Origin of the sequence: Micromonospora coerulea (genome assembly GCF_016598485.1) — a bacterium.
Taxonomy (GTDB): domain Bacteria; phylum Actinomycetota; class Actinomycetes; order Mycobacteriales; family Micromonosporaceae; genus Micromonospora; species Micromonospora coerulea.
In genome coordinates, this window is record NZ_JAEMUW010000003.1 from 166,924 (window position 1) to 224,115 (window position 57,192).

The 57,192-nt window shown below is 73.0% G+C and carries 50 protein-coding genes (1 of these 50 only partly in view); 30 read left to right on the plus strand and 20 right to left on the minus strand.

The genetic code is table 11. From position 1 onward, the window contains the following. Positions 1-645 carry the 3' portion of an LCP family protein gene (locus I8N68_RS05395; protein WP_200208725.1) on the plus strand. Its footprint begins 414 nt before the window's first position, so the window shows 645 of its 1,059 coding nt (coding positions 415-1,059); the start codon falls outside the window, past its left edge; its stop codon occupies positions 643-645. Positions 646-648: 3 nt separating this feature from the next. Here the strand turns inward: I8N68_RS05395 and I8N68_RS05400 are convergent, their stop codons facing one another. Then, positions 649-861 (minus strand): hypothetical protein, encoded by a 213-nt coding sequence (locus I8N68_RS05400; RefSeq protein ID WP_200208948.1) that lies wholly within the window; start codon positions 859-861, stop codon positions 649-651. Between the two features lie 135 nt (positions 862-996). Between I8N68_RS05400 and I8N68_RS05405 the strand changes: the two genes are divergently transcribed. Together I8N68_RS05405 and fbaA are read left to right on the plus strand one after the other, a co-directional pair. Further along, complete coding sequence (locus tag I8N68_RS05405) at positions 997-1,380, plus strand: phage holin family protein (protein ID WP_200208726.1); 384 nt, start codon at positions 997-999, stop codon at positions 1,378-1,380. Between the two features lie 126 nt (positions 1,381-1,506). Then, the gene (fbaA, locus tag I8N68_RS05410; protein WP_200208727.1) at positions 1,507-2,529 is read left to right on the plus strand and encodes a class II fructose-bisphosphate aldolase; all 1,023 of its coding nucleotides are present in this window, start codon (positions 1,507-1,509) and stop codon (positions 2,527-2,529) included. Positions 2,530-2,581: 52 nt separating this feature from the next. Here the strand turns inward: fbaA and I8N68_RS05415 are convergent, their stop codons facing one another. After that, positions 2,582-3,799, minus strand: a complete 1,218-nt coding sequence (locus I8N68_RS05415) for an LOG family protein (protein ID WP_200208728.1) — start codon at positions 3,797-3,799, stop codon at positions 2,582-2,584. A gap of 267 nt (positions 3,800-4,066) precedes the next feature. Here I8N68_RS05415 and I8N68_RS05420 point away from each other — a divergent pair, with 267 nt between their 5' ends. After that, a complete protein-coding gene (locus tag I8N68_RS05420; protein WP_200208729.1) occupies positions 4,067-4,495 on the plus strand; it encodes a DUF3151 domain-containing protein in 429 nt (142 codons plus the stop codon). Between the two features lie 79 nt (positions 4,496-4,574). On the opposite strand, the gene I8N68_RS05425 is transcribed toward I8N68_RS05420, so the two are convergent. Both I8N68_RS05425 and I8N68_RS05430 read right to left on the minus strand, forming a co-directional pair. Beyond that, a complete protein-coding gene (locus I8N68_RS05425) occupies positions 4,575-6,410 on the minus strand; it encodes a MinD/ParA family ATP-binding protein (RefSeq protein ID WP_443673258.1) in 1,836 nt (611 codons plus the stop codon). Positions 6,411-6,487: 77 nt separating this feature from the next. Then, positions 6,488-7,486: a diacylglycerol kinase family protein gene (locus tag I8N68_RS05430; protein ID WP_200208731.1), complete on the minus strand. Its 999-nt coding sequence runs from the start codon at positions 7,484-7,486 to the stop codon at positions 6,488-6,490. A gap of 124 nt (positions 7,487-7,610) precedes the next feature. Between I8N68_RS05430 and I8N68_RS05435 the strand changes: the two genes are divergently transcribed. From I8N68_RS05435 to I8N68_RS05455, 5 genes are all read left to right on the plus strand, one after another. Next, positions 7,611-8,900 carry an adenylosuccinate synthase gene (locus I8N68_RS05435; protein ID WP_200208732.1) on the plus strand — a complete coding sequence of 430 codons (1,290 nt, stop codon included), beginning with the start codon at positions 7,611-7,613 and terminating at the stop codon, positions 8,898-8,900. Between the two features lie 108 nt (positions 8,901-9,008). Further along, on the plus strand, positions 9,009-10,259 hold the full coding sequence (gene purD, locus I8N68_RS05440) for a phosphoribosylamine--glycine ligase (protein WP_200208733.1): 1,251 nt from the start codon (positions 9,009-9,011) through the stop codon (positions 10,257-10,259). A gap of 165 nt (positions 10,260-10,424) precedes the next feature. Further along, entirely contained in the window at positions 10,425-11,063 is a 639-nt protein-coding gene (locus I8N68_RS05445; RefSeq protein WP_200208734.1) for an OB-fold-containig protein, read from the plus strand. Between the two features lie 172 nt (positions 11,064-11,235). Next, entirely contained in the window at positions 11,236-13,257 is a 2,022-nt protein-coding gene (locus I8N68_RS05450; RefSeq protein WP_200208735.1) for a flotillin family protein, read from the plus strand. Further along, positions 13,250-18,328, plus strand: coding sequence for a DNA repair ATPase (locus tag I8N68_RS05455; RefSeq protein ID WP_200208736.1), 5,079 nt, complete (start codon positions 13,250-13,252; stop codon positions 18,326-18,328). Before I8N68_RS05450 ends, I8N68_RS05455 begins: the two co-directional genes overlap by 8 nt. Before the next feature lie 53 nt (positions 18,329-18,381). Here I8N68_RS05455 and I8N68_RS05460 read toward each other — a convergent pair whose 3' ends face one another. The 4 genes from I8N68_RS05460 to I8N68_RS05475 form a co-directional block, all read right to left on the minus strand. Further along, on the minus strand, positions 18,382-19,914 hold the full coding sequence (locus I8N68_RS05460) for a N,N-dimethylformamidase beta subunit family domain-containing protein (RefSeq protein WP_200208737.1): 1,533 nt from the start codon (positions 19,912-19,914) through the stop codon (positions 18,382-18,384). Between the two features lie 131 nt (positions 19,915-20,045). Then, complete coding sequence (locus tag I8N68_RS05465; RefSeq protein ID WP_200208738.1) at positions 20,046-21,611, minus strand: AMP-binding protein; 1,566 nt, start codon at positions 21,609-21,611, stop codon at positions 20,046-20,048. Positions 21,612-21,787: 176 nt separating this feature from the next. Then, entirely contained in the window at positions 21,788-23,002 is a 1,215-nt protein-coding gene (locus I8N68_RS05470) for an acyl-CoA dehydrogenase family protein (RefSeq protein ID WP_200208739.1), read from the minus strand. Position 23,003: 1 nt separating this feature from the next. Next, entirely contained in the window at positions 23,004-23,456 is a 453-nt protein-coding gene (locus I8N68_RS05475) for an SCP2 sterol-binding domain-containing protein (RefSeq protein ID WP_200208740.1), read from the minus strand. 78 nt (positions 23,457-23,534) lie between these two features. Between I8N68_RS05475 and I8N68_RS05480 the strand changes: the two genes are divergently transcribed. Further along, positions 23,535-24,173 (plus strand): TetR/AcrR family transcriptional regulator, encoded by a 639-nt coding sequence (locus tag I8N68_RS05480; RefSeq protein WP_200208741.1) that lies wholly within the window; start codon positions 23,535-23,537, stop codon positions 24,171-24,173. Positions 24,174-24,182: 9 nt separating this feature from the next. Here I8N68_RS05480 and I8N68_RS05485 read toward each other — a convergent pair whose 3' ends face one another. From I8N68_RS05485 to I8N68_RS05495, 3 genes are all read right to left on the minus strand, one after another. Continuing rightward, the gene (locus I8N68_RS05485; RefSeq protein ID WP_200208742.1) at positions 24,183-24,800 is read right to left on the minus strand and encodes a DedA family protein; all 618 of its coding nucleotides are present in this window, start codon (positions 24,798-24,800) and stop codon (positions 24,183-24,185) included. 89 nt (positions 24,801-24,889) lie between these two features. Continuing rightward, on the minus strand, positions 24,890-25,732 hold the full coding sequence (locus I8N68_RS33830) for a MaoC/PaaZ C-terminal domain-containing protein (RefSeq protein WP_372433680.1): 843 nt from the start codon (positions 25,730-25,732) through the stop codon (positions 24,890-24,892). A gap of 290 nt (positions 25,733-26,022) precedes the next feature. Then, on the minus strand, positions 26,023-27,381 hold the full coding sequence (locus I8N68_RS05495) for a 3-oxoacyl-ACP reductase (RefSeq protein WP_200208744.1): 1,359 nt from the start codon (positions 27,379-27,381) through the stop codon (positions 26,023-26,025). 54 nt (positions 27,382-27,435) lie between these two features. Between I8N68_RS05495 and I8N68_RS05500 the strand changes: the two genes are divergently transcribed. Beyond that, on the plus strand, positions 27,436-28,728 hold the full coding sequence (locus tag I8N68_RS05500; RefSeq protein ID WP_200208745.1) for an acetyl-CoA C-acetyltransferase: 1,293 nt from the start codon (positions 27,436-27,438) through the stop codon (positions 28,726-28,728). Between the two features lie 74 nt (positions 28,729-28,802). Here I8N68_RS05500 and I8N68_RS05505 read toward each other — a convergent pair whose 3' ends face one another. Further along, positions 28,803-31,112, minus strand: a complete 2,310-nt coding sequence (locus I8N68_RS05505) for a PKD domain-containing protein (protein WP_200208746.1) — start codon at positions 31,110-31,112, stop codon at positions 28,803-28,805. Positions 31,113-31,514: 402 nt separating this feature from the next. On the opposite strand from I8N68_RS05505, the gene I8N68_RS05510 reads away from it, so the two are divergent. Genes I8N68_RS05510 through purB form a run of 3 tightly spaced genes read left to right on the plus strand, consistent with a single transcriptional unit; the run spans position 31,515 to position 34,417 of the window. Beyond that, on the plus strand, positions 31,515-31,763 hold the full coding sequence (locus tag I8N68_RS05510; protein WP_200208747.1) for a hypothetical protein: 249 nt from the start codon (positions 31,515-31,517) through the stop codon (positions 31,761-31,763). A gap of 60 nt (positions 31,764-31,823) precedes the next feature. Beyond that, positions 31,824-32,936: a SigE family RNA polymerase sigma factor gene (locus I8N68_RS05515; protein ID WP_200208748.1), complete on the plus strand. Its 1,113-nt coding sequence runs from the start codon at positions 31,824-31,826 to the stop codon at positions 32,934-32,936. A 59-nt stretch (positions 32,937-32,995) separates the two neighbouring features. After that, positions 32,996-34,417: an adenylosuccinate lyase gene (purB, locus tag I8N68_RS05520; RefSeq protein ID WP_200208749.1), complete on the plus strand. Its 1,422-nt coding sequence runs from the start codon at positions 32,996-32,998 to the stop codon at positions 34,415-34,417. A 35-nt stretch (positions 34,418-34,452) separates the two neighbouring features. Here the strand turns inward: purB and I8N68_RS05525 are convergent, their stop codons facing one another. Continuing rightward, complete coding sequence (locus I8N68_RS05525; protein WP_200208750.1) at positions 34,453-35,016, minus strand: YbjQ family protein; 564 nt, start codon at positions 35,014-35,016, stop codon at positions 34,453-34,455. A gap of 454 nt (positions 35,017-35,470) precedes the next feature. Here I8N68_RS05525 and purS point away from each other — a divergent pair, with 454 nt between their 5' ends. The 4 genes from purS (at position 35,471) to I8N68_RS05545 (ending at position 39,965) form a co-directional block, all read left to right on the plus strand. Further along, positions 35,471-35,734, plus strand: coding sequence for a phosphoribosylformylglycinamidine synthase subunit PurS (purS, locus tag I8N68_RS05530; RefSeq protein WP_200208751.1), 264 nt, complete (start codon positions 35,471-35,473; stop codon positions 35,732-35,734). Further along, positions 35,731-36,414, plus strand: a complete 684-nt coding sequence (gene purQ / locus I8N68_RS05535; RefSeq protein WP_200208752.1) for a phosphoribosylformylglycinamidine synthase subunit PurQ — start codon at positions 35,731-35,733, stop codon at positions 36,412-36,414. The genes purS and purQ overlap by 4 nt, the downstream gene beginning before the upstream one ends. Before the next feature lie 64 nt (positions 36,415-36,478). Then, complete coding sequence (gene purL, locus I8N68_RS05540) at positions 36,479-39,205, plus strand: phosphoribosylformylglycinamidine synthase subunit PurL (protein ID WP_234038817.1); 2,727 nt, start codon at positions 36,479-36,481, stop codon at positions 39,203-39,205. Between the two features lie 4 nt (positions 39,206-39,209). Further along, entirely contained in the window at positions 39,210-39,965 is a 756-nt protein-coding gene (locus tag I8N68_RS05545) for a 2-phosphosulfolactate phosphatase (RefSeq protein WP_200208949.1), read from the plus strand. Positions 39,966-40,259: 294 nt separating this feature from the next. Here I8N68_RS05545 and I8N68_RS05550 read toward each other — a convergent pair whose 3' ends face one another. Beyond that, entirely contained in the window at positions 40,260-42,284 is a 2,025-nt protein-coding gene (locus I8N68_RS05550; RefSeq protein WP_372433676.1) for a carboxypeptidase regulatory-like domain-containing protein, read from the minus strand. A 227-nt stretch (positions 42,285-42,511) separates the two neighbouring features. On the opposite strand from I8N68_RS05550, the gene I8N68_RS05555 reads away from it, so the two are divergent. The 5 genes from I8N68_RS05555 to amcA all read left to right on the plus strand — a co-directional run bounded on the left by I8N68_RS05555 (position 42,512) and on the right by amcA (position 47,249). Beyond that, positions 42,512-42,862 (plus strand): sterol carrier family protein, encoded by a 351-nt coding sequence (locus tag I8N68_RS05555; RefSeq protein ID WP_372433681.1) that lies wholly within the window; start codon positions 42,512-42,514, stop codon positions 42,860-42,862. Between the two features lie 138 nt (positions 42,863-43,000). Further along, positions 43,001-44,596, plus strand: coding sequence for an amidophosphoribosyltransferase (purF, locus tag I8N68_RS05560; RefSeq protein WP_200208755.1), 1,596 nt, complete (start codon positions 43,001-43,003; stop codon positions 44,594-44,596). A 65-nt stretch (positions 44,597-44,661) separates the two neighbouring features. Further along, the gene (gene purM, locus I8N68_RS05565; RefSeq protein ID WP_200208756.1) at positions 44,662-45,816 is read left to right on the plus strand and encodes a phosphoribosylformylglycinamidine cyclo-ligase; all 1,155 of its coding nucleotides are present in this window, start codon (positions 44,662-44,664) and stop codon (positions 45,814-45,816) included. 124 nt (positions 45,817-45,940) lie between these two features. Beyond that, positions 45,941-47,044, plus strand: coding sequence for a cyclophane-forming radical SAM peptide maturase AmcB (gene amcB, locus I8N68_RS05570; protein WP_307812653.1), 1,104 nt, complete (start codon positions 45,941-45,943; stop codon positions 47,042-47,044). Continuing rightward, on the plus strand, positions 47,013-47,249 hold the full coding sequence (amcA, locus tag I8N68_RS05575) for a multiple cyclophane-containing RiPP AmcA (protein ID WP_200208758.1): 237 nt from the start codon (positions 47,013-47,015) through the stop codon (positions 47,247-47,249). Before amcB ends, amcA begins: the two co-directional genes overlap by 32 nt. A gap of 144 nt (positions 47,250-47,393) precedes the next feature. Here amcA and I8N68_RS05580 read toward each other — a convergent pair whose 3' ends face one another. Beyond that, positions 47,394-47,609, minus strand: a complete 216-nt coding sequence (locus I8N68_RS05580) for a DUF3073 domain-containing protein (protein ID WP_088996883.1) — start codon at positions 47,607-47,609, stop codon at positions 47,394-47,396. A gap of 302 nt (positions 47,610-47,911) precedes the next feature. Then, entirely contained in the window at positions 47,912-48,994 is a 1,083-nt protein-coding gene (locus I8N68_RS05585) for a Glu/Leu/Phe/Val family dehydrogenase (RefSeq protein WP_200208759.1), read from the minus strand. Positions 48,995-49,168: 174 nt separating this feature from the next. On the opposite strand from I8N68_RS05585, the gene I8N68_RS05590 reads away from it, so the two are divergent. Both I8N68_RS05590 and I8N68_RS05595 read left to right on the plus strand, forming a co-directional pair. After that, on the plus strand, positions 49,169-50,008 hold the full coding sequence (locus I8N68_RS05590) for a DUF8083 family protein (protein ID WP_200208760.1): 840 nt from the start codon (positions 49,169-49,171) through the stop codon (positions 50,006-50,008). Positions 50,009-50,260: 252 nt separating this feature from the next. Next, positions 50,261-50,470 carry a BldC family transcriptional regulator gene (locus tag I8N68_RS05595; RefSeq protein ID WP_007073996.1) on the plus strand — a complete coding sequence of 70 codons (210 nt, stop codon included), beginning with the start codon at positions 50,261-50,263 and terminating at the stop codon, positions 50,468-50,470. 90 nt (positions 50,471-50,560) lie between these two features. On the opposite strand, the gene I8N68_RS05600 is transcribed toward I8N68_RS05595, so the two are convergent. Further along, entirely contained in the window at positions 50,561-50,941 is a 381-nt protein-coding gene (locus I8N68_RS05600; protein WP_200208761.1) for a PPOX class F420-dependent oxidoreductase, read from the minus strand. Between the two features lie 53 nt (positions 50,942-50,994). Between I8N68_RS05600 and I8N68_RS05605 the strand changes: the two genes are divergently transcribed. Then, complete coding sequence (locus I8N68_RS05605) at positions 50,995-51,777, plus strand: class I SAM-dependent methyltransferase (RefSeq protein ID WP_200208762.1); 783 nt, start codon at positions 50,995-50,997, stop codon at positions 51,775-51,777. A gap of 42 nt (positions 51,778-51,819) precedes the next feature. On the opposite strand, the gene I8N68_RS05610 is transcribed toward I8N68_RS05605, so the two are convergent. Then, positions 51,820-52,116, minus strand: a complete 297-nt coding sequence (locus I8N68_RS05610; protein WP_200208763.1) for a hypothetical protein — start codon at positions 52,114-52,116, stop codon at positions 51,820-51,822. Between the two features lie 165 nt (positions 52,117-52,281). On the opposite strand from I8N68_RS05610, the gene I8N68_RS05615 reads away from it, so the two are divergent. Together I8N68_RS05615 and I8N68_RS05620 are read left to right on the plus strand one after the other, a co-directional pair. Beyond that, the gene (locus I8N68_RS05615; protein WP_200208764.1) at positions 52,282-53,139 is read left to right on the plus strand and encodes a 3-hydroxyacyl-CoA dehydrogenase family protein; all 858 of its coding nucleotides are present in this window, start codon (positions 52,282-52,284) and stop codon (positions 53,137-53,139) included. Then, positions 53,136-53,879, plus strand: a complete 744-nt coding sequence (locus I8N68_RS05620; RefSeq protein ID WP_200208765.1) for an enoyl-CoA hydratase/isomerase family protein — start codon at positions 53,136-53,138, stop codon at positions 53,877-53,879. Before I8N68_RS05615 ends, I8N68_RS05620 begins: the two co-directional genes overlap by 4 nt. Positions 53,880-53,937: 58 nt before the next feature. Here I8N68_RS05620 and I8N68_RS05625 read toward each other — a convergent pair whose 3' ends face one another. Beyond that, the gene (locus I8N68_RS05625) at positions 53,938-55,272 is read right to left on the minus strand and encodes an ABC transporter substrate-binding protein (protein ID WP_200208766.1); all 1,335 of its coding nucleotides are present in this window, start codon (positions 55,270-55,272) and stop codon (positions 53,938-53,940) included. A 166-nt stretch (positions 55,273-55,438) separates the two neighbouring features. On the opposite strand from I8N68_RS05625, the gene I8N68_RS05630 reads away from it, so the two are divergent. Next, complete coding sequence (locus I8N68_RS05630) at positions 55,439-55,828, plus strand: hypothetical protein (RefSeq protein WP_200208767.1); 390 nt, start codon at positions 55,439-55,441, stop codon at positions 55,826-55,828. Between the two features lie 73 nt (positions 55,829-55,901). Beyond that, complete coding sequence (locus I8N68_RS05635) at positions 55,902-56,606, plus strand: DUF2786 domain-containing protein (RefSeq protein WP_200208768.1); 705 nt, start codon at positions 55,902-55,904, stop codon at positions 56,604-56,606. A 68-nt stretch (positions 56,607-56,674) separates the two neighbouring features. On the opposite strand, the gene I8N68_RS05640 is transcribed toward I8N68_RS05635, so the two are convergent. After that, on the minus strand, positions 56,675-57,190 hold the full coding sequence (locus I8N68_RS05640; RefSeq protein ID WP_200208769.1) for an SRPBCC family protein: 516 nt from the start codon (positions 57,188-57,190) through the stop codon (positions 56,675-56,677). Between the last annotated feature and the right edge of the window lie 2 nt (positions 57,191-57,192).

Genomic DNA, 57,192 nt, shown 5'->3' on the forward strand with positions numbered 1-57,192 from the left:
AACAGTTCCTTCTTCTACGGCCTCGGCACGCCGACGGCCGACCTGGCTCGCGGCTACGACCTGACCCGGCGGGTGGTCACCCAGGTCACCGGCGTACGGATCGACGCCGGGGCGGTGCTGACGTACCGGGCGGTGCGAAAACTCACCGACGCTGTCGGCGGCGTGCCGGTCTGCCTGCCGACCAGGATCCGCTCGCACCACACCCCGCGGGTCTATCCCGCCGGCTGTCAGCAGCTCGACGGCGCCGCCGCGGTGGACCTGCTGCGCCAGCGCCACGGGATGCCCGACGCCACCCTGGACCGGGACCGCAACGCGCAGCGGTACGCGGCCGGACTGCTGCGCCGGGTCGACGAGCGCGGGATGCTGACGAACCCGGTGCTGCTCGCCAAGCTGCTCACCCAGGTCGGCTCCGACGTGGTGACCGACACCGGGGGCACGCCTCTGCCGGCGCTGCTCTCGGTCGCCGCGCAGGGGACCGACACCGTGCCGGTTGCCGTGGGGCTTCCGGTCCGGTACACGAACGAGCCCCCGTACGGTTTCCAGCTCGATCCTCGGCTGGCCCCCGGATTCCTCACCGCGCTGCGGGACGACCGGCTCGGCGGGTGGACGACGGCCCACCCGGACCTGGTGACCAAGCTGGGCTGAGCGTCAGCGGTAGTCGTCCTCGTCGCCGGCGACCACCCGGGCCTGCTCCATCGCGTCCCAGTCGTCGACCTCGAAGCCCCGGTGCGGCTCGGTCTCACCGTCGCGCGGGTCGGTGGAGGTGGCCTGCTCGACGGCGTCGGCCGGTTCCGCCTCCAGATCCCGTTCCTCCGGAGCGAGGTGGTCGCTCGGGGCGAAGTCCTCGTCGGGCTGACCCATCGTCCCTCCCTGGATCTCGGTGCGGACAACCATCCACACACCGTACGGGCTGCGCGCGTGGCCCGCCCGGAGCCGAGCGGAACGGAGTCGGCGGATTGTCCCTCCGCAGCGGGACCCCGGTGCCAGGATGGTGCCGTGGGCTTCCTGATCCGGCTGGCGATCACCGCGGTCGCGCTGTGGGTCACCACGCTCATCGTGCCCGGGGTCGACGTGAGCGGCCGCAGCGGCGCCGACACCGCGCTCACCCTGGTCGTGGTGGCGCTCATCTTCGGCGTCGTCAACGCGGTGCTCAAGCCGGTCATCAAGCTCTTCGGATTCGTGTTCTACCTGCTCACGCTCGGTCTGTTCGCGCTCGTGGTCAACGCGTTGCTGTTCCTGCTCACCGACTGGATCGCGCGGGGGCTGGACCTGCCGTTCCGGGTGCACGGGTTCTGGGCGGCGTTCTGGGGAGCGATCGTGATGGCGGTGGTGAGCTGGCTGATCAGCGTCGCCGTACCGGACCGACTGGAGGGCCGGTGAGGGGAGGCGGTTGTGCCGGCTGCCACTCCCTACGGGATACTGCCGGCGGTGGACAGCGCGGTCCGGCGCACCCGATGGAAGACGGCGGCCTGCACGGCCGAGAGCGGTAAGTAAGGAGCGTTCGACATGCCCATCGCTTCCCCCGAGGTCTACGCGGAGATGCTGGACCGGGCCAAGGCCGGCCGGTACGCGTACCCCGCGATCAACGTGACCTCCTCGCAGACGCTGAACGCGGCGCTCAAGGGCTTCGCCGATGCGGAGAGCGACGGCATCATCCAGGTCTCCACCGGCGGCGCGGAGTACCTCTCCGGTCCGTCCGTGAAGGACATGGTGACCGGCGCGGTGGCGTTCGCGGCGTACGCGCACGAGGTCGCCAAGAACTACCCGGTGAACATCGCGCTGCACACCGACCACTGCCCGAAGGACAAGCTGGACAAGTTCGTCCGGCCGCTGATGCAGATCTCCAAGGAGCGGGTGGCCGCCGGCCAGGAGCCGCTGTTCCAGTCGCACATGTGGGACGGCTCCGCGGTGCCGATCGGGGAGAACCTGGAGATCGCCGCCGAGCTGCTGGACCGGGCCGCCGAGGCCAAGATCGTCCTTGAGATCGAGGTCGGCGTGGTCGGCGGCGAGGAGGACGGCGTCGAGAACGCCATCAACGAGAAGCTCTACACCACCGTCGAGGACGGTCTGGCCATGGTCGACGCGCTCGGCCTCGGCGAGAAGGGCCGCTACATGGCGGCGCTGACCTTCGGCAACGTGCACGGCGTCTACAAGCCGGGCAACGTCAAGCTCCGCCCGGAGGTGCTCGACCACATCCAGATGGCGGTCGGCGCCAAGTACGGCAAGGAGAAGCCGCTCAGCCTGGTCTTCCACGGCGGCTCCGGCTCGCTGCTGTCGGAGATCCGGGAGGCGCTGGACTACGGCGTGGTGAAGATGAACATCGACACCGACACCCAGTACACCTTCACCCGGCCGGTCGCGGACCACATGTTCCGCAACTACGACGGCGTGCTCAAGGTGGACGGCGAGGTCGGCAACAAGAAGATGTACGACCCGCGGGTCTGGGGCAAGGCCGCCGAGGCCGGCATGGCCGCCCGCGTGGTGGAGGCCTGCGAGCACCTGCGCTCCAACGGCACCCGGATGAAGTAAGCGGCAGGTACGCCGAGGGCCGGCCCCCACCGGGGAGCCGGCCCTCGCCGCGTCAGGCCGTCGCGGTGAGCACCCGGACCGCCTCGCGGACGTCGTCGGTCAGGTGCACGGTGGCCGACAGGTCGCCGCCGTGCGAGCCGGCCAGCAGCGGCCGCAGCAGGGTCTCCACCGGCAGCTCGGTCGTCCAGTACGCCCGGTCGAGGAAGACGTACGCGCCGCTCGCCCCGTCGCTGCCGTAGTACGTCTTGGTGGCCGCCTGGAACACCTCCTGCACCGTGCCGGCCCGACCGGGCGCGAAGACGATGCCACCCCGGGCCAGCCGCAGGATGGTGTCCTCGCGGATCGCGTTGGAGAAGTACTTGGCGATCCGCCCGGCGAAGAGGTTCGCCGGCTCGTGGCCGTACAGCCAGGTGGGGATCGCGAGGCCGCCGGAGCGGGCCCACTCGGTGCCGGCCGGGGCGGGGCGCTGCGCGGGCAGCGTCGGCCCGGGCGCGTACCGCCGGCGTACCGCCAGCGCGGCGGCGGTGTAGCGGTCGTGGTCGGTGAAGTCGGGGGCGGTGGCGAGCAGGTCGATCGCCCCGGTCAGCTCCTCGGCCGGCCAGGCCGCGAGGAACGCGCCCAGGTTGGCCGCCTCCATCACACCCGGGCCGCCGCCGGTCACCACCAGCCGGTCGGCCCGGGCCAGCTCCCAGCCCAGCACCGCCGCCATCCGGTACGCGGCGCTGCCGCGCGGCACCGCGTGCCCGCCCATCACGCCCACCACGGACTGCGGCCCGTGCGCGGCCAGCCACGCCCGGGTGGCGTCGACCAGGGCGTTGTCCACCCCGTGGTCGTGCAGCCGCTGGCCGAGCGCCTCGCGGACGTCCGGCAGGGCCCCGCCGTGGGCGCGGAAGTGCTCGTACACCCGGGTGTCGTACATCCCGGCGAAGCCACCCTCGGCGAAGCCGGCGGCCAGGTCGTCGGGGGTGTAGAGGTGGGACGGCTGCGTGGGGTAGGGCAGCCCGGAGAAGGGCGGCACCACGTTCGCGCCGCGCCGGACCAGGTCGGCGCCGACCTCCCGGCCGGCGAACCGGCAGCCCACGAAGAGGGTGCCGGCGACGTCGACGCCGGTCAGGTCGGGAACCGGGTCGAGATCGAGGCGGAGGCCCTGCACGGTCACCCCGGCCAGGCTGCCGGTGGTCAGCCGCCGGTCGAAGTCGGCCCGGGTCTCGATCTCGTCGACGGTGGTGTCGTGCGGCTCGATGACGTCCGCGGGAGGTGGGGTCGGCACCAGGCCATCCTGCCCGCACCGGACAACCCCGCAAACGTCGGTGCGACGCAACGGACAGGAGCCCGGCGGCCAGGCCGCCGGGCTCCTGCGTAACCGGGTCCTGGGGAGGCTCCGGACCCATAGTTGTAGTGGAAAACACCGCCGCCGGGCATGGGCCGCGGGTACGTGCGCGGCGGGCCGCAGGCGTGACGAAACCCTCATCCGTTCAGCCAACCGGCTTGCCGGACCCACTCGCGCGCCCCTGGGCGAAGCGGGTTGAATGGGGCGATGCAGAACCTGTTGCCTGAGCCACCGGCCACCCTCCTGCCCGCGCACGAGGAGGCCGACGCCGCCCTGGCCGACGCCGCCGCGCAGGACACCGACGAGGCGTACGCCGCGGTGGCGGCCCGCTTCCCGACCCACAGCGCGGCCTGGGCGGCGCTCGCCACCCGCGCGTTCGCCGCGGGCCAGATCATCCCCGCGTACGCGTACGCACGCACCGGCTACCACCGCGGCCTGGACCAGCTGCGCCGCAGCGGCTGGAAGGGCCACGGCCCGGTGCCCTGGTCGCACAAGCCGAACCGGGGCTTCCTGCGCTGCCTGTACGTGCTCTCCCGGTCGGCCGGCGAGATCGGCGAGGCGGACGAGGCGGCCCGCTGCGCCCAGTTCCTCCGCGACTGCGACCCGGCCGCCGGGGACGCCCTGGCCAGCAACTGACCCACCCCCGCACGGCCGGTCCGACCCGTGGTCGGGCCGGCCGTGGGCCTGGTCCGGGGCCTTCGGCGAGCCGGCCCGCTCAGAGCCCTTCGGCGACCGCAGCGGCGATCTTGAGCCAGGCGTCCCGGGTGGCCGCGGAGAGTTGGCCGTACCGGATCGGCTCCCCGGTGTCGATCAACCGCTCGTACGGCGCGAGCAGCACCGCCCGGGTCCGGGCGGCGAAGTGCTGCTGGATCGCCGGCAGGTCGATCTCCTTGCGGGACGGCGGCATCGAGACCACCGTCACCGCCTGCCGGACCAGCCGCTGCCGGCCGCTCTGCTCCAGATGGTCGAGCATCCGGGCGGCGGTCTCCGCCGAGTCGTTCCGGGCCGACATGGTCACCACCAACTGGTCGGTGGCGTCCATCGCGGCCTGCCAGTTCTGCGCCCGGACGTTGTTCCCGGTGTCCACGAAGATCAGCTTGTAGAAGCGGCTGACCACCTCGCGGATCTCCGCGAACGCGGCGGCGGTCAGCATCTCGCCCCCGGTCGCCGACTCGTCCGAGGCGAGCACGTCGAACATCCCCTCGCCCTGCGAGCGGACGTACTGCGACAGGTCACCGACCCGGCCGTGCGCGCCCTGGAACTGGCCCAGGTCGCGCAGCATGTCCCGGACCGTACGCGAGTGGAAGTCCTGCTGGGCCCGCATGCCCAGGGTGCCCTGGGTCTCGTTGTTGTCCCAGGCCAGCACGTAGCCGCCGCGCTTCTGGCCGAACGTCATGGCGAGCAGCAGGATCGCCACGGTCTTACCGGCGCCGCCCTTCGGGTTCACCACCGTCACCTGGCGCAGGCCGCCGAAGTTGCGCCGGACCATCTCGATGTCGCGCTTGAGTTCCTGCTCGTGCCGCCCGGGCGCGAGCCGGACCAGGCCCATCTTGTTGACCACCGCCCGTACGCCCATGGTGGCCACCGGGTCGGGCGGCCTGGCCTGGCGGCGGCGGGCGAAGTCCTCGGCGGTCGGGGTGGCACCGGTCTCCGGCGACCAGACCGGGTCCGGGTACGCCGCGGGCGCCGGCTGCTGCGGGACCGGCTGCTGCGGCGGCCCGGGCTGCTGCGCCGCCCCGGCCGGCGGCGGCCACGCCGCCGGGTACCAGCCGGGCGGCGCGACCGGGCCCGGACCGGGCGGGTACGTCGACGCGCCGGGATAGCCGGGCTGCCCGCCCGGCGCCGGTGGGTACGTGGCGCCCCCGCCGTACGGTCCGGGAGGCGGCGGCTGCTGGTGGATCGGTACGCCCGGCGTCGGCGGGAACGGCCCCAGCCGCGGCGTCCCGGGCGCCGCGACGGCCGGTCCGGTGGCGGGTGCTGCCGGGGTCGGCCCGGTGGCGGGCGCCTCGGCGGCGGGCGGGTGCGTCGCGCCGTCCTGCCCCGGTGCCGTCCCGGTGGTCGTCTCGGTCGGGTCGGTTTCCTCCGTCGGCTCGATCCCCCCGCCGGCCAGGCGCTGCGGCGGCTGCGCCCACGGTGACCCGCCCGGATTCTGGATCGCGGCCGTGGCCGGGCTGCCCTCGGCCCGGCCGTTCCCGCTGGTCGGGTCGGCCGGAACGGGGCCCTTCCCCGGTGCGACACCGGCCGGCCCGTCGGTCTCCGGCGCCGAGCCGGGTGTGCCTTTCGAGCCGGCCAGCGCAGGGTCGTGCGGGGTGCCGGGTCCGGTCGCCACCGGCCGGTCCAGGGTGAACGGCTGGTCCAGGTCGACCGTCGCCGGCGCGGCCCGGGGTCCGGACGGTGGGGTGGGCCAGGCGGGTGCGGCCGGCTGGGTCGGTACCGCCCACGGCTGGGCGGCGGCCGGCTCGGTCGGGTCCGGTGGCCAGAGGGGCTCGATGTCCCGCTCCGGCGTCGGCGGTTGACCCGGCAGGTGGGCCGGGTCGGCGTTCTCGTGCACCACGGTTCCTCCCCATTCCTCCCGCCGAGGATAGGCCGTCCGGGTTTTCCGGCGACCACCCCGCGGATCGACGGGGGTCAGGCCGTCCAGACCGCCCAGGCGCCCGGCTCGGTCCACCAGGACCGCTTGCGGCTCAGCTCGCCCTCGACGCCGTCGTCGAGGAAGGGCACCTTCTCGTCGCGCGGGACGATCGCCACGGCGCGACCCCGGGCCCGGCGCACCTCCAGCCGTACCCGCTTTCTGCCCAACGCGGAGCGGGTCACCACGGGAACGGCCACCGCCACCTCGACCCGGCCGTCGGTCGGGTCCGGGTCGGCCAGCAGGGCCACGTCGTCGAGCCGCGCGTACCCGCCCGCGTTGCCCACCGCGCAGGCCATGATCGGCTCGTCGCCGTTGGACAGGACAACGTCGTCGACCTCGACCCGGGCCCGCCAGTGCAGCGGCCGGCCGGCGTCGTCGGCAGCGCCGAGCAGCGCGCCGTCCAGGGTCACCGAGCCGGCGTCGTTGCGCAGCAGGTCGAGTCGGTGAGCGCGGCCGTCCAGCACCGCCGCGGCCACCGCCGCCGGATCCCGGGGCAGCCCGAGCTGCGCCGCCAGGTCCCGGTGCGTTCCGCTCCGGGCCGGGTCCAGCGGCAGTACGGCCACCGTCGGCAGGTCCGGCACGGTCCGGTTCGCGGCCAGGTCGGCGGGGCGGCGACTGGGTGCCGGGGCGTACCGCCGGACCAGCCGGCGCACTACGGCGCGCAACTGTCCGTCACTGGCTGTGGCGACCACGAGCCGGGTCTTGGCATCCTGGTCGGGCCAGGTCAGGCCGTCGGACCGGGGCGGGCCGTCGAGCCGGGCCAGCACCTCGTCGATCTCCGCGTCCGAGCGGGCGGTGACCATCTCCACCCGGGCTCCCCGGGCGGTCAGCGCGTCCGCGCAGGCCAGCACCGGTACGCGCGGCGTCTCGCAGCGCTCCTCGGTCTTCTCCCCGGCGCCCTCGGCGGCACCACCGCAGCAGGCTCCACCGCTGCCGCAGGCCCCACCGGTAGCGTCCCGCTCCGAGCCGAGGGTGAGCAGCACCACGTCGTACACCGGTCGAGCCTCCTGCCTCTCGCCGCGACCCCTGCCGGCCGCGCCGTCACTACTTGTTAGCCTGACACCCCGGGCTCGCCAACCGGTCGCCACCTGGCACCCGAGCCTTCTGGAGGCGGAAAAGATGCCAGCGATCGTGCTCATCGGCGCTCAGTGGGGCGACGAGGGCAAGGGCAAGGTTACCGACCTGCTGGGTGAGCGGGTCGACTACGTGGTCCGCTACTCCGGCGGCAACAACGCGGGCCACACCGTGATCACCCCGGACGGCCAGAAGTACGCGTTGCACCTGATGCCGTCGGGTGCGCTCTCGCCCAGCGCGATGATCATCATCGGTAACGGTGTGGTGGTCGACCCGAAGGTGCTGCTGCAGGAGATCGACGGGCTCGCCGAGCGCGGCGTGGACGTCTCCCGGCTGCGCATCTCCGGTGACGCGCACCTGATCATGCCGCATCACCGGGCGCTGGACCGGGTCGTCGAGCGCTACCTCGGCTCCGCCCGGATCGGCACCACCGGCCGCGGCATCGGCCCCGCGTACGGCGACAAGGTCGCCCGGATGGGCATCCGGCTGCAGGACCTGCTCGACCCGGGCATCCTGCGCAAGAAGCTGGAACTGGCGCTGCGCGAGAAGAACCAGCTGCTGTTCAAGGTCTACAACCGCAAGGCGATCGATCTCGACGCGACGATCGAGGAGTACCTGGCGTACGCCGAGCGGCTGAGGCCGTACATCGCGGAAACCCGGGTGATGCTCTGGGACGCGCTGGACCGCGGCGAGACCGTACTGCTGGAGGGCGCCCAGGCCACCATGCTCGACATGGACCACGGCACGTACCCCTTCGTCACCTCGTCGAACCCGACGGCCGGCGGGGCGTGCGTGGGCGCCGGCATCCCGCCGACCGCGATCAGCCGGGTGATCGCGGTGAGCAAGGCGTACACCACCCGGGTGGGCGCCGGCCCGTTCCCGACCGAGCTCTTCGACGACAACGGCCAGCACCTGCGCAAGGTCGGCCACGAGTACGGCACCACCACCGGCAGGGAGCGCCGCACCGGCTGGTTCGACGCCGTCGTCGCCCGGTACTCGTCCCGCCTCAACGGTGTCACCGACCTGGTGGTCACCAAGCTCGACGTGCTCACCGGCCTGCCCAAGGTGCCGATCTGCGTCGCGTACGAGATCAACGGCGAGCGGTTCGACGACATGCCGATGACCCAGACCGACTTCCACCACGCGAAGCCGATCTACGAAGAGCTCGACGGCTGGTGGGAAGACATCACCAAGGCCAGGACCGAAGACGAACTCCCGGAGAACGCGAGACGGTACATCGCCCGCATCGAGGAACTGACCGGCACCCGCGTCAGCGTCGTCGGCGTAGGCCCCGGCCGCGAAGAAAACGTAGTCCGCCACCCCCTCCTCCCCTAACCCCCCGTCCACGTTGATCATGAAAGTTGTCGGTGTGACATGCCGGTGGCGGCACTGACAACTTCATGATCAACGGGGGCGCGGGTGGGGTCAGTAGGATGCGGGGTCGTGCGGGTTCTTCTTGTGGGTGGCGGGGGGCGGGAGCATGCGCTCGCGCTCGGGTTGGCTGGCGATCCGTCCGTGGCGGCGTTGATCGCGGCACCGGGGAATCCTGGCATTGCCGGGGTGGCGGAGTTGCGGTCGGTTGACGCATCCGATCCGGCGGCCGTTGCGGCGCTCGCCGTCGAGGTCGGCGCCGACCTGGTGGTGATCGGGCCGGAGGCGCCGTTGGTGGCCGGGGTCGCCGACGCGGTACGCGCCAAGGGCATCGCCGCGTTCGGCCCGTCCGCGGAGGCCGCCCGGCTGGAGGGCTCCAAGGCGTTCGCCAAGGACGTCATGCTCGCCGCCGGTGTGCCCACCGCCCGCGCCTTCGCCTGCACCGACGCGGCGAGCGTCGGCGCGGCCCTGGACGAGTTCGGCCCGCCGTACGTGGTGAAGAACGACGCGCTGGCCGCCGGCAAGGGCGTCGTGGTCACCGAGGACCGGTCCGCCGCGCTGGAGCACGCCGAGGAGTGCGGCCGGGTCGTCATCGAGGAGTACCTCGATGGCCCGGAAGTCTCGCTCTTCGTGGTCACCGACGGCGAGGCGGCGCTACCGCTGCTGCCCGCGCAGGACTTCAAGCGGGTCGGCGACGGCGACACCGGCCCGAACACCGGCGGCATGGGGGCGTACGCGCCGCTGCCCTGGGCGCCCCCCGGCCTGGTCGACGAGGTGATGCGCGACGTCGTGCACCCCACGCTGGCCGAGATGCGCCGCCGGGGCACGCCCTTCGCCGGGCTGCTCTACGTCGGGCTGGCGATCACCGCCGCCGGGCCGCGGGTGATCGAGTTCAACGCCCGGTTCGGTGACCCGGAGACCCAGGTCGTACTGGCGCTGCTGGAGACGCCGCTGGCCGGGCTGCTGCACGCCGCCGCCACCGGCACGCTGGCCGCGCACCCGCCGCTGCGCTGGCGGGACGGCGCCGCGGTCACCGTGGTCGTGGCGGCCGACGGCTATCCGGCCGCGCCGCGCACCGGCGACGTGATCACCGGGGCGGACCGCCGGGGGATCATCCACGCCGGCACCGCCCGCCGGGCCGCCGACGGCGCGCTGCTCTCCGCCGGCGGCCGGGTCCTCTGCGGTACGGCCACCGGCCCCGACCTGACCGCCGCGCGGGACGCCGCCTACGCCCTGGTACGCGGCATCGAGCTGGCCGGCTCCCACCACCGCACGGACATCGCCGCCGCCGCGGTGGACGGCCGGATCGCCCTGCCGGCCTGATCCCCGTGGCGGCCCGGCGGACCGGTCGGATCCGCACCTCAAACCGGCCGGTCAGGTCGCCGCGAACCAGCCGTTCGGCGGCCCTCAGGCATTGACAACCCGTGTCACGATCAACCCTGCCGGTCAGGGGTGAGGCCCTCGCCGGGAACGGGACGGGGGTGCACGATGGGCGGGTTCTTCGCCACGGCGCTCAGCTTTCCCACCGTGCTGTTCAGCTTCCTGCTGCTGGTGGTCGTCGGCTACTGGCTACTGGTGCTGACCGGGGTGCTGGACCTCGGCGACGACCTGGACGCCGACGGCGTGCCCGGCGGCGTCCTCGCCGGCCTGGGGCTCGGCAACGTGCCCAGCACCGTCGCGTTCTCGCTGCTCGTGGCGGTGGCCTGGTTCGTCTGCCTCGCCGGCACCGCGCTGCTCGACGGGCTGGGCCTCGGCGCGGTGGCCCGGATCGCGGTCTTGGTCGGGGTGCTGCTGGCGGCCGTGCTCTGCGCGTGGGCGGTGACCCGCCTGGTCGCGGTGCCGCTGAGCCGTCTGTTCCCGACGGGTACGGAGTCCAGCCGGCACGCCTTCGTCGGCAGCCTCTGCACCATCCGCACCGGCCAGGTGACGGCCGACTTCGGGCAGGCGGAGGTGACGGCGCCGGACGGCTCCTCGGCGATCGTCCAGGTCCGCCAGCCCGGCGCCGAGCCGCTGTGCGCCGGCAGTTCCGCCCTGATCTACGACTACGACGTCGAGGGTGAGTTCTTCTGGGTGATGCCCGCCGGCATCGCCTTCCAGCCCGACCCGTCGCGTCCCGCACCGATGTAACCGCCGCCGGTGACCCTCACCCGCGACAACGGGTCACCCCCTTCGAGTCCGGACCGTACGCCACACCCCGCCGCCGGTCCGTCCCACGCTGCCCGCGAACCCCCACAGAAAGGAGGATGCGCGGCACCCACCGGTCCGTCCCTACCACCGGACCGGCGCCGCGCGCTCAGCCATGGATGTCGTCACCACCGGGTTCGGCGTACTGCTCGCCGTCCTCCTGCTCGTCGCCCTCGGCGTGGTCTTCCTGGTCAGCCGCCTGTTCCGCAAGGTGGAGCAGGGCAAGGCGCTGATCGTCTCCAAGGTCCGTCGGGTGGACGTCACGTTCACCGGGGCGGTCGTCCTGCCCGTGCTGCACAAGTCCGAAATCATGGACATCTCGGTGAAGACGATCGACATCGAGCGCACCGGCAACGAGGGCCTGATCTGTCGGGACAACATCCGCGCCGACATCCGGATCACCTTCTTCGTCCGGGTCAACAAGACCACCGAGGACGTCATCAAGGTTGCCCAGGCCATCGGCACCGCCCGGGCCAGTGACCGGGAGACCCTCCAGGAGTTGTTCAACGCCAAGTTCTCCGAGGCGTTGAAGACGGTGGGTAAGCAGCTCGACTTCGTCGATCTGTACACGAAGCGCGACGAGTTCCGCGACCAGATCATCCGGGTGATCGGCACCGACCTCAACGGGTACAGCCTGGAGGACGCGGCGATCGACTTCCTCGAGCAGACCCCGATGTCGCAGTTGGACGCGAAGAACATCCTCGACGCCCAGGGCATCCGGAAGATCACCGAGCTGACCGCGATCGAGCACGTGCGGACCAACGAGTTCCAGCGCAGCGAGGAGAAGGAGATCACCCGGCAGAACGTCGACGCCCGGGAGGCGATCCTCGAGCTGGAGCGGCGCCAGGCGGACGCCGAGGCCAAGCAGCGGCGGGAGATCGAGACGGTGCGGGCCCGCGAGGAGGCCGAGATCACCCGGGTTCGGGCGGAGGAGCGGCTGCGGGCCGAGACGGCGAACATCCGTACCGACGAGCAGCTGGGCATCCAGCACGAGAACCGCACCCGGGAGATCGCGGTGGCCGAGAAGAACCGGGAGCGGGTCATCGCGATCGAGACCGAGCGGATCGAGAAGGACCGGATGCTGGAGGTCATCGGCCGGCAGCGGGAGACCGAGCTCAGCACGATCTCGAAGGACAAGGAGGTCGAGGCGGAGAAGCGGGCCATCGCCGAGGTCGTCCGGGAGCGGATCGCGGTCGAGAAGACCGTCGCCGAGCAGGAGGAGAACATCAAGCGGCTGCGGGTGGTCGAGGAGGCCGAGCGGACCCGCCAGGCGGTGGTCATCCAGGCCGAGGCCGAGGCGCAGGAGAACCTGGTCAAGGACATCAAGGCGGCGGAGGCGGCCGAGACGGCGGCGAAGTTCAAGGCCCGCGAGGAGCTGGTGCTCGCCGAGGCCCGGCAGCAGGCCGCCGAGCTGGACACCCGGGCGAAGATCCGGCTGGCCGAGGGTACCCAGGCCGAGGCGGCGGCCGCCGGCCTGGCCGACGTGCAGGTCCGCGAGCGAAGCGCCGAGGCGATCGAGAAGGTCGGCCGCGCGGAGGTCGCCGTCGAGCGCGACAAGGCCCTGCTGGCCGCGGAGGCGGTACGCGAGAAGCTGAAGGGCGAGGCCGAGGGTCTGACCGACAAGGCTGCGGCGATGGCCGCGCTGGACGACGCCACCCGCCAGCACGAGGAGTACCGGCTGCGGCTGGAGCTGGAGAAGGAGGTCCGGCTCGCCGGGCTGGACACGCAGCGGCAGGTCGCCGAGGCGCAGGCGAGGCTGGTCTCCACCGGCCTGGAGAAGGCGAACATCGACATCGTCGGCGGGGACAGCGTCTTCTTCGACCGGCTGCTCAGCTCGATCTCGTTCGGCAAGAGCGTGGACGGTTTCGTGGCCCACTCGGACGTCGCCCGGGGCCTCACCCAGCCGTGGCTGGACGGCACCGCCAGCTTCACCGAGGACCTGACCCGGATGCTCGGCTCGATCAACACCGGCGACGTGCAGAACCTGACCCTCTCCGCCTTCCTGTTGCAGCAGATGCGGGCCGGCGGCGCGGACAAGGGCAAGCTCCAGGAACTGCTGACCGTCGCGCAGCGGCTCGGCGTGGCCGAGACCCCGGTGGGCGCCCTGGCCGGCCCGCGGCAGCGCGCCGGTGAGTGAGCCGGTTTCCGGCCCGACCGGCGGGAACGCCGCCGGTCCGGCCGGGCAGAACGCCGGCCCGGCGGGGCTGGACGCGGGCAGCTACGAGGTGCTGCGCAACCGGCTCGTCGGCCAGGCCGGCGAGCTGGCCCGCCGGGCGGAGGGGCTCAACGCCCGGCGGCTGGAGGTCTTCGGCAGCACCGAGTTGCGCCTGCTCAGCACCGAGCGCATCCGTACCGGGCACAACTGCGTGCCCCGGGACATCGTGTCGGTGGGCGGGTTGATGCTCTTCGGCTACAACGTCTTCATCGGCCTGAAGCCGGAGACGACGGTCGACGACGTCTTCTCGCTGCACCGCTTCGCCCGGGAGCCCCACGCACGCGCCGGTGCCCCAAGCGGCGAGGAGGGCGGCTCCGACGCGTTCCGGTTCGACCGGGCCGGCCCGGACGAGCTACCCGGCCTGCTGCGCGACCCGGTGTTCCAGCGCGACTTCGCCGAGCTGTACCGCTACTACCGGCAGACCCGGCTGCTGCAACTGCGCCGGCTCGACGGCCGGCTGCTGGCGGTGTTCCAGACCGGCCCGCGCACCGACGACATCCGGGTGCTGCGCTGGCGGCTCGACCCCGACGGCGGCGTCGGGTACCTGGACAACCGGGGCGAGCGGGACCACGTCTTCCCGCCCTCGCACGACTTCGAGTGGGTCGAGACGACCCGGGAGAACCACGTCCTCGGCCGGCACCCGCACATCTCCATCGCCGACGAGATCTTCGTCGAGACGGTCGGCGGCACGCTGACGGTCAAGCTGGAGAACAACACCGAGGTCGGCGAGGGCATCTACGACGAGCCGGTGGACGAGCCGCTGCAGAGCCTGGCCGACGCGGACGTCAGCTGGGCCCGGGTCGGGCCGCTGATCCTGTTGCGGATACGACCGTACAAGGAGACCGAGTGGCGGCACCTGGTCTTCAACTCGCTGACCCGGGAGGTGGTCCGGCTCGACGGCATCGGCCCGGCCTGCCAGCGGCTGCCGGAGGACCACGGCATCATCTTCGCCGGCGGCTACCACCTGGCCACCGGGGTCACCCGCACCTTCGACACCGACGTGTCCGGGCTGGAGTTCGAACGGGTGGTCCGCTCCCCGAACGGGGAGGACGTGCTCTACGTCTTCCACGCCCGGGCGGACGGCCGCTCGCTGCTGCTGCCGTACAACGCCATCCGCAAGGAGGTGGCCGCACCGATCCTGTGCCACGGGTTCTCGCTCTTCGACGACGGCACGCTGGTGGTGTTCCGGGCGACCTCGGAGGAGCCGACCCGGGTCCACCCGATGCAGATCTGGCAGACGCCGTACGTCTCCGACGCTTACGCGGCGGCGCAGCCGGCGGGCACCGGCCCGCTGGAGCGGGTGGGTAACGCCGACCTGGTCCGGGGCATCTCCGACTGCCTCTCGGTGGCCCGGATGGTCGACGGCGCGGCGGCCACCACCGCGGTCTACGAGGCGTTGATCGCCGCCTGCGCCCGAATGGTCGACCACTACCACTGGCTCGGTGACCCGGACCTCGGTGACCTGCTGGCGCCGCTGGCCGAGCTGCGCCGCACCGCGGTCGCGGTGCTCGACGAGTACGAGAAGGTCCGTGCCCTCACCGACCAGGCGCGGACCGCGCTGGACGAGAGCGCCGAGCGGATCGCCTCGCTGGCCCGGCGGGCCCGCGGCGAGGCGCCGCTGACCGCCGACGACTGGGTGCGGCAGCTCGCCGGGCTGCGCCAGGCCCGCGGCCACCTGGAGTCCCTGCGGGAGCTCCGGTACGTCGACCACGGGCGGATCGACGAACTGGCGGAGCGGCTGGACGGGGAGCTGACGGCCGCCGGCCGGCGGGCGGTGGACTTCCTGCGCCGCGACGACGCGTTCGCCGGCTACCAGGCCGAGGTGGACCGGCTGGCCGGGCAGGGCGCGGCGATCGGCACGGTGGCCGAGGCCGGGGCGGTCCGGGAGGAGCTGGCCGGGCGCGCCGAGGGGTTGCAGACCATCACCGACGTGGTCGGCGGGCTGGACATCGCCGACGCGACCGTCCGCACCGGGATCCTGACCCGGGTCGGCGAGGTGCTCGGCGCGGTCAACCGGGCCCGGGCGGTGCTGGACAACCGCCGCCGGGAGCTGCTGGAGGTGGAGGGGCGGGCCGGCTTCGCGGCCGAGTTCGCGCTGCTCGGGCAGGCGGTGACCGGGGCGCTGGCGGCGGCGGACACCGCCGAGCGGTGCGACGAGCAGCTGGGCCGGCTGTTGCTGCGGGTGGAGGACCTGGAATCCCGGTTCGGGGAGTTCGACGACTTCCTGGCCGAGCTGGCGACCCGGCGGACCGAGATCTACGAGGCGTTCTCCTCGCGGAAGCAGGCGCTGCTCGACGAGCGGGCCCGGCGGGCCGACCGGTTGGTCTCGTCGGCGGAGCGGATCCTGGTCAGCGTCCGGCGCCGGGTCGGCACGCTGGCCTCGCTGGACGAGATCAACACGTACTTCGCGGCGGACCCGATGGTGGGCAAGCTGCGTGCGGTGGTGGAGGAGCTGCGTACCCTCGGCGACCCGGTCCGGGCCGAGGAGCTGGACGGCCGGATCCGGGCCGCGCGCCAGGAGGCTGGTCGCGGCCTGCGCGACCGCCTCGACCTGTACGCCGACGGCGGCGAGACGATCCGGCTGGGCCGGCACCGGTTCGCGGTGAACACCCAGCCGATCGACGTGACCGTGGTGCCGCACGACGGCGGGCTGGCGGTGGCGGTGACCGGCACCGACTACCGCGCCCCGGTCCGGGACACCGAGTTCGCCCGCACCCGCCGGTTCTGGGACCAGCTGCTGGTCTCCGAGTCGCCGGAGGTGTACCGCGCCGAGTACCTGGCCACCTCGATCCTGGCCGCCGCCGAGGCGGGCCGGGACGGGCTGACCGTGGACGGGCTGCGGGCGGCGGCGGCCGACGCCGGTGACCTGCGCGAGCTGGTCCGCCGGTTCGCCGAGGCCCGCTACGACGAGGGCTACGAGCGGGGCGTGCACGACCACGACGCCACCGAGCTGCTCCGGGCGCTGCTGCGGCTGCACGCCGGGGCGGGCCTGCTCCGCTACCCGCCGGCCGCCCGGGCCGCCGCGCAGCTGTTCTGGCGGTTCGGCGCGGCCGAGCCGGCCCGGACGGCGTGGACCGCCCGGGCCACCTCGCTGGCCCGGGCCCGGGAGCGGTTCGGCCGGGTGGCCCCGCCCGGGCCGGGCGGGCCGGCGGACGCCGGTGGCGGGGACGCCATCGACCGACTGCACGCCGAGCTGGCCGCCGAGGTGCGCCGCTTCCTGACCGCGGCCGGGCTGACCGGTGCGGCCGCCGAGGCCGACCTGGCCGGGGAGTACCTGTTCGAGGAGTTGTCCCAGCCGCCCGCGGGCTTCGTCACCGGGGCCGGCGCGCGGGCCGTGCTGGACCGGTTCCGCCGTGCCCTCGGCGGCCCGCAGTCCCGCTCCGCCCGGGAGTTCGACGCCGACCTGCGGTCCCTCGACGGCGATCTGGCCAGCCGGTACCAGCTGGTGGAGGCGTGGCTGACCGCGTTCCTCGCCACCGACGACGGCACGCTGTCCGGGTACGACCTGCCGGAGGCCGTGGCGGTGGAGCTGTGCGGCGCCGACCTGCCCCGGCACGATGCGGCGGCGACCATGGCGGAGACCGTCGGGGGCCTGCTCGGCGCGCACCCCCGGATCACCGGCTCGGCGCTCACCCTGCGGTTGGACGAGACGCTGGCCCGGACCCGCCGGTTCCGCACCGAGCTGGTGCCGGCGTACCGGGACTACCAGCGCCGGCGCAACGCGCTGGTGGACGCCGAGCGGGACCGGCTCCGGCTGGAGGAGTACCGGCCCCGGGTGCTGAGCGCGTTCGTCCGCAACAAGCTGCTCGACGAGGTGTACCTGCCGCTGATCGGCGACAACCTGGCCCGCCAGCTCGGCGCGCCCGGGGACGCCAAGCGGGTCGACCAGATGGGCCTGCTGCTGCTGATCTCCCCGCCCGGCTACGGCAAGACCACCCTGATGGAGTACGTGGCCAGCCGGCTCGGCCTGGTCTTCGTCAAGGTCAACGGCCCGGCCCTGGGCTCGGGGGTCACCTCGCTCGACCCGGCGGACGCGCCCGACGCGACCGCCCGGCAGGAGGTGGAGAAGATCTCCTTCGCTCTGGAGCTGGGCAACAACGTGCTGCTCTACCTCGACGACATCCAGCACACCTCGCCGGAACTGCTGCAGAAGTTCGTCTCGCTCTGCGACGGGCAGCGCCGGATGGAGGGCGTCTGGGAGGGCCGCACCCGCACCTACGACCTGCGCGGCAAGCGGTTCGCGGTGTGCATGGCGGGCAATCCGTACACCGAGTCGGGGCAGCGGTTCCGGGTGCCGGACATGCTCGCCAACCGGGCCGACGTGTGGAACCTCGGCGACGTGCTCTCCGGCCGGGAGGAGGTGTTCGCGCTCAGCTACCTGGAGAACGCGCTCACCGCCAATCCGGTGCTGGCGCCGCTGTCCGGCCGGGACCGCGGCGACCTGGAGCTGCTGGTCCGGCTGGCCCGGGGCGACGAGTCGGTCCGGGCCGACCAGCTCGGCCACCCGTACTCGCCGGTGGAACTGGAGCAGATCGTCTCGGTACTGCGCAAGCTGCTGCGGGTGCAGCAGGTGGTGCTCGCCAACAACCAGGCGTACATCGCCTCGGCGGCGCAGGCCGACGCCTCCCGTACCGAGCCGCCCTTCCAGCTCCAGGGGTCGTACCGGAACATGAACAAGCTGGCCGAGCGGATCGTCCCGGTGCTCAGCGACGAGGAGCTGGAGGCGGTCATCGACGACCACTACCGCGGCGAGGCGCAGACCCTGGCCTCGGGTGCCGAGGCGAACCTGCTGAAGCTGGCCGAGCTGCGCGGCCGGCTCACGCCGGAGCAGGCCCGGCGGTGGGCCGAGGTGAAGGCCGGCTACCTGCGGGCCCGCGCGATCGGTGGCGCGACGGACGACCCGGTGGACCGGGCGGTGGGCGCGCTCGGCCTGCTCGCCGACCGGGTCGGCGGGGTCGCGGCGGCGATCGGTCGCGCGGCCGACCGGGGCTGAGGCCGGCGGCGGGGGATCCTCCGGTACGCCGGACAACCCCCGCCGCCCTCGGGTCACCGGCGGGCGACCCCCGCTGCCGCGGCCCGGTCGGTCGACGCGGCGTCCCGGCCGGTGATCCGGTCCAGCAGGTTGGCGGTGGCCCGCACGACCCGCTCGTCCCGGTGCCCGGGCCGGTTCAGCGCCATCGCCCAGCAGAACGTGCCGGAGGCGAAGACGAGGCCGCCCTGCGGCGTCTCGTACAGGTGGGTGTTCTGCACCCGGTGGCTCCCGTACCGGGTGCGGTACGGCGAGGCGCTGAGCACGGTGGCGGTGAGCGCGGTCGGGTACGGGTGGTCCGGGCTGACACCGTCGGCCTCGCCGCCGACCATGCCGGGGATCCGGTCGCCGTCGGCGAGCCCGGTGCCGGCCCAGAACCAGTGGTCGGCGGCCCGCACCACCAGCGGCTGCGGGTCCCGGACGATGCCGTTGTACTGCACGCCGAGCAGCGCCTGCTCGGGCCGGCCCAGGTTGCGCCAGGTGATGGTCGGACCGTCGGCGTCCTGCTCCGGATCGGGCGTGGCCTTGCTGCAGGCCACCAGCCGTCCCGGCCGGCCGTCCGCGTCGTCGCGTATCCGGACGTGCCAGTAGACGCTGTTGGCGGAGAGGAACGCCAGGCTGGTGCCGGCCGCCACGGCGCGCTCCGCCGCGCGGCGCATCCGCACCGACCAGTACTCGTCGTGACCGGAGAACACCAGGCCGCGGTGCCGGCTCGGGTCGAGCCGGCCGGAGTGCAGGTCGAGGCTGCTGGCGTAGCTGACGTCGTACCCGCTGCGCTCCAGCCACTGGATGGCGTCGTGGTCCCGGTCGATCTGGGTGGGCAGGCCCTCGTGGACGTACGGCCGGTCGAAGGAGACCTCCCGGGCGCGCGCCGCGGGGTCGGTGCGCCCGGTGGCGCTGAAGCCGTTGTAGAGACTCTTCCCGGTCTGCCCGTCGAGCGGCCACTGGTTGTACGCCTGCCAGGTGGTCATCGGCAGCACCACGCAGAGGGCGGCGGCCCGCCGGTCGTCCCGGACCACGAAGGGGGTGCAGGCGCGCCAGCCGTCCGCCGAGGTGAAGACGGCCTGGTACAGCCCGGACGTCCAGTCGTCCGGCACCCGGACGGTCCAGGAGACCGGCCAGCGGCAGGCGATGGCCCCGGTGGCCGGGTCGGCCGGCGGCACCGGCTGAGGCTCGCCGTCGAGCTGGGGGCTGGTGAGCAGGGTGCGTGCCCCGGCGCCGTCGTACCAGCCGAGCCGGTGGATCGAGATCCGGTACCGGCCGCCGGGGTTGACCGCGACGTGGAAGTCGACGGACTCGCCGGGGGCGACGCTGGTGGTCGAGGCGTACCCCTGGATCTGGCGCTGCCGGTCGTCCACGCAGCGGTCGTCCCGCGGCGGCCACCAGGGCTCACCGGCGGCGCGGTTCTCCACCTCCACGGGGGGCGGCTGGCGCCGGGCCAGGGTGCCGGTGCGCCGCCGCCCGAGGACCGGGTCGGTGGTGCCGAGCGCCGCGGCGGAGACCCCGCCGGCGAGAAGACCGAGTGCCCAGCGCCGGCGGAGACGGACCATCGAGCAGCTCCTGAAACGGTGTGAGCGGACCGGCCGGGACCGGCGGCGGAGCAGAAGGTACCACCGGCCGCCGGTCCCTGTCCGTCCCCTGTGGGGGGCGCCGCGCCGGCCCGGAGCGGGGCCCCTCAGGGTCAGCCGTAGTAGCGGCGCAGCTCGCGGCTGAGCACCTTGCCGGTGGCGTTGCGGGGCAGGTACTTCACGAAGATGACGTCGCGGGGCACGGAGAAGCGGGCCAGGTAGTGCCGTACGTATTCGCGGACGGCCTGCGGGTCGAGCGTCTCGCCGGGGTGCAGGGCGAGGAACGCGGCGAGCCGCTGGCCGTACTCGGGGTCGGGCACCCCGATGACGGCGGCCTCGCGGACCTGCGGCAGCTGGGCGAGCAGGTCCTCGACCTCGGAGGGGAAGACGTTCTCACCCCCGGAGACGATCATGTCGTCGGCCCGGCCGTCGACGAAGAGCAGGCCCTCGGCGTTGACCCGGCCCAGGTCGCCGGTGTCCAGCAGGCCGTCGTGGGTCTCCCGGTGGGCCCCCGAGGTGTACCCCTCGAAGAGCATCTCGTTGCCCACGAAGATCCGCCCGACCCGCCCGTCCGGGACCGGCTCGCCGGCGTGGTCGAGGAGCTCCAGCCGGGTGCCGTGCGGGGGCCGGCCGGCGGTGGTCGGGGCTTGGCGCAGGTCGGCCGGCCCGGCGATGGAGGCCCAGGAGACCTCGGTCGAGCCGTACAGGTTGTAGAGGACGTCGCCGTAGACGTCCATGAACTTCGGCGCCAGCCCGCCGGGCAGGGCGGAGCCGCTGACCGCGACCACCTTCAGCGGTGGGCGGGGGGTCGGCGGCGGCACCTCCAGCAGCCGTTGCAGCATCACCGGCACGGCGAACATCGCGTCGCACCGGTGCGTCGCCAGCGCGGCCAGCGTGGTGGCCGGGTCGAACCGGCGGTGCAGCACGATGGTGGCGCGCAGCGCGAAGGCCACCTGGAGGGCCGCGTACCCCCAGGTGTGGAAGAGCGGCGCGGCGATCAGCACGGTGTCCCGGGTGTGCAGCGGAATCCGGTCGATGATGGAGACCAGCGGGCCGAAGCCGTGCGGGGTGGGCCGCCGGGCGCCCTTCGGCGTGCCGGTGGTGCCCGAGGTGAGCACGATGGTCCGGCCGTCCCGCTCCGGCGGCTGGAGCTGGTCACCGGGCAGCGCGCCGGCGATCAGCTCCTCCTGGCCGCGTTCGTCGACCCGGTGCACCTCGGCGGGCAGGCCGAGCACCCGTTCGGCGAACTCGGCGTCGTGCACCAGCACCCGCAGCGCCTGTTCCTCGGCGACGGTGGTCAGCTGCGCCGCGGAGAGCCCGGTGTTGACCAGGACGGCGTCCGCGCCGAGCAGCATCGCCGCGACGATCGCCTCGATCAGCCCGTGGTGGTTGCGACAGAGCACCCCGATCCGGTCCCCGGCCTGGACGCCGAGCCCGGCGCGCATCGACCGGGCCAGGCGTTCGGCCCGGTCCAGCAGCTCCTGGTAGGTCAGCTCGACGCCCCGCTCGTCGATGACGGCCGTTCGCCCGGGGTCGCGGGCGGCGGCCTGGCGCAGCTCACCGGCGAGGCTCCAGCCCCACTTGCGCAGCGCGCCGAGCTGGGAGGCGACCCGGATGGGGCGGCCGGGGGTGAGCAGCCCGCGCCGGGTCAGTGTGGCGACGATGAACGGCAGGTCCAAGCCGCAACCCTCCTTCGGGGAGCACCGAAGGGCTCCCGGAGGAGCCCTTCCGTACCGAGCGTGTCCTCTCGATCATGCACCCGCGGCGGCGCGGAGCCCAGCCGGCGTTCCCCGAGCCCACCCGTCGGACACCCTCGCTCGGGGTGGGGACGGTCGGTGAGGGCTCCCGACCCCGGTCAGCGGATCTGCATTCCGGAGATGGCGCGGGAGATGACCAGCCGCTGGATCTCGGAGGTGCCCTCGAAGATCGTGTAGATCTTGGCGTCCCGGTACCAGCGCTCGACCGGGTGGTCGCGGAGGAAGCCCGCGCCGCCGAGGAGCTGGACCGCCTTCTCGGTGACCGAGACGGCCACCTCGCCGGCCTTGAGCTTGGACATCGAGCCCTCGCCCGCGCTGAACGGCCGGTTGTTGCGTCCCATCCAGGAGGCCCGCCAGACCAGCAGCCGGGCGGCGTCGATCTCCATCTTCATGTCCGCGAGGGCGAACGCGACCGCCTGGTTGGTGATGATCGGGCGACCGAACTGGACCCGGTCCTTGGCGTAGTCCAGGGCATACTCGTACGCCGCCCGGGCCACGCCGAGCGCCTGCGCGCCGACGGTCGGCCGGGACAGCTCGAACGTCCGCATCGCGGCCTGCCCGGAGGCGCGCTGCCCGGAGCGGGCCCGGTCCAGCCGTTCGAGCAGGGCCTCCCGCCCACCCAGCAGACAGCGCCCGGGTACCCGGACGTCGTCGAGGAAGACGTCGGCGGTGTGCGACGCCCGCAGTCCCAGTTTGCGCAGCTTGCGGGTGGCGTTCAGCCCCGGCGTGCCGGGCGGTACGACGAACGCGGCCTGCCCCCGCGAGCCCAACTCGGGCTCCACCGAGGCGGTGACCACGTGCACCCCGGCGATCCCGCCGTTGGTGGCGTACGCCTTCTGCCCGCGCAGCACCCACTCGTCGGTGGCCTCGTCGTAGACCGCCCGGGTGCGCATCGCGCTGACGTCGGAGCCGGCCTCCGGTTCGCTGGTGCAGAACGCGGCGACGGCCGGTGAGTCCAGGTCGCCGAAGCACTGCGGCACCCACTCGACGAGCTGGTCGGGGGTGCCCGCGCCGTAGATGGCGGCAACGGCGAGGGAGGTGCCGAAGATGCTCAGCCCGATGCCGGCGTCGCCCCAGAAGAGCTCTTCGCTGGCGATGGGCAGTGACAGGCCGGTGGGGTCGGCCCAACAGGTGGCGAGGAATTCGAAGCCGTACAGGCCGACCTTCGCCGCCTCCTGGATGATCGGCCAGGGAGTCTCCTCCCGGGCGTCCCACTCGGCCGCGGCCGGGCGCACGACCTCGGCGGCGAAGCCGTGCACCCAGTCGCGAAGATCCCGCTGTTCCTCATTCAGGTCTAGCGAGAACTCGGCCATGTCAGCCCTTGGGGATGTCGAAGAGGTTGGCGATGTTGGCGGCCAGGCCAAGGTCGCCCTTGGCCTTCAGCTTGCCGGTCATGAACATCATCACCGGGTTGGCGCCACCGGAGACGATCTTCAGGAACTCGACCGGGCCCATGGTGAGGCTCAGCTTCGGGTCCCGCTGCGCACCCTCGTTGACCGTGCAGGTGCCGTTGTCGATGACGACCTCGTAGGTGTCGGTGCCACCGTCGGGGCGGCCGGTGATGTTCCAGTGGATGACCGCGTTGGTGGAGCCCGCGCGGTCGGCGCGGAACAGCGACGGCATCCGGTTGAAGACCTCGCTCAGGATCTTGCCGCGCAGGTCGCCCGACATCACCTCGGCGATCTTGTCGTCGGGGGTGGACTTGACCAGCTTCGCGAACTCCTTGGGGCCGACGTTCGCGAAGTTGGCCGGGTCGAAGTCAGTCATGGGGGATGCACCTCTCGGAGCGGGCCGACTTTGGTTACTCTGGCGTAACCTTACGCACGAGTAGGTATGCTCGCAAGAGTGTCCAGCACACCCACCTTCAAGCGCCTGCCCCGGGCCGTCCGCGAGCAGCAGATGCTCGACGCCGCGGTCAAGGTCTTCTCCCGGCGCGGCTTCCACGCCGCCAGCATGGACGAGATCGCCGAGGACGCCGGCATCTCCAAGCCGATGGTCTACGCCTACCTCGGCACCAAGGAGGAGCTCTTCGTCGCCTGCCTGCACCGCGAGGGCACCCGGATGATGGAGGCGATCGCCGGGGCCGCCGCCCCGGACCTGCCCGCCGACGAGCGGCTGTGGCGTGGGCTGCGGGCGTTCTTCGGCTTCGTCGGGGCGCACCGGGACGGGTGGGCGGTGCTCTACCGCCAGGCCCGGGGCGAGCAGCCGTTCGCCGGGGAGCTGGCCACCATGCGCGGCCGGCTGGTCGAGGTGGTCGCCGGCATGCTGGACCACGCGCTGCGCGTCGAGGGGCGCGAGGTGGGCCCCACTGACCTGGAGGTGGTCGCGTACGCCCTGGTCGGGGCGACCGAGTCGCTCGCGGACTGGCTCGCCGACCACCCGGAGGCGGATCCGGAGAAGACCGCCACCCGGATGATGAACGTGGCCTGGCTCGGCGCCGCCCAGCTCCTGGACGGCGCCGCCTGGCACCCGCCACAGAGCTGACCGGCGCGCTCAGCGGCGGGCGACCGCCCGGGCGCGGGCGCGGCGACGCAGCCAGCGGGCCACCTCCAGCGTGCCGGTGACGGCGATCGACAGTGCGAGGCCGACCAGCAGGCCCTTGACCGGGTCGCGTTCGAAGGCCAGGCCACCGAAGTAGCCGAGCAGCCCGCAGTAGATCCCCCAGCTGCCGCAGGCCAGCGCGTCGTACAGCAGGAAGCAGCGCGCCGGGTAACGGACCGCGCCCATGGTCAGGGTGACCGCGGTGCGGCCGCCGGGGACGTACCGGGCGGTGGTCAGGATCAGCCCGCCACGCCGGTCGAGGGCCCGCCGGGCCCACTCCGAGCTGCTGCGCCGCCGGCTTTCCACCGGCAGCCGGGCCAGCCGGTTTGCGCCGCCGCCCCGGCCGATGCCGTACGAGGCGTGGTCGCCGGCGAGCGCGCCGAGCGCGGCCATCGCGATCACCGCGACGAGATTCGGTTCCCCGCCAACCGCGAACGCACCCGCGGTGATCACCACCGTTTCGCCCGGCACCGCCGGGAAGATCGCGTCGACCGCGGTGACCGCGAAGATCACCAGATACACCCACGGTGACGTGACCGTCTGGTGCAGCAGGTCGAGCAGGGACGCCATGCCCTCATGCTCGTGCCCGGCCGTCGGGGGCGGGCCGAAGTCGCCGGATCGCGCCGCCGCCCGGACCCGGGCCCGGACGGCGGCGCGCGTCAGCGGATCGTGCCGGTCAGGTGCGGGCGGCCGGATCGGGCGTCGTGCAGCGCGAAGTCCCAGCCGGGGCGGGCGCTGAACGCCACCGTCGAGGGCAGCGGTACCGGCAGCTTGAACGCCACGCCGACCGTGTAACCGTCCGGCAGCCGGCTCTCCAGCGCGGCCAGGCAGTGCGCCTTGCTCCACATCCCGTGCGCGATCGGCCGGGGGAACCCGAACAGCCGCGCGCCGAGCCGCGAGGTGTGGATGGGGTTGTGGTCCCCGGAGACCCGCGCGTAGTCCGTACCGACCCGGGGGGTCAGTCGCCAGTGTGCGGAGGGGGCCGGCGGGGTCGGCGGGTCACCCGGGTCGCGCCGCGCACCGCCGCCGGCCGTGCGCTCCTTGGCCAGGTACGTCGAGACGCCGCGCCACACCTCCTCCCCGTCGATCGAGCCGACGAGGACCACGTCGAGCTGCCGGCCCCGGTCGTGCGGGCGCAGGTTCGCCGCGTACGTCCGGAAGTCCAGCCGCTCGCCGGCCTCCACCGGTCGGCGCACGGTGATCCGGTTGGCCACGTGCACCACCCCGGTCAGCGGGATCGGGAACTCCGGCGCGGTCATCAGCCGCAGCGCCAGCGGAAAGCCCATCACGTGCGGGTACGTCGCCGGCAGCCGGTCGGCGAGCCGGAAGCCGCAGACCCGGTCGTAGTCGGCCAGGTGTGCCCGGTCCACGGCGACGCCCGCCACGGTGAGCTCCACCGCGGGGATCGTGCCGCCGCGCCGGCCGCCCACCCCCGGCAGCGCGCCGAGCAGCGCCCGCCGGTAGAGCGCCCCGGCCGCCGGCATCCGGGGCAGCTCGACCACGGCGCGGCCGCCGCCGTCCGGCCCCGCCCCGCCGGAGCCGGACCCCGCTCCCGCGGCCGCCCCGCCGGTCGGGGCCACCGCCGCGAGGTCCCGGGTCGCCTCGACGCCCGGATCCCGGGCCGCAGCGGGGGCGAGCCCCGACAGGTCGCGGGTGGCGTCCGCGTCGGGGCCGGCCGCCGCCGTGGCGGCGACGTGGAGGCCGGTGAGGTCCTGGGTCGGGCCGTCGATCAGTTCGTGGACCGTGAGCTCCTCGGCCGGGCCGTCCGCCGAGCGGTCCCTGCGCCTGGCCATCACGCCCCCAACAGGCTCTGGCCGCAGACCCGGACCACGTTGCCGGTGACCGCGCCGGTGGCCGGCCAGGCCAACCACCCGATCGTCTCGGCCACGTCCACCGGCAGGCCGCCCTGGGACATGCTGTTCATCCGGCGGCCCGCCTCGCGCAGCATCAGCGGGATGCGCGCGGTTAGCCGGGTCTCGATGAAGCCGGGGGCCACCGCGTTGACGCTGATGCCGCGCTCGTTCAGCGCCGGGGCCAGCGAGTCGACCAGGCCGATCACGCCGGCCTTGCTGGTGGCGTAGTTGGTCTGCCCGCGGTTGCCGGCGATGCCGGCGATCGAGGAGACCGAGACGATCCGCCCGCCGGTCGGGATCAGGGCCCGTTCCAGCAACACGTCGTTGATCCGCTCCTGGCTGGAGAGGTTGACGTCGATGACGGAGTCCCAGCGGTCGGCGTCCATCCGGCCGAGGGTCTTGTCCCGGGTGATGCCGGCGTTGTGCACCACCACGTCGACCCGGCCGTGCCGGCTCGCCAGATGCTCGGCCAGCCGCGTCGGGGCGTCCGGGGTGGTCAGGTCGAGCTGCACGGCGGTGCCGCCGATCTCGTTGGCCACGGCGGCCAGCGCGTCCCCGGCGGCCGGTACGTCCAGCGCCACGACCTGGGCCCCGTCGCGGGCCAGCACCCGGGCCAGGGCCGCGCCGATGCCCCGGGCCGCCCCGGTGACCAGGACGACCTGGCCGTCCAGCGGGCGGTCCCAGTCGGCCGGCGGCTGGGCGGTGCCCGCGCCGACCCGGATCACCTGCCCAGAGACGTACGCGGAGCGGCCGGACAGCAGGAAGCGCAGCGTCGACTCCAGGCTGGTCAGGGTGCCGGGGTCGGCGGCCTTTGTGACGTACACCAGCTGGGCGGTGATGCCCCGGCCGAACTCCTTGCCGATGCTGCGGGTCAGCCCCTCACACGCGCGCTGGGCGGTGGCCGCCCGGGGCGAGCCGCACTCGGCGGGCGGGGTGCCGAGCACGATCACCCGGCCGCTGGGCAGCAGCGAGCGGGCCTGCGGGTGGAAGAAGTCGTAGAGCTGCCGCAGCTCGGTCGAGTCGGTGATGCCGGTCGCGTCGTACACCAGGGCGGCGTAGCGCGCGGTGGCGTCGGTGCCGGCGGACGGGTCGGGCAGCTCCACCCCGGCGGCCGCCAGGATCTTGCCGACCGGCTCGGCCAGCCGGCTGCCGGTGGCGGCGCCGAGCAGGACGGGCCCGGGCAGGAGCGGGTCGCCCGGCGTGTGCCGGCGCAGTCGAGGCGGGTCGGGCAGCCCGAGGCGCTTGACCAGCGCGCGACCGGCCCCCGATTGGACGAAGCTCGCGTACCTGTCGGTCATGGGCGTAGCCTACTGGCCAGTAGGGTTCGGGCAACAGCTTCGAGGAGGCCGATCGTGCAGAGTGTCCGGCGGGTCGCGGTCATCGGGGGCAACCGCATCCCCTTCGCCCGGTCCAACTCCCGCTACGCGCACGCGTCCAACGCGGACATGCTCGGCGCGGCGCTGGACGGCCTGGTGGCCCGGTTCGGGCTGGCCGGCCAGCGGGTCGGCGAGGTGGTCGCCGGCGCGGTGCTCAAGCATTCCCGCGACTTCAACCTCACCCGCGAGGTCGTGCTCGGCTCCCGGCTCGACCCGCACACCCCCGCGTACGACATCCAGCAGGCCTGCGGCACCGGTCTGGAGGCGGCCATCCTGGTCGCCAACAAGATCGCCCTCGGGCAGATCGAGGTCGGCATCGCCGGCGGCGTGGACACCACCTCGGACGCGCCGCTGGCGGTCAACGAGGACCTGCGCCGCACCCTGCTCCAGCTCAACTCGGCCCGGACCCTCGGCGAGCGGCTGAAGATCGCCGCGAAGCTCCGCCCGCACCAGCCGTTCAAGCCGGAGATCCCGCGCAACGCCGAGCCGCGTACCGGGCTGTCGATGGGGGAGCACGCCGCCCGGACGGCGCTGCGCTGGAACGTCGACCGGCAGTCCCAGGACGAGCTGGCGATCCGCTCGCACCAGCGCCTGGCCGCCGCGTACGACAAGGGTTTCTTCGACGACCTGATGACCCCCTACCTGGGGCTGACCCGCGACCAGAACCTCCGCCCGGACACCAGCCTGGAGAAGCTCGGCTCGCTCAAGCCGGTCTTCGGCAACCGCGGCCCGGATGCCGAGCGGGCCACCATGACCGCCGGCAACTCCTCACCGCTGACCGACGGCGCCTCCACCGTGCTGCTGGCGTCAGAGGAGTGGGCGCGGGAGCACAGCCTGCCGGTGCTGGCCTGGTTCAGCTGGTCCGAGACCGCCGCGGTCGACTTCGTGCACGGCGACGAGGGACTGCTGATGGCCCCCGCGTACGCGGTGCCGCGGATGCTGGCCCGGGCCGGGCTGACCCTCCAGGACTTCGACTACTACGAGATCCACGAGGCGTTCGCCTCGCAGGTGCTGGCCACCCTGGCCGCCTGGGAGTCGCCGGAGTTCTGCAAGGAGCGGCTGGGGCTGGACGCGCCGCTCGGCCCGATCGACCGCGACCGGCTCAACGTCAACGGCTCCTCGCTGGCCGCCGGGCACCCGTTCGCGGCCACCGGCGGCCGGATCGTCGCCACCCTGGCCAAGCTGCTCGCCGAGAAGGGCAGCGGGCGGGGCCTGATCTCGATCTGCGCCGCCGGCGGCCAGGGCGTCACCGCGATCCTGGAGCGCTGACCGCGCGACGGCCCTTGAACACGTCGACGCCCGCCCGGGGATGCCCGGGCGGGCGTCGACGTGTGGTGGAGCGGTCAGCCGAGGGTGAACTTCTCCCAGGGGCCGATGGCGGTGCGGTTGGCGATCAGGGGCTTTGCTCCGGCGCTTTCGGCGGTGACGTAGCGGGCGTTGATGGCGGCCTTCAAGCTGACAGTGCCGTCGGTGTTGCGGATCAGGGTGAACCGTTCCCAGGCGCCGACGCTGGCCCGGTTGGCGATCAGCGGGAGGGTGCCCTTGCTCTCGGCGCTGACGAACTTGTTGTCGGCGCGGGCGAAGATGCCGATCTGGCCGTTGCCGAGGTCGACCAGGTCGAATCGCTCCCAGGGGCCGACCGCGGTGCGGTTGGCGATCAGCGGCTTCGTGCCGGCGCTCTCGGCGGTGACAAAGCGACCGTTCGCGCCGGCCTTGAACGAGCGGTCCGCGTCGGTGGGGGTTACCCGGTAGAACTTCTGCGCGGTGCCGATCGTGGTGGCGTCGGCCACCAGCGGCGTGGTGGCCGACGGCGCGCTCACGTACCGGCTGCTGGCCGTCGCCCGCAGGCTCACCGTGCCGTCCGCGTTGCGGAGCAGGGTGAAGCGCTCGGTCGCGGTGACCGTGATGCCGGTCGGGATCAGCGTGCCGTCGCCGGTCACGTACCGGCGGGCGGCACGAGAGAAGAGGGCGACTTGGCCGTCGCCGGCGTCGGCGAGATCGAACTGCCCGGCAGCGCCGAGCGCGGGCTGGCCGGCCAGCAGCCCGTGGCCGACGTTCTCGCCGGCCACGTAGCGGAGATTCGCCAGGGCGAGGAGGCCGATCGTGCCGGTACGCCGCAGCACACTGACGCCCTGCGTGGTGCTGGTGGACCGACCGTCGCTCCAGGACACCTTCACCGACACGGTGTAGTCGCCGGGAGCCGCGTAGCGGTGCGAGGCGACCGGCTTGTCCTGGGTGACGACGGTCCCGTCGCCGAAGTCGAACAGGTACGAGGTGATCGGGAAGAACCCGGCATTCGAGGCGGAGGCGTCGACGGTGACCGAGCCGGTGCCGAGGTCCAGCGCAGTGTCGAACGTGGCGGTGGGGTTGCCGACGGCCTCGACCGCACCACGGTCGGCGTAGGTGACGGGGCCGGCACCGGTGTTGGCCACGGACGGATTGTCGGCGCGGGGGTTGCCGGTCCGGTCGGTGGTCTGGTAGCCGGGCGCCGCCGAGTTGGCGGAGTCGGACTTGTCGGTGGAGGAGGCCGTGTCCTTGTCGTGGGCGGCCTGGCCGGACGCGGCACGGAACGCGTCCAGGCCCATCAAGGTGCCGTTCCAGGAGTACGCCGTGCCGGACGGCGACGCGTGGTGGTAGGTGTTGTTGTAGTCGACCACCGTGTCCTTGCCGGCGTCACCGTAGACGCCGACCTCCGCACCCGGCTCCGCCGCCGGGTCGCAGTAGCTCTGCCCGAAGAGCCCGTTCGAGGTCAGCAGGTTGTTCTGCACCGACACGCCGGTCGACGCGCCGTCAACTCGGATGCCATCGAGGCAGCGACCGTTGACGCTGTTGCTGGTGATCGCCGTGCCAGCGGCGCCACGGTTGTGGATGCCGGCACCCGCGCCACCGTTGACCTGGTTGTTGGCCACCACCGCGTTCGCCGCGTCTGGCCCGATGTTGATCGCCGCACCGGTGAAGCCACTGATGTTGTTGCTCAACACGGTGTTCCCGGGCCCGTCGACCCGCACGCCCACGCTGCCGTCGACGAGGTCGTAGTTCGGCCAGCTCAGCACATTGGCGGAACGGACGACGACCCCGGTGGTCGCGGCGTCCATGGTGACTCCGGCGACCGGCGCCTTGCCGCTGGCGGTGAGCTGCTTCAGGGTCGAGCGGGTCACTGCGGCGAGCCGCACGGCGGGTGCCGTCGACACGTCAGCCATCGCGTAGGTGCCGCCCTGGACCGTGATACCCGAGGCGTTCCGGAGGTCGAGGGCGGGCACGTCGACCGCCTTGTTCACCCGAAGGTTCTGGAGCACGATGTCGTGCTGGCCGTCGATGACGAAGCCGGCCGACGGCCCGCTGAGCGTGGCGGCTTCGCTGGCGAGGATAGTGATCGGCTGGTCGGCCGTACCGGAGTTGGCGATGGTGACGCGCTCCGGGTAGGTGCCCTGGCCGACGTCCACGGTCTGACCGGCGGTGGCCCGCGCGACGGCCGGCCCGATGGAGCAGAACGGCTGGGCCAGCGTGCCGGCTCCGGTGTCGGAGCAGGCGGTCGACATCTGTCGGACGTAGAGAACCGTCGCGTCGGCGGCCTGGGCCGGAGTGGTCAGGAACAGCAGGGAACCGCCGGTCAGCGCGAGTGCGCTGAGCCCGGCGAGGGAAGGTCTGCGCATGTACGTCCTCAGTGAAGGAGGAAGGGTTTCCCGGACGTGCCGAGGAGAGGATCTTCGCCTACCGGGACCCTGTCCCGCTGCCCCGGCCGGCACAAACGGCCACGGATTTCTGCCGCGACGCCATGACTCGATCAGGTAGCTGAACAGATAAACCTCATATTCATGCCGAGAATCTCCCACGATAGGGAGCTGATCCCCGCCACCTCGGGAGGTTCCTGGTGAAGACACGTCGCCGGCTGCTCGCCGTGGGTACCTGCCGCAGGCCGGGGCCGTGCTGAGCGTGCAGTGGCTGCTCGACCACGGGTACCTCGTCGAGGCGGACCTGGGCAGCGACCCGAACACGTGCCAGGCGGCGGTGGACATGGACGGCTGCTGAGCCGCCGGCGGGACAGGAGGTCGGGAGTGGACCGGCACCAGGTACGCGGGGCCCTGCTGGCGGCGGGGCTGTCGCCGGACGCCTTCGAGCTGGAGGACGTCCACGAGCACGTCCCGGTCCCGCCCGACTTCTGGTTCCTCCGCCACGCCGCGGGCGGTGGCTGGGAGATCGGCCTCTACGAGCGCGGGGTGCACGACGTCCGCCAGCACTTCGACACCGAGGAGGCAGCCTGCGCCGGGCTCTACCGCGCCCTCACCGGCCGCCCCGCGCCCTGAGCAACCCGAGGGGACCGGCTTCCGTCCCCTGGGTATGAGGCGAGCAACAGGTTCCGCGGCGTGAACCGGCGCGACGAGGACGAGTTCCGCGAGTTCGTGGCCGCCCGGCTGGATCCGCTGCGCCGGACGGCGTACCTGCTGTGCCGGGACTGGCACACGGCCGACGACCTGGTCTCCATCACCGTCGGCCGGCACTGGCGGCGGGTCCGGGCGGCGGACAACATCGACGCGTACGCCCGCGGGGGTGCTGACCCATGCCTGGCTGGACGAGTGCCGGCGGCCGTGGCGGCGGGAACGGAGCTACGACGAGCTGCCCGACCGGCCAACCTGGGTGCCGGGGAGCCGCCGTTGGCCGACCGCGAACTGCTCTGGGACCTGCTCGGCCGGCTCGCGCCAGGCCGCCGGGCGGTGGTGGTGCAGCAGATCATCGACGAAGCGATCGGCGCACCGCCGCCGACGTGGCTCGACGTCGACCAGATCATCGGACGGGAAGCCCGGCGGGCCCGGCGTCGCCGCGTGGGCGCGTACGGGATGTCCGCCGTGGCCGTGCTCGCGGTCGCGCTGGGCGGCGGCCTGGTGGTCACCGGCGGCCCGACCGCCACCGGCCCGGTGATCGCGGGGTCCCCTGGGGCGAGCGTCGCCGGGCAGACAGCCGAGGCACAGGTCAGGAACGCGATGCTGGCCGCGCTCGACCGGGCCGCACCGGGGCTGCAGTGGCTGCCCGGCGCCGAGCAGGAGAACGACATGGCGAAGTGGTCGGGTCCGGCGGTGGCCGAGCCGAGCTGGCCGGTCAACCAGTTCTCGCACCTGTCCGCGTCCGGGTGGATCGGCCACGGAGTGGCGGTCCGGGGTGACGTCCGGGCCCGCCTCTCCATCGAGAGCAGCAGGTCGAAGGCCGGGCAGCCAACGGAGCCCATGGACTGCCGGGGACCCGAGCGGGCCTGCGAGACGTCACTGGGACCGGACGGCGAGCGAATCAGGGTCATGGAGCTGGAGGCCCGCTACAGCCCGCCCGGCCAGCCGATCATCCGCCCCGGCCAGCGGACGGTCGATGTCTTGCGGCCGGACGGGACGCGGGTGCGCGTGGACTCCTTGAGTCGTTCGGCGGAGTTCCTGCTCACCGCGGCGGAGATGACCGCCATAGCCCTGGACCCGGCGCTCTCCCTGCCCTGACGGGTCGGCCGGCTCGGGGGGAGCGGAGCGCTGGTCGGCGCGTACGGGAGAATGGGGCCGTGACGATCCCGAACGTGCTCGCCAACCGTTACGCCTCGCCCGAGCTGGTCGCCCTCTGGTCGCCGGAGGAGAAGGTACGGATGGAGCGCCGGCTCTGGCTGGCCGTGCTCCGGGCCCAGCGGGACCTGGGCGTGCCGGTGCCGGACGGCGTGGTCGAGGCGTACGAGCGGGTGGTCGACGCCGTAGACCTGGCGTCCATCGCGGAACGTGAGCGGGTCACCCGGCACGACGTGAAGGCCCGGATCGAGGAGTTCAGCGCGCTCGCCGGCCACGAGCACGTGCACAAGGGGATGACCTCCCGGGACCTCACCGAGAACGTCGAGCAGCTCCAGGTGCGCGCCTCGCTGGAGTTGATCCGGGACCGGGTGGTGGCCACCCTGGCCCGGCTCGCCTGGCACGCGCACGAGTACTCCGGCCTGGTGATGACCGGCCGGTCGCACAACGTGGCGGCGCAGGCCACCACGCTGGGCAAGCGCTTCGCGTCGGCGGCGGAGGAACTGCTGATCGCGTACGAGCGGCTGGAGGACCTGATCGGCCGGTACCCGCTGCGCGGGATCAAGGGTCCGGTCGGCACCGCCGCCGACCAGCTCGACCTCTTCGACGGCGACGCCGACAAGGTGGCCGAGCTGGAGCACCGGGTGGCCGGGCACCTCGGCTTCGCCCGGGTGCTGGACAGCGTCGGTCAGGTCTACCCGCGGTCGCTGGATTTCGACGTGCTCTCGGCGCTGGCCCAGGTCGCCGCTGCGCCGTCGTCGCTGGCCACCACTATCCGGCTGATGGTCGGCCAGGAGCTGGTCACCGAGGGCTTCAAGCCGGGCCAGGTCGGCTCCAGCGCGATGCCGCACAAGATGAACACCCGCTCCTCCGAGCGGGTGAACGGCTTCGCGGTGATCATCCGGGGCTACCTGTCGATGGTCGGCGAGCTGGCCGGTGACCAGTGGAACGAGGGGGACGTCTCCTGTTCGGTGGTCCGCCGGGTGGCCCTGCCGGACGCGTTCTTCGCCGCCGACGGGCTGTTCCAGACCTTCCTCACCGTGCTGGACGAGTTCGGACCGTACCCGGCGGTGATCAACCGGGAGCTGGAGCGCTTCCTGCCGTTCCTGGCCACCACGAAGATCCTGGTCGCGGCGGTCCGGCGGGGCGTCGGCCGGGAGGTCGCGCACGAGGTGATCAAGGAGCACGCGGTCGCCGTCGCCCTCGCCATGCGGGAGAAGGGCGCCCCCGACAACGACCTCTTCGACCGCCTCGCCCAGGACGGCCGGCTCGGCCTCTCCCGGGCCGAGATCGACACCCTGGTCGCCGACCGCAACGCCTTCGTCGGCGCCGCGGGAGCGCAGGTGGACCGAATCACCGCCCGCATCACCAAGATCGTCGAGACCCACCCCGAGGCCGCCGCCTACTCGCCACCCCCCATCCTCTGACCCCACCCGGGCCCGGCCCGCCCGAGGCGGGAGGGTCAGGAGTCGCGGGTGGGGGTTTCGGCGGCCGTGCGGAGGTTGGGGGCAGAAGCGGGTTCGGCGATGCCGCCGGGGGCCTCGGCGATCTCCGGCTCGTGCGCCGTCTCCGCCGCCACCATGGGCTGGTCGGCGGGCATGACGTCCGGCATCTTGGGTACGACGATCACCGCCGTGCCGTACGCGCAGATCTCCATCCACATCTCGCCGCAGTCCCGGCTGTCGAAGCGCATGCCGATCACCGCGTTCGCGCCGAGCCGCTGGGCCTCCTCGCCCAGCCGGGACACCGAGTCGGTACGCCAACGGGTGAGGTTGTCCGGGGCCATCGGGTCGTACGCGCCACCGCGCAGGTTCTTGACCCCCTCGCGGTAGGGGTTCCGGGTCCGGGCCATCGAGGACACCACTTCGCCGAGGATCTGGCGGATCTCGTAGCCGGGCAGTTGATCCGTCGTCACGACCAGCACGGTTCCGATGCTGTCAGCCGGAGAGCGGGCCGTTCGTGAGGGTTGTTCACCTGATCGGATGCTGCAAAACAACGCGCCGGGGTCGGCTGGGCGGTCCGGCACCCGGAGGGTCGGGAACTGTCAGACATCGGCCAGTAGGGCGGGCGCGCCCCCGGGACCGTACCGGATGCCCGAGAAGGGATGACCGGTGGCGAAACCGACCGCAGGCGCCGACGGGGGACACGCCGGTCGACCGGTGCCGCCCGTCTTGAGGGCCGTCCGGAACGGTTCGGCATGGAGGGTGGCCGATGCCTCGCCGGGCGTGCCGGGCGCGCGACAGGCGGTAGCGCGACCCGCCGATGTAACAATTTGGCCACCTCCTGCGCTCTGAAACGCCTGGTACGGGCCGGTTTCGCGGCCGCCGGGGCGGCGTGGGTAGCCGCCTCCAGCCGGTTATGTCGATCAGTGCCTGGACTGCGCCCGGCCGGTGCGGCCGAGGCGGTATCTGCCAGGTAGGCTGGCTCCGCTCGCCCGTTGTGGGTCGGCACCCAACTGCGTACACAGTCAGGAGTGCCCAGTGCCTCGCGTCGTCGTCGACGTCATGCTCAAGCCCGAGATCCTCGATCCCCAGGGCCAGGCCGTCGCAAACGCGCTGCCCCGGCTCGGCGTCAGCGACGTCGCCTCGGTCCGGATCGGCAGGCGGATCGAGATCGAGTTCACCGGTGAACCGGACCTGGACCGGGCCCGGGAGATCGCCGACAAGCTGCTCGCCAATCCGGTCATCGAGGACTTCGCCGTCCGCCTGGTCGAGACCGACGAGACCGTGGACGCGCACCAGTGACCGCCCGGGTCGGTGTGGTGACGTTCCCCGGCTCGCTCGACGACGGGGATGCGGCCCGTGCCGTCCGGATCGCCGGCGGCGAGCCGGTCCGCCTCTGGCACGGTGACCCGAGGCTGCACGGGGTGGACGCCGTCGTCCTGCCCGGGGGTTTCTCCTACGGTGACTACCTGCGCTGCGGCGCCATCGCCCGGTTCGCCCCGGTGATGGAGACGATCGTGGACGCGGCCCGGGGTGGCCTGCCGGTGCTCGGCATCTGCAACGGTTTCCAGATCCTCTGCGAGGCCCACCTGCTGCCCGGGGCGCTCACCCGCAACCAGCACCTGCACTTCCGCAACCGGGACCAGGTCCTGCGCGTCGAGTCCGCCGGCACCGCCTGGACGAACGCCTTCCAGCCGGGCCAGGAGATCCTCATCCCGGTGAAGAACGGCGAGGGCTGCTACGTCGCCGACACCGCGACGCTGGACCAGCTCGAGGCCGAGGGCCGGGTCGTCGCCCGTTACCTCGGCGGCAACCCCAACGGTTCGCAGCGCGACATCGCCGCGATCACCAACTCCGCCGGCAACGTGGTCGGCATCATGCCGCATCCCGAGCACGCGGTGGAGGCCCTCACCGGGCCCTCCCTGGACGGTCTCGGCTTCTTCACCTCGGTGCTCAAGCACCTGGTGGGGGCGCCGGCGTGACCGTGCGCGGGATCATCGGTCGGCTCACCCGCCGGTACGCCGGCGAGCGCAGCGAGGAGAGGTCATGACCACCCATCCGGACCCGGCCGTACGGGAGACACCGGGCACCTTCCCGGCCGCCCCGGCGGAGCCGCGTACGGCCGCCGTGGTGCCGCAGGCCGGCCCGGTCGACGCCGGCCGTGTCGCCGCGCTGGCCCCGGCCGACGACTGGGCCCCCGGCGTGGACACCGTGCCGCGGGCCTCCGGCACCCCGGAAGAGCTCCAGCCGTACGCCGAGCTCGGCCTGCGGGACGACGAGTACGACCGGATCCGGCACATTCTCGGCCGCCGGCCCACCCAGGCCGAGCTGGCCATGTACTCGATCATGTGGAGCGAGCACTGCTCCTACAAGTCCAGCAAGGTGCACCTGCGCCAGTTCGGTGAGAAGGCCCCGCCGAGCGACCGGCTGCTGGCCGGCATCGGAGAGAACGCCGGCGTGGTCCGGGTCTCCGACGAGCTGGCCGTGACCTTCAAGGTCGAGTCGCACAACCACCCGAGCTTCGTCGAGCCGTACCAGGGCGCGGCCACCGGTGTCGGCGGCATCGTCCGGGACATTCTCGCCATGGGCGCCCGCCCGATCGCGGTGATGGACCCGCTGCGCTTCGGCGCGGCCGACCACCCGGACACCGCCCGCGTGCTGACCGGCGTGGTCGCCGGTGTCGGCGGCTACGGCAACTGCCTCGGCCTGCCGAACATCGGCGGCGAGCTCGTCTTCGACCCGAGCTACCAGGGCAACCCGCTGCTCAACGCGCTCTGCCTCGGCGTGCTCCCGGTCCACCGGCTGCAGAACAAGGCCGCGGCCGGGCCGGGCAACATCGTGGTGCTGATGGGCGCCAAGACCGGCCGGGACGGCATCGGCGGTGTGTCGGTGCTGGCCAGCGCCACCTTCGACGAGACCAGCGAGCAGCGCCGCCCGGCGGTGCAGGTGGGCGACCCGTTCACCGAGAAGCTGCTGATCGAGGCCTGCCTCGAGCTGTACGACGCCGAGCTGGTCGTCGGCATCCAGGACCTCGGCGGCGCCGGCCTGACCTGCGCGCTCACCGAGACCGCCGCCGCGGCCGGCACCGGCATGCGGGTCTGGCTGGAGCGGGTGCCGCTGCGCGAGCCCTCGATGGAGCCGCACGAGATCCTGGCCAGCGAGTCCCAGGAGCGGATGCTGCTGGTCGTCGCCCCGGAGAAGCTGGAGTCGGTGCTCAAGACCGCCGAGAAGTGGGGCGTGCTCGCCACCGCGATCGGCGAGGTCACCGCCCCGGCGCCGGACGGCCAGCCCGGCCGGCTGCTGATCACCTGGCGTGACCAGCTCGTGGTCGACGTCCCGCCGGGTTCCCTGGTCGACGACGGCCCGGTCTACGCCCGCCCGATGCGCGAGCCGGCCGACCTGATCCTGCTCCAGGCCGATCGTGCGGAGACGCTGCCTCGGCCGAACACCCCGGAGGCGCTGCGGGAGACCCTGCTGCGCATGATCGCGTCGCCGAACCTGGCCGACAAGACCTGGGTCACCGAGCAGTACGACCGGTACGTGCTGGGCAACACCGTGCTGGCCCAGCCGGAGGACTCCGGCGTGATCCGGATCGACGAGCGGACCGGCCTCGGCGTCGCCCTCTCCGTCGACGGCAACGGCCGGTACGCCCGCCTCGACCCCTACCACGGGACGAAGCTGGCGCTGGCCGAGGCGTACCGGAACGTGGCGGTGACGGGCGCGAAGCCGATCGCCGTGACCAACTGCCTCAACTTCGGCTCGCCGGAGGACCCGGCCGTGATGTGGCAGTTCGCCGAGGCCGTGCGCGGCCTCGCGGACGGCTGCCTGGAGCTGGGCATCCCGGTGACCGGCGGCAACGTCAGCTTCTACAACCAGACCGGCGCCGCCGCCATCCACCCCACCCCGGTGGTCGGCGTGCTGGGCGTGCTGGACAACGTCGCGGACCGGGTGCCGATGGGCTTCGTGCCCCGCCCGGGTGGCGACCACGACCAGCTCTTCCTGCTCGGTGAGACGCACGTGGAGCTCTCCGGCTCGGAGTGGGCGTGGGTGACCCACGAGCACCTGGGCGGCATCCCGCCGCAGGTCGACCTGGCCCGCGAGCGGCAGCTCGCCGAGCTGCTGGCCGAGGCGGCCCGGGTGGGACACGTCAGCTCCGCCCACGACCTCTCCGACGGTGGCCTGGCGCAGAGCCTGGTGGAGTCCTGCCTGCGGCGTGGCGTCGGTGCCCGGATCGCGGTGCCGGAGCACTTCACCGGCGGGTCGATGCCGTTCGTCTACCTGTTCAGCGAGTCCGCCGGGCGGGTCCTGGTGTCGGTGCAGCGCGGGCACGAGAAGGCGTTCACCGCCCTCTGCGCCGAGCGCGGGGTGCCGTGGGAGTTGATCGGGGTCACCGACCCGGCCGGCGGTGCCCTTGAGGTGCACGGCCAGTTCCGGATCGGCCTGGACGAGCTGCGCGCGGCACACAGCGCGACCCTGCCGCGGCTCTTCGGCGGCGCTGAGGCGGCCCAGGTGGCGGTGGAGGCGACCCGGACCGGGACGGCCACGGCGCCGCAGTCCGGGGCGACCGACGAGGCCACGCCGGTGAGCGTCGGGGCCACCTCGGTCACGCCGGACCAGCCCGCCGAGGCCACGGAAGCCCCGGTCGAGGGCCCCGCCGACGCGCCGACGGCCGACGGTTCTGACGCGACCGGGCCGGCCCCCACCGGCCGGGACGGATCCACGGCGGCCTCCTCCGGTGACTCGGACCAGCCGGCCGCGCCCGATCAGCGCTGAGGCGTTGGCCGCGGCCGTCTACGCGCAGCCCGGTTCCGGCGCCCGGTTCGATTGGGGGCTGACCGGGGCGGCCGAACTCGGCCGCGTGTGTGCTGCCCTGGTGGTGGTGGACGTCCTCTCGTTCACCACCGCCGTGGAGGTGGCGGTCGGCCGTGGCATGCGGGTGCACCCGTTCCCCTGGGGGGAGCAGGCCGCGGAGTACGCCCGCCGGGTCGGCGCCGTGGCGGCCGTCGGCCGCCGGCAGACGGTCCCGGAGCATCCGTGGTCGCTGTCGCCCGCCGCACTGCGTACCGCGCCGGTCGTCGCCGACCTGGTACTGCCCTCGCCGAACGGTTCGGCGATCAGCGCCGCCGCCAGCGCCACCGGCCTGCCGGTGGTCGCGGCGTGCCTGCGCAACGCGCGGGCCGTCGGGCGATGGCTGCGCACCCAGGGGTACGGCTCGACGGACGCCGCGGTCGGCGTGGTCGCCGCCGGGGAGCATTGGCCGGACGGCTCGCTGCGCCCCTCGGTGGAGGACCAGCTCGGCGCTGCCAGCGTGCTGGACGCCCTCGCCGGCGTGCCGGGCGGCCTGTCGGTGGAGGCGGCGATGGCGCTGGCCGCGCTGGCCAGCACCCCGGACGTGCCGGCGGCGGTGCGGGGCTGCGTCTCCGGCCGTGAGCTGATCGAGGGCGGCTTCGCCGCCGACGTGGAGGTCGCGGTCCAGGTCGACGTGTCGGACGTGGTGCCGGTGCTGCGACAGGGCTACTTCTCCCCCGCCTGACCGTCCCCGCCGCCCCATCACTGGATCCTGGGCGTCGAGCCGCCTTCCGTCCGCCAGCCGCGCCTGTCCTGCCGGGTGTGCGATCCCCGGCGACAGATTGGGGATCGGACGCTGTGGAGCTGATGTCGTAGACGATTCAGGCGGCACCGCCGGTGGTGGTTCGGCGGCCACCATGACACGGCGGCTCGTCACCCTCACTCGGCCCGACAGCGGGCAGCCGACGACGACGGCGGCCGCCCGGTAGGTTCCGGGCGGCCGCCGTCGTGGTCATCGGAGCAGGTCGCCCCGGCCGGGTCAGTCGTCGAGCCAGTCCAGCCGGCGACCGCCGCGCTCCGGCGGGGCGTCCGGGCGGGGCCGGCCGGCCTGCGCCGGGTCGCCGTATTGGCCGGGCTGGTCATAGCCCTGGTTGTCGTAGCCGCCGGTGCGTTGCGGCGGCGGCTCCTGACCGTAGCCGCCCGGCTGGCCGTAACCACCCTGCTGGCCGTACGCGCCCTGCTGGGGCTGGCCGCCGTAGCCGGCATCGCCGCCACCGCCACCGTAGCCACCGTGCTGGTCGTAGCCCTCGTACGCCGGCTGCTGGCCGTTGTCGTAGCCGCCGGCGTAACCGCCACCGGCGGGCCGATCGTCGTAGCCGTTGCGTGCCGCACCGCTGTCGTAGCCGCCGCCCGCCGGGGCACCGTAGCCGCCCCCGGCACCGTAGCCGTTGGTCGGCTCGGGGGCGCCACCGTACTGGCCCGGGTCCGGCTGGCCGTAGCCCCGTCCCTGGTCGGCCGGCGGTTGGTAGGTGCTGGTCGGGTACGGATCCGCCGCCGGGGCGTACGGCGTGCTGTCGCCGGTGTAGCGGCCGGTCGGCTCGTCGTAGCGCTCGCCGTACCCGCCGCCCTGAACCGGCTCGCCGTAGCCGGCGGCACCAGCCTGGGCCGGCTCGCCGTAGCCGGCGGTACCGCCCTGAGCCGGCGGGTAACCGGCCGCCCCGGCGCCGTAGTCCCGGCTGCCGTAGCCGCCACCGGAGGCCGGGGCGTTGCCGTAGCCGCCACCGGAGGCCGGGGCGTTGCCGTAGCCGCCGCCCGAGGCCGGGGCGTTGCCGTAGGCGCCGTAGCCGCCCTGCCCGGTGGCCTCCTCGCCGTAGCCGTTGCCGGCCCAGCCGGGCTGCCCGCCCGGGGCGTACGAGGGCGGCGGAGCGCCGTACGGGTCCGGCGGGACGTCGTCGACGATCGGACGGTGCATCATCGTCGGCGCGTCGCTGAGCGAGGCGCCGCCGACCATGGTCGGGGCCGGACCGGCACCCATCCCGTTCACCACCCGGGTCTGGTCATCGGTGCCCCGGTACCCACCCCGGGCGCCCGCGCCGGCACCGGCGACCGGGCCGGGGCCGTTCGGGCCGTCCCCGTCGGCGCCGTCGTCGCCTTCGTTCTTGCGCCGCATGTAGAGCAGCACGATGGTGCCGACGCCCACGGCCACGAAGAGGCCGCCGAGCAGGATCAGCAGCCAGGAGCCGCCGGAGTCCTCGTTGGCGGCGGCCTGCTGCTGGCCGGGGTCCTCGGTGGCCGGCTCGTCGGTGGTCTCGTCGGTCGCCTCGTCCGTCGGCACGGCCTCGTCGCTCGCCGACGGGGTGGCGCTCGGGCTCGCCTCGACCTTGATCGGCAGGGCGATCCGCTGGCCGGTCAGGCTCTGCCCGGCGGTCGCGCTGATCGTCTTGGTGGTGAAGTAGTCCTTGTCGTTCACGTTCTTGCTCGCACCCAGATCGATCCGGCCGGGCGCGATCGGGTTGGTGTCGGAGCCGGTGAACCGGTAGTTGCCGCTGCTGTCGCTGGTGGTGGTCCGGCGGCGCTGCTGGGAGTCGAGCAGCATCACGGTGGCGTTCGCCACCGGCTCGCCGTTGGCGCTGACGACCACCTTGCCGGAGACCACCTTGACGGTCTGCGCCTGAGGCGGAGCCGCCTTGGCGACCAGAGCGACAGTGGTCTGAGCCGTCTGCTCCTGCTTCGGACCCGTCGAATCCACAGCCCTGACAGTGATCACCGCCGAACCGCTGGCTGCGTCGTCCGCCAGCTTGAAGGTGGCGTTGTAGGTGCCGCTCTTGTCGACCCTGCCGCGGTTGCAGCCGTCGACGCAATTCAGCTTCGGGTTGTTCGAGCTGACCGAAACATCGGCCGGAGTGTCGATCGGCTCGGCGAAGGTCAGCGTGTAGCTCACCGTGGTGGTCTTGCCGGCTTCGACCGAACTCGGCGACGCCGAGACGTTGCCGATGCTGGGAGCCGCGAGGGCTGGTGTGGCGGGGACGGCGAGCAGCGCGCCGGCAACCAGCGCTACGACCACACCCGCCCGATGCTTCCAGGCACGTCGGTGTGTTGACACGTCCACCGCCTTCCGGTCTGACTTCCCTGGCCGGCGGGCGCCGGGCCGGGGATCATCACGGTACGAATACGCCGTCGGCAACTATGCCTTGTCTGACCGGATCAGCGCGACCCAGGGCCAGCGTCGCAGCCGGTGATCCCGGGTCGTATCGTCCCGTCGTGTCCTCTCCGCACATTAAGTCCGCCGCAGTGACCGCGGCATTGACGGCCCTGGACGAGGGGCGTACGCCCGAACGGCCGGTGTACCGGGAAGCGGTCCGTACCCTCTTGGCCGTCCTCGCGGAGCGCGCCCCCGGCCGATCGGTGGAGGTGCGTGTCCCACCCTACGGTGCCGTGCAATGCGTGGCCGGGCCGCGACACACCCGTGGCACCCCACCGAATGTGGTGGAAACGGACCCGGCCACCTGGCTCGCGCTGGCCACCGGCCGCCTCGGCTGGGCGGAGGCGGTCACCGAGGGTCGCGTACGGACGAGTGGGATCCGCGCGGACATCTCCGCGCACCTTCCCCTGTTAGCTGGCCCGACGCCGGACGCTCGGTAACCATGAGCAGCCGAATCGTGACTATCAGTATCGACTCCGATTCGCGTACACTGTCAGGCGACGACGGTCCCGGCCGACCGTGCGGAGCTGCCCCCCGACTCCGCCAGGCCAGTCCAGACCAGCATGAGGGAGCGGCACGTGCCCCGAGGCGATGGCCGGCTGAGCCACGACCTTGACCCCCAACGCCCCGGCCCGCAGGACGCGTGTGGCGTCTTCGGCGTCTGGGCGCCGGGGGAAGAGGTCGCCAACCTGACCTACTTCGGGCTCTACGCCCTCCAGCACCGTGGCCAGGAGGCGGCCGGCATCGCGGTGAGCGACGGCTCGGGCGTGGTGGTCTACAAGGATCTCGGCCTGGTGGCCCAGGTCTTCGACGAGCCGACCCTGGCCAGCCTGCGCGGCCACCTTGCGATCGGCCACGCCCGCTACTCCACCACCGGCGGTTCGACCTGGGAGAACGCCCAGCCGACCATCCGGTCCACCACCTCCGGCACGACCATCGCGCTTGCCCACAACGGCAACCTGGTCAACACCGCCGAGCTCCAGCGCGAGGTGAAGGAGCGGGGGCTCGTGGCCGACGGCTCGACCAACGACACCTCACTGGTGACCATGCTGCTGGCCAGCCGGCCGGATCTGTCCGTCGAGGCGGCCGCCCTCGAGGTGCTGCCCCAGCTGCGTGGCGCGTTCAGCTTCGTCTTCATGGACGAGTCGACGCTCTACGCGGCCCGCGACCCGCACGGCGTACGTCCGCTGGTGCTGGGCCGGCTGGAGCGCGGCTGGGTGGTGGCGAGCGAGACCGCCGCGCTGGACATCGTCGGCGCCAGCGTGGTCCGCGAGGTCGAGCCCGGTGAGCTGATCGCGATCGACGAGGACGGCCTGCGCTCCAGCCGGTTCGCCGCGCCGGAACCCAAGGGCTGCCTCTTCGAGTACGTCTACATCGCCCGTCCGGACGCCACCATCGCCGGCCGCAACGTGCACGCCGCCCGGGTGCAGATCGGCCGCCAGCTTGCCAAGGAGCACCCGGTCGAGGCCGACCTGGTGATCCCGGTGCCGGAGTCCGGCACCCCGGCCGCGATCGGCTACGCCGAGGAGTCGGGCATCACCTACGGCGCCGGCCTGATGAAGAACCCGTACGTCGGGCGCACCTTCATCCAGCCGTCGCAGACCCTCCGCCAGCTGGGCATCCGGCTCAAGCTCAACCCGCTGCGGGAGAACGTCCGGGGCAAGCGTCTCGTCGTGGTGGACGACTCGATCGTCCGCGGCAACACCCAGCGGGCCATCGTCCGGATGCTCCGCGAGGCCGGGGCGCTGGAGGTGCACGTCCGGATCTCCTCGCCGCCGGTGAACTGGCCCTGCTTCTATGGCATCGACTTCGCCACCCGGGCCGAACTGCTGGCCAACGGCCTGGACAACGAAGGCATCCGACGCTCCATCGGCGCCGACACGCTGGGCTACGTCTCGCTGCCCGGTCTCATCGCCGCGACCGAGCAGCCGAAGACCCGGCTCTGCCGGGCGTGCTTCGACGGGGAGTACCCGATCGAGCTGCCCGCCGGGAACCTTATCGGCAAGCACGTGCTCGAAGGGGTCGGCCGCCGGGTCGCCTCCGAGGCGTCCGACGCCGTCGGGCACGCCACCGCCGCGCTCGTCGCCACTCCGGGCGGCGACGACAACTTCAGCTCGGCGCGTCTGGCGCCGCGCCCCGACCTGAAACCGTCGGTCGCCACCCACCGCCCATAGCACCACCCGACGCGGAACCCGACCACCGCAAGGCCGGCCCCGCGAGAACCACAAAGGGGAGAACCGTGACGCACGTGTCCGAGCGCAGCGGCGCAGGAAGCAGCCCGACGGGCGCTGGCGGCGACCGCCAGCCCTGGACGGCCGGCAGCAGCCGCGCAGCGCGCAAACGCTCGGTCTCGTACGCGGACGCCGGGGTGTCGATCGACGCGGGCGACCGCGCGGTGGAACTGTTGAAGTCCAAGGTCAAGCAGACCCGGCGCCCGGAGGTCATGGGCGACCTGGGTGGCTTCGCCGGCCTGTTCCGGCTGGACACCAAGAAGTACAAGAACCCGATCCTGGCCTCCTCCACCGACGGGGTCGGCACCAAGCTGGTCATCGCCCAGCAGCTCGACATCCACGACACGGTCGGCATCGACCTGGTCGCGATGGTCGTCGACGACCTGGTGGCCTGCGGCGCCGAGCCGCTGTTCCTGCTCGATTACATCGCCACCGGCGAGGTCGTGCCGGACAAGGTCGCCGAGATCGGCGCCGGCATCGCCGACGGCTGCCGGTACGCCGGCTGCGCCCTGCTGGGCGGCGAGACCGCCGAGCACCCCGGCGTGCTGCGCCCCGACGAGTACGACATCTCCGCCACCGGCGTCGGTGTGGTCGAGGAGAGCGAGATCCTCAGCCCGGAGCGGGTCGAGGTGGGCGATGTGGTCATCGCGATGCGCTCCTCGGGTCTGCACTCCAACGGCTACTCGCTGGTCCGGCACGTGCTGCTGGGTGCCGGCCGGATGCGGCTGGACGTGGTGATCGACGACTTCGGCCGGCAGCGGACGCTCGGCGAGGAGCTGCTCACCCCGACCAAGATCTACGCGCAGGACTGCCTCAAGTTGATCGCCGAGGCCGAGGTGCGGGCGCTCGCGCACGTCACCGGCGGCGGCATCCCGGGCAACCTGGTCCGCGTTCTGCCGGAGCACGTCGACGCCGTGGTCAACCGGTCCACCTGGAAGCCGCAGCCGGTCTTCGACCTGATCCAGTCCAAGGGCCGGATCGAGGACCCGGAGATGGAGGCGACGTTCAACATGGGCGTCGGCATGTTCGCGATCGTCTCCGCCGAGGACGCCGACCGCGCGCTGGCCACCCTGACCGGCCGAGGCGTGGACGCCTGGCAGGCCGGCGAGATCATCGAGGGTTCCGGCAACGTGCAGATGATCGGGCAGCACACCCGGGGCTGATCACGCTCTGCTGATCATCCGGGCACCTGATCGGGGGTTCACCCGAGTGGCCACCGCCGCCTAGCCTGAAGGGCAGTTCGGGCTAGGCGGGGGAGGGTCGATGGCTGCTCGTACGCACACCGGGATGCGCGGTATCGCCGCGGTCCCCTCGTACGTGGTGATGCAGCCGACCACGCTGTGCAACCTCGATTGCGCCTACTGTTATCTGCCTATGCGCGCGGCGGACCGGCGGATGCCGGTGGCGGTGGCTGAGGCGGTGGCGGCGTCGGTGAACCCGTGGGCGACCACTGGCCGCTTCTCGGTCGTCTGGCACGGCGGGGAGCCCCTGGCGGCCGGACGGGACCATCTGGCGGCGCTGCTGGCGCCGTTCGGGCCGGAGGTGGAGCACCACGTCCAGACCAACGCCACACTGATCGACGACGCCTGGTGCGCGTTCTTCGCCGAGCGCGACATCCGGGTGAGCGTCAGCGTGGACGGGCCGCGGGAGCGCAACGGGGAGCGGGTGACCCGGGGCGGCCGGCCGGCGTACGACCGGATCGTGGCCGGGGTGGCGGCGCTGCGCCGGCACGGGCTGCCCTTCTCGGCGCTCGCGGTGGTCTCCCGGCCCGGTCCCGGGCTGGCCACCGAGCTGTACGACTACTTCCTCGACCTCGGCTGCGACGTGCTCGGCGTCAACATCGAGGAGACCGAGGGGGTCAACACGCGGACGAACGCCCGGGACGCCGGTGCGGTCACCGCATTCTGGGCGGAGCTGGTCGGCGCTTGGCGCCGGGAGCCCCGGATCCATCTGCGGGAGGTGGAGTGGTCGCTGCGGTACGCCGGCGCCGTCCTGGACGGGACGGCGGACGGGCTGCTGCCGCGGCGCCTGGACCCGATCCCCACCGTCGCCCACGACGGCTCGGTGGTGGTCCTCTCCCCGGAGCTGGCCGGGTTCACCGATCCCCGGTACGGCGACTTCAGCAGCGGCAACGTGCTGGCCACACCGTTGGCCGAGATCCTGGCCGAGGCTGGCCGGACGCCCTGGGTGGACGAGTTCCTCACCGGGGTGGAGGCGTGCCGGTCGTCGTGCCCCTACTTCGGGTTCTGCGGAGGCGGTCACGCCGCCAACCGCTACTTCGAGCTGGGGCGTTTTGACGGTACGGAGACCGAGCACTGCCGCAACAGCAAGATCCGCCTACTGGAGGGAGTGTTGGAGCATGCCCGAGACAACCAGTCACCGGCAGCCTGAGCGCGTGGGGGGCACCGACCCTGATCCGGTCGTCGACCGGGTGCGGGAGGCCGCCGTGGGGTTGACCGCACTGCTCCACGAGGCGGAGGCCGCGCGCCGGCTGCGGTCGGAGGTGTCGGGCGGCGACGGCGCCAGCGCGGTCTGCGCGTGGAACCATTTCGAGAACATCCCGACGTTCTACAACTGGAACAACCGGCCCCGCTGACGGTACGCGGCCGAGATCAGGGACCCGCTGGTCGACCGGAGTCGTCTCCGGCCCGCGTGGTCCCTGATCATCGGTGGCGCCGCTTCTGATGGGCACATGCGTGAGCACGCGGGGAGTTACCGCGTGCTCAGCTGCGTTCGGAGGTCAGCGGGTCGGACGGACCCAGGTGTCCGGGTCCTCGTCCGCGTGATCCTCATCGTCGTCGTCGACATACTCTTTGTAGTCGTCGTCGAAGTTGTGCTCAGACTTACCAGCACCCGCCAACTCGCGCTGCAAGGCGGTGAGGTCGGTGTTCGGGGAGTGGTACTTCAACTCCCGGGCCACCTTCGTCTGCTTGGCCTTAGCACGGCCGCGCCCCATGGCTCGACCCCCTCGCACAGAATGCGGGGCAGCCCGAAGGCGGGCCCCGATGACGTCAGGCATCTCTCGTGGCTCTTACGGTACATGGGGATGCCACCGTTCGGCACCTCGGGTTACCGTCAGCCGGCCCTGCGCGTCGCAGTGATCCGGCCGTGACAAATTGTACCCGGTAAGGACCGAACTGCGGGACCGCCCGTGACAGCGGTCAAACCGGTACGAAGCTCCCCAGATCCCAGCTTAACGCGACCGCCGTCCGAGCGCTGGACCGGGGGCGGGCGGCCGGCCCGCCCCCGGAGTGACATTCAGCGCAGGTGGATCGTGCGGAGCCGGCCGACCTCGGCCATCCGCCGCTCGGCGAGCCGGTCCGCAGCGACCGCCGGCGGGACGCCCTCGTCGTCGGCGAGTCCGAGGATCTCCCGGGTGGTGTCGTAGATCCGGGTGGCGCGCAGCTTCGCCCGGTCGAAGTTGAAGCCCTCGATCTCGTCGGCGACCTGGATCACGCCGCCGGCGTTCACCACGTAGTCCGGGGCGTACAGGATGCCCCGGTCGGCGAGGAGCTTCTCGATCCCCGGGTGGGCGAGCTGGTTGTTCGCCGCCCCGGCGACCACCTTGGCGCGCAGCGCCGGCACGGTGTCGTCGTTGAGGGCGCCGCCCAGCGCGCACGGGGCGTACACGTCGATGTCGGACGCGACCAGCGCGGCGGCGTCGTCGACCAGCGCGACCTGCGGGTGAGTGGCGCGCACCCACTCCAGCGCCTTCGGGTTGACGTCGGTCGCCACCACCTCGGCGCCGTCGTCCAGCAGGTGGCCGGTGAGGTACTTGCCGACCTTGCCCAGGCCGGCCACGCCGACCCGCTTGCCGGCGAGGGAGGGGCTGCCCCAGACGTGCTCGGCGGCGGCCCGCATGCCCTGGAAGACGCCCCAGGCGGTGAGGATCGAGGAGTCGCCCGCGCCGCCGTGCTCGACGCTGCGCCCGGTGACGTAGCGCGTCTCGCGGGCGATCACGTCCATGTCGGCGACGTAGGTGCCGACGTCGCAGGCGGTGTAGTAGCGCCCGGCCAGCGACTCCACGAAGCGGCCGTAGGCACGCAGCAGCGCCTCGCTCTTGATCTGCTCCGGGTCGCCCCAGATGACCGCCTTGCCGCCGCCCAGGTCCAGGCCGGCCAGGGCGTTCTTGTACGCCATGCCGCGGGAGAGGTCGAGCACGTCGGCGAGGGCGTCGTCCTCGCTCGCGTACGGGTAGAACCGGGTGCCGCCGAGCGCGGGGCCCAGCGCGGTGGAGTAGATCCCGATGATCGCCTTGAGGCCGGACTGCTTGTCCTGGCAGAACACGACCTGTTCGTGACCGGTCGATCCCGGGTCGTCGGTGCTGGCGAATACGCCCATGGCTGACTCCTGTGACGGTGGGCGCCTTTGTGGGGCGCGGACCTGGTGGCACGCCGGCGGGATGCTGCCGGTGCTGCTGAGCCTAATATCGGCCGAAGCCGTACTGTCGCCCGCGTTACGTGTCCGTGCCCCGGGTGACGACGTGCGGGCTCCGACTCGTGGGAGGATCGCGCCGTGCCGTCGCTCTTCGCTTCTTACCTGCGCGTGTACGAGCCGCTGACCGCCTTCGACCGGGACCGCCAGTCATTCTGGCGCCGGTACGTCAACGAGGGCCGCGCGGTGGCCCCGCTGGAGGGGCCGGTCCGGCAGCGGACGGCGGTGATCGAGGCGCTCGGCGCGGGCTGGACCCGGCTGCCCGATCTGCCGGACGAGGCGTACGTGCTGGAGACCGACGACAGCCTGCTGGTCTGTCCGTGGAACCTGCGGATCCGGGTGGCCGAGGCGGCGCTGAGCGCCCGTGACGGGGTGCCCTCGGTGCTGGCCGACGCGTTCGTCCCGCCGATCCTGGCCGGGCAGGCCAAGGCGGTGGTGGAGGACTGGCGCAGCGGGGCGCGGGTGCTGGAGCACGGCGTGCCCCGGGTGCACGAGCAGATCGCCACCTGGGGGGTGCCGCTGCGCTGGTTCGTGCTCTTCGAGTCGGCGGAGCGGCACCTGGTGACCGAGCCGGGCCGCCGGGCGCTGCGCTACCGGACCGAGATCTCCAAGGCCCGCCGCCGGTCATCCCGGGCGCTGTCGGTGCTGCGCAAGTCGGTCGGTGAGGCGCCGATCACCGAGGCGGTCGAGGAGGCCGCCCGGTGGCTGGAGGAGTTCCACCCCCGTTCGGTGGTGGAGCTGGACTACGGCGGCCTGGTGCAGTTGCTGCCGAACGCCATGCTGGCCGCGGACGACTCGACCGAGCTGGTGGCGAACGGCCTGGCCGGGCTCTCCCGGGGTGAGGCCGAGGAGGCCTCGGCGGCGTACGACAAGCTCGTCGCCCGGTGGCGCGCGGTGCAGCTGCTCGAGCGGTGCAACTAGTCCCAAATCGCCCAGGAAGCGCAGCGAATCCGAGGGTGTCTCGTAGTTGACGCTCCACAAACCGTGATCATGAGTCCGATTAAGGTAGTTTCTGCCGTGTAAAAGTCGTAAAAATCGGGCATGGTTCATCCGTCCGTCTAGGGACCTTCAGCCGTTCGGCCCATGTCGGACATCGGGGACTAGCCGGACCATGGGAGACGCGTCGGCCGGCGGGACCCCGGCCGATGTCTATAAACGTGGAGGAGTGACCCGATGGCATCGCGAACGCACGAACCAGAGCCGCTACTCACGCCGGCCGAGGTGGCGTCGATGTTCCGTGTCGACCCGAAGACGGTGACCCGGTGGGCCAAGGCTGGCAAGCTCAGCGCCATCCGGACCCTGGGCGGCCACCGCCGTTACCGGGAGTCGGAGGTCAGGGCTCTGCTGCAGGGTCAGATCCCGCAGCAGCGTCAGGGGGACTGACGACCCGGACGTTTCACCAGGCGTTCCGATTCAGGGGCGGCCGGACGTACGCGACAGCGACGATCCGCCGCCCCTGAATCGCGTCCGGGGTCAGGCGTCCAGGGTGATCCGCAGCCCCACCGTGCCGCGTTCGCCCCGGCGCAGCCGGCTGCCGAGCAGACTGAGCCGGCCGAGCAGCCGGTACTTCTGCTTCAGCAGCTCGCGTACCCGGCGGGTGCCGGCCAGGTCGCCGATCGTCGCGTGCCCGGGTACCGCCGCGCCGTGCGGGTTGCCGCGCACGTCGCAGGGGGCCACCGTGACCCGGCCGTCCCGCCGGATCCGCTTCACCTTGCCGGAGTCCGCCACCGTCCAGACCGCCAGCGCGTCGCCGTCCCGGACCGCCCAGACCGGGGTCGGCACCGCCCGACCGTCCTTGCGGAAGGTGGTGAGCAGGATGTACTTCTCCGCCGCCAGGCGGTCCAGGTCGGTCACGTCGACAGGATACGGCCGCGACAACCGTTCGCAGCCCGGATAGCGTGAGCGCCGTGACGGGGGAACCGACGATCGGTGACGTGTTCGGCGAGATGATCCGCGACGCGTACGCCGTGGCCACCGGGATCGGCCCCCGGCCGCTGGTCGGCGGGCGGCTGCCCCGGCCGGTCATCGAGATCATCGAGCGGGACGACGGGCTGGTCAACGGGGCACCCGCCGCGCACTACCTCGACCCGCCGCAGGCGTGGCAGCCGTACGACCACCGGGCGGTCGACCGGGTTCGCGGCCGGGTGCTCGACATCGGCGTCGGCGGCGGCCGGATCGCGCTGCACCTCCAGGAGCGCGGCGTACCGGTGACCGGGCTCGACACCTCACTCGGCGCGCTGCGGGTCAGCCGGCACCGGGGCGTCCGCGACCTGGTGCACGGCACCATCGACGAGCACGTCCCCGACGGCCGGCGGTACGACACGTTCCTGCTGCTGGGCAACAACCTCGGGCTGATCGAGGGGCGGGACCGGGCCCCCGGCTTCCTCGCCGCGCTCGCCGCGCTGGCCCGTCCCGGGGCGCAGGTCATCGCGCACGGCACCGACCCGTACGGGACGACCGACCCGGTGCACACCGGCTACCACGAGCTCAACCGGCGGCGCGGCCGGCTCGGTGGCCAGCTGCGGCTGCGGCTGCGGTACCGGCAGCTCGGCACCGAGTGGTTCGACTACCTGGTCTGCTCGGTCGACGAGCTGGCCGAGCTGCTGCACGGTTCGCCGTGGCGGCTGGTCGACGTGGACGACGCCGATCGGCCCTACTACCTCGCGACCCTGGAGCTGGCCCCGGCGTGACGAGGCCCCCGGGTGCGTACCCCGGGGGCCGTCGTCGGTGTCTCAGACCTGGACGGTCGGGGAGTGCTCCGCCGGCGGGATGCCGCCGTCACCGTCGACCACCTCGTCGGGGGTGCCGTCCTCGTCGATGTCCACCATGGTGATGTCCACCTTGCCGTCACCGTCGGTGTCGAACTGGAACAGGTCCGCCTTGCCGTCGCCGTCGGTGTCGACCACCCACACGTCGGTCTTTCCGTCGTTGTTGGTGTCCGCGCGCAGCAGGTCCACCCGCTCGTCGCCGCGGGTCTCCACGGTCTCGGTGCTCTCCGTGCGCTCCGCGCTCTCCGGTGCCTGGCTCATGTCGGTCCTTCCCTTGACGTTGACGGCCGTCTGTACCCGATCCGGCCAGCCCCCACGCATGCCGGGCCGACCGCTGCCGCCTAGGGTCGCACCCATGAACGAGCGGAGCGGGCGGCCGGGCGTGGCGGAGAACCCGCGCGTCACCGCGCGCGGCGAGGGGACGTCATGAGTGGTCGTTTTGTGGTCGTCGGAGCCGGCACGATGGGGCTCGGCATCGCCTACGTGGCGGCCGGTGCGGGCTACGCGGTCGAGCTGGTCGAGGTGGACCGCGGTCGGGCCGCCGACGCGTCGGTCCGGCTCACCGCCCTGTGGGAGCGGGCGGTGCAGCGCGGCAAGCTCAGCGCGGAGGAGGCCGCCGGGCACCGCGAGCGGGTCGTCCTGCGCCCGGCGCTGAGCGAGGTGGCACCCGAGCCCGACGTGATCGTGGAGGCCGTCCCGGAGCGGCTCGACCTCAAGCGGGCGGTGCTGCGGGAGGCCGCCACGCTGCGCCCCGCCCTGCTGGGCAGCAACACCTCCAGCATTTCCATCGCCGACCTCGCCGCCGGGCTGGACCGGCCGGCGGCGTTCCTCGGGCTGCACTTCTTCAACCCGGTCTGGGCGATGGCGCTGCTGGAGGTCGTGGTCGGCCCGGCCACCGCGCCGGAGACCACCGAGGCGGCCGTCGCGCTCGCCGGCCGGCTGGGCAAGGACCCCGTCGTCGTACGCGACATGCCCGGCTTCGCCACCTCCCGGCTCGGGGTGACCCTCGGGCTGGAGGCGATCCGGATGGTCGCCGACGGGGTGGCCAGCCCCACCGACATCGACAAGGCGATGGTGCTCGGCTACCGGCACCCGGTCGGCCCGCTGGAGCTGACCGACCTGGTCGGGCTGGACGTCCGGCTCGACATCGCCCGTACCCTCCAGGCCGCGTACGGGGACCGGTTCGCGCCGCCGCCGCTGCTCGAGGAGATGGTGGCCGCCGGCAAGCTCGGCAAGAAGTCCGGCCAGGGCTTCTACACCTGGGAAGGCGGCGTGCGGAAATGAGTCTGGTCAGGATCGAGGAGCTGCCCGACCGGCTGGTGGTGACGCTGGACCGGCCGGAGAAGCGCAACGCCATCGACGCCGACCTGATCACCGAGCTGCACGCGGTCTGCGCCGAGCTGGAGGCGCGGCCCCGGCTGCTGCTGCTCACCGGCGGCACCGAAGGCATCTTCGCCGGTGGGGCGGACATCGGCCAGCTCCGCGAGCGCGGCCGGCTCGACGCCCTGGCCGCCATCAACTCGGCCGCCTTCGCGCGGATCCGGGCGCTGCCGATGCCGACCGTGGCGGCCGTCGACGGCCCGGCGCTGGGCGGCGGCGCGGAGCTGGCGTACGCCTGCGACCTGCGGGTGTGCACGGCGCGCGCGGTCTTCGGCCAGCCCGAGGTGCGGTTGGGCATCCTGGCCGGCGCCGGCGCGACCCACCGCCTGCCGGCCCTGATCGGCGAGGCCCGGGCCAAGGAGCTGCTCTTCACCGGCCGGCGGGTCGACGCCGACGAGGCGCTGCGGATCGGGCTGGTCAACCGGGTGGTGGCCGAGCCGGCGGAACTGCTGCCCACCGCGCACGGCCTGCTCGACGAGATGGCGAAGGGCTCGGCGCTGGCGCTCCGGCTGACCAAACTGGCCGTGGACGCCCCGCCCGCCGCCCACCCGCAGCTCGACCTGCTCGGCCAGGCGGTGCTCTTCGAGGACGAGGAGAAGCACCGGCGGATGACCGAGTTCCTGGAGCGGCGTCGCTCCCGCTGAGCCGAGCTCGACACGACGAAGGCCGCACCGGTTCGCCCGGTGCGGCCTTCGTCGTCGCTCAGTGCTGGATCTGCACCCCGGCGTCGGCCAGCGCGGTGATCACGTGGGCCGACTCGCCGAAGCCGATGATCAGTACGGCGTCCGGGCCGAAGTCCTTGATCTCCTTGGCACCGGCGGTGAAGTCCACCGGCGCTGCGTCCGCGTCGGCCGGCGGCTCGTAGGTCAGCAGCTTGACCTTGTCGGCGTCGATGCCCGCGCGCTCCAGGTCGGCACGCACATTCCCCTGGAGGCCCTCACCGTAGGAGTCCTTCCGGGCCACGATGGCGATCTTGTGCGGGCCGTCGCGCAGGATCACGTCGGCCAGGGCCCGGCCCTGGAGGATGTCGGACGGGGCGGTACGGAAGTAGAGACCCTTGTCGTCCACCGTGGTCAGCCCGGCGTCGGTGTTCGACGGGGAGAAGAGCACCCGCCCGGCCGCCACCACGTCCGGCAGGACCGCGCGGGAGATTCCGGAGGCACCGGCGCCGATGAAGACCTGCACGCCCTTGGTGATGTGCGAGGCCACGGTGGCCTTCGCGACGTCGGGGTTCGTGCCGTCGTCACCGTCGACCCAGACCACCGGCTTGCCGAGCACCCCGCCCGCCGCGTTGACCTCCTTGACGGCGAGTGCGGCACCGGCCGCCATCGGCGGGTTCGCGATCGCGAGGTCACCGGTCTGCGGCAGCAGTCCGCCGAGGATCAGCGGTGTGGCGGACCGGCGCTGCTTCTTCCCTCGCGGCGGGGTCTTGCTGCTCGCCGCCGACTCGTCGCCGGCGCCGACGAACTCGGTCTTGCCGTCGTCGAGCTTCTGGTCGTCGAAGTGCAGCGTGGCGTAGCTGGCGGTGGCCGGCTCACCGGCGTCGGTGAACCCCGCCCGGGTCAGCGACACGCCCCGGTACTCGATGTCCCGCCCCTGCGCGGCGAGTTGCAGGCAGGCGGCCGGGCCGTCGCAGCGCTCGCCGCCGGTGGTCACCCCGACGATCTGCTTGGCGATCGCGGCGGCGTCGGTGCTGCCGGCGAGCTGGGCGGCCAGCGCGCTGACCACCACCGCGTCGTACGTTTCCGCGGAGTAGAGGTAGTCCGTCAGCTTCGGGTCTACGGTGCGTAGCCGTCCCGTGAAGCTTTCCGGCAGCGGGGTCAGCGGCGTCGTGCCCTTCATGCCGTTCACGAGGTCGGCGCGTTCCTTCAACTCTGTGGCGAAGGAGTTGAGCATGTTGCCGTCGGAGCCGTAGAGGCGCACCTGGGTGGTGGTGGTCGCCCCCTCGGGCTGGTCACTCCCACATGCGCTGGTGGCGAGCAGGAGTGCCGCACAGGCCATGGTTATGGCCGCGCGGGAACCGCGTGATACGAGCATCGTCGTCCTTCCTTGGGCGAAGGTCCGCTGCGCACATTAGCGTGCCGTCGCGGTCGGCGGGACCGTGGAGGTCGCTCCGTCGGCAGCCCGACTCCGAGTGTCACCCAGCGTGACGATCGGGCCGTACGCTGGTCACCGCTTGACCGGTCGTCCTACTGTTCGGCGGGTGACCGACCACGCACAGCAGACGCTGGATGACGCGACCGCCGTGCTCCGCTCGGCGCTGGCCGGGGACGGCGACGCGGTGGTGGGCACCTTCGACGCGGTGGTCGACCGTTCCGGACTGGCCGGGGCGTACGGGGTGGCCTGGTGCCTGGCGGCCACCATGCTCGGGGACGCCAGGCCGGCCGGCGCCTGTGCCCTCGACTTCCCCGGCATCGACCAGGCCGCCTACGACACCCGCTGGGTGGCCCGGTTCGTCAGCGCGTACGCCAACGACGACGGCGACACCGGCGAGGCGCTCTTCGGTGCCGCGGCGGCCGACGGGCTGCTGCCGGACTGTCTGCTCACCCTCGCCGGCTCCACCGTCGCGACCCTGCGCAGCCGGGCGGGCTGACGCCGGGCCCAGCCGTGCCGCCGGACGCGCCCGCATCCCGTCCGCGTCCTATGGCTGTGGTACCTGTGGTGGCATGTCCGAGGCGATGCTCAGCAAGGTGCGCAAGCTGCTCGCCCAGGCGGAGGACGCGGCCTGTACGCCCGCCGAGGCGGCGGCCTTCACCGCCAAGGCCACCGAGTTGATCGCCCGCTACGGAGTGGACCGGGCGCTGCTCGCCGCCCGCGACCCGGCCACCGACCCGGTCGGCGACCGGGTGGTCGACGTGGTCGCCCCGTACGCCCGGGACAAGGCGGGGCTGCTCGCCGCCGTCGCCGACCCGCTGCGCTGCCGCTGCGTCCGCCGCCGGCAGGGTGCCGGCTTCGCCATGCACCTGTTCGGCTTCGCCAGCGACCTGGAACGCGTCGAGCTGCTCTTCACCTCGCTGCTGGTGCAGGCCGCGCACGGGCTGGCCGGCGCCGTCGTCCCGGCCGAGGAGCATCCGGCCGCCTTCCGGCGTACCTGGCTGGCCGGCTTTGCCCACGTGATCGGCGACCGCCTGCGGGCCGCCGAGGCGGCCGCGGTCGCCTCGTCCGGGGCGTCCTCGACCGCGCTGGTGCTGGCCGACCGCTCCGACCGGGTGCGGCTTCGGCTGGCCGAGGTCTACCCCCGGCTGCGCACCGCCGCGCCGCGCCGGCTGGCCGGCACCGGGTTCGGCTCCGGCGTGGCGGCGGGCCGTCGGGCCGACCTCGGCGGCACCGGCGTGGCCACCGGCGAAGCCGCGCCAGGCATCACACGCTGACCGCCGGAGACGTCCACCGGCCCGTCGCTCAGCCTTCCGTGCCGGTGCGAGCGGCGGCTGTCGCCGGGTCAGCCCTCGGTACGGGCCACCGTGGCCAGGTAGCGGCAGAGCAGCTCGTGCCAGCCGGCCGTCAGGGCCTTGCGGTAGCCCTCGGCCGCCTCACCGTGCCGGTCGAAGTGTCGGTGCTCGACCTCCACCCGGGTCCGTCCCTCGGCCTCGTGGACGAAGAGGACCTCCACCTCGCTGGCCCGCGCCGGATCGGGCACCGGTACCCGGTCCGGGCCGAGCTGCCAGGTGAAGACCAGCCGGCGGGGTGGGTCCCAGGTGAGCACCCGACCCCAGTCGCCCCGGAAGCCGTAGGGGCCGATCTCGTAGAGCATGCCGCCGGCGCGTGGCTCGATCCCCAGCTCGGCCAGCGCTTCCGGGCCGGACCAGGTGTACTCCCGTACCCACCAGTCGGTCAGCGCCCCGGTGAACACCGCGAACGCCCGCTCTGCGGAGGCTGGGGCGAGGAGGCTGCTGCGTAACGAGAACCGAGCGACATCCTGGCGGACCTCATCCGGATCAGCCATCTCCTGTCCCATAG

What these genes read in the sequence shown, in the direction of transcription:
- I8N68_RS05620 (WP_200208765.1), top strand. Translation starts at nt 53,136, where the DNA reads ATGAGTCTGGTCAGGATCGAGGAGCTGCCCGACCGGCTGGTGGTGACG.
- I8N68_RS05435 (WP_200208732.1), top strand. Translation starts at nt 7,611, where the DNA reads ATGCCAGCGATCGTGCTCATCGGCGCTCAGTGGGGCGACGAGGGCAAG.
- I8N68_RS05615 (WP_200208764.1), top strand. Translation starts at nt 52,282, where the DNA reads ATGAGTGGTCGTTTTGTGGTCGTCGGAGCCGGCACGATGGGGCTCGGC.
- I8N68_RS05475 (WP_200208740.1), bottom strand. Translation starts at nt 23,456, where the DNA reads ATGACTGACTTCGACCCGGCCAACTTCGCGAACGTCGGCCCCAAGGAG.
- I8N68_RS05580 (WP_088996883.1), bottom strand. Translation starts at nt 47,609, where the DNA reads ATGGGGCGCGGCCGTGCTAAGGCCAAGCAGACGAAGGTGGCCCGGGAG.
- I8N68_RS05460 (WP_200208737.1), bottom strand. Translation starts at nt 19,914, where the DNA reads ATGGTCCGTCTCCGCCGGCGCTGGGCACTCGGTCTTCTCGCCGGCGGG.
- I8N68_RS05640 (WP_200208769.1), bottom strand. Translation starts at nt 57,190, where the DNA reads ATGGGACAGGAGATGGCTGATCCGGATGAGGTCCGCCAGGATGTCGCT.
- amcB (WP_307812653.1), top strand. Translation starts at nt 45,941, where the DNA reads ATGCGCGGTATCGCCGCGGTCCCCTCGTACGTGGTGATGCAGCCGACC.
- I8N68_RS05585 (WP_200208759.1), bottom strand. Translation starts at nt 48,994, where the DNA reads ATGGGCGTATTCGCCAGCACCGACGACCCGGGATCGACCGGTCACGAA.
- I8N68_RS05625 (WP_200208766.1), bottom strand. Translation starts at nt 55,272, where the DNA reads ATGCTCGTATCACGCGGTTCCCGCGCGGCCATAACCATGGCCTGTGCG.
- amcA (WP_200208758.1), top strand. Translation starts at nt 47,013, where the DNA reads ATGCCCGAGACAACCAGTCACCGGCAGCCTGAGCGCGTGGGGGGCACC.
- I8N68_RS05635 (WP_200208768.1), top strand. Translation starts at nt 55,902, where the DNA reads ATGTCCGAGGCGATGCTCAGCAAGGTGCGCAAGCTGCTCGCCCAGGCG.
- I8N68_RS05505 (WP_200208746.1), bottom strand. Translation starts at nt 31,112, where the DNA reads ATGCGCAGACCTTCCCTCGCCGGGCTCAGCGCACTCGCGCTGACCGGC.
- I8N68_RS05485 (WP_200208742.1), bottom strand. Translation starts at nt 24,800, where the DNA reads ATGGCGTCCCTGCTCGACCTGCTGCACCAGACGGTCACGTCACCGTGG.
- I8N68_RS05470 (WP_200208739.1), bottom strand. Translation starts at nt 23,002, where the DNA reads ATGGCCGAGTTCTCGCTAGACCTGAATGAGGAACAGCGGGATCTTCGC.
- I8N68_RS05400 (WP_200208948.1), bottom strand. Translation starts at nt 861, where the DNA reads ATGGGTCAGCCCGACGAGGACTTCGCCCCGAGCGACCACCTCGCTCCG.
- I8N68_RS05445 (WP_200208734.1), top strand. Translation starts at nt 10,425, where the DNA reads ATGGGCGGGTTCTTCGCCACGGCGCTCAGCTTTCCCACCGTGCTGTTC.
- fbaA (WP_200208727.1), top strand. Translation starts at nt 1,507, where the DNA reads ATGCCCATCGCTTCCCCCGAGGTCTACGCGGAGATGCTGGACCGGGCC.
- I8N68_RS05420 (WP_200208729.1), top strand. Translation starts at nt 4,067, where the DNA reads ATGCAGAACCTGTTGCCTGAGCCACCGGCCACCCTCCTGCCCGCGCAC.
- I8N68_RS05495 (WP_200208744.1), bottom strand. Translation starts at nt 27,381, where the DNA reads ATGACCGACAGGTACGCGAGCTTCGTCCAATCGGGGGCCGGTCGCGCG.
- I8N68_RS05450 (WP_200208735.1), top strand. Translation starts at nt 11,236, where the DNA reads ATGGATGTCGTCACCACCGGGTTCGGCGTACTGCTCGCCGTCCTCCTG.
- I8N68_RS05610 (WP_200208763.1), bottom strand. Translation starts at nt 52,116, where the DNA reads ATGAGCCAGGCACCGGAGAGCGCGGAGCGCACGGAGAGCACCGAGACC.
- purL (WP_234038817.1), top strand. Translation starts at nt 36,479, where the DNA reads ATGACCACCCATCCGGACCCGGCCGTACGGGAGACACCGGGCACCTTC.
- I8N68_RS05595 (WP_007073996.1), top strand. Translation starts at nt 50,261, where the DNA reads ATGGCATCGCGAACGCACGAACCAGAGCCGCTACTCACGCCGGCCGAG.